The organism is Lujinxingia vulgaris, from assembly GCF_007997005.1.
Lineage (GTDB): Bacteria > Myxococcota_A > Bradymonadia > Bradymonadales > Bradymonadaceae > Lujinxingia.
This window is the reverse complement of sequence record NZ_VOSL01000060.1, coordinates 1-57,671: the sequence shown is the minus strand read 5'-3', so window position 1 is coordinate 57,671 and position 57,671 is coordinate 1. Positions and strand designations below refer to the sequence as shown.

At 64.8% G+C, this 57,671-nt stretch carries 46 protein-coding genes (1 of these 46 running past the window's edge); 28 read left to right on the top strand and 18 right to left on the bottom strand.

The genetic code is table 11. The features are described 5' to 3' along the window. The 3 genes from acnA to FRC96_RS15760 all read left to right on the top strand — a co-directional run. Positions 1-2,396, top strand: partial view of an aconitate hydratase AcnA gene (gene acnA / locus FRC96_RS15770; protein ID WP_146975842.1) — the 3' portion only. The gene continues 358 nt to the left of window position 1, outside the view; the window shows 2,396 of its 2,754 coding nt (coding positions 359-2,754); its start codon lies beyond the left edge, outside the window; it ends in the stop codon at positions 2,394-2,396. Positions 2,397-2,638: 242 nt separating this feature from the next. Then, a complete protein-coding gene (locus FRC96_RS15765) occupies positions 2,639-4,951 on the top strand; it encodes an FG-GAP-like repeat-containing protein (RefSeq protein ID WP_146975840.1) in 2,313 nt (770 codons plus the stop codon). Positions 4,952-5,098: 147 nt separating this feature from the next. Next, on the top strand, positions 5,099-5,998 hold the full coding sequence (locus FRC96_RS15760; protein ID WP_146975838.1) for a zinc-ribbon domain-containing protein: 900 nt from the start codon (positions 5,099-5,101) through the stop codon (positions 5,996-5,998). A 94-nt stretch (positions 5,999-6,092) separates the two neighbouring features. On the opposite strand, the gene FRC96_RS15755 is transcribed toward FRC96_RS15760, so the two are convergent. Continuing rightward, a complete protein-coding gene (locus tag FRC96_RS15755; RefSeq protein ID WP_146975837.1) occupies positions 6,093-7,448 on the bottom strand; it encodes an iron-containing alcohol dehydrogenase in 1,356 nt (451 codons plus the stop codon). 252 nt (positions 7,449-7,700) lie between these two features. Between FRC96_RS15755 and FRC96_RS15750 the strand changes: the two genes are divergently transcribed. From FRC96_RS15750 to FRC96_RS15730, 5 genes are all read left to right on the top strand, one after another. Next, positions 7,701-7,988, top strand: a complete 288-nt coding sequence (locus tag FRC96_RS15750; protein WP_146975835.1) for a hypothetical protein — start codon at positions 7,701-7,703, stop codon at positions 7,986-7,988. Between the two features lie 171 nt (positions 7,989-8,159). Further along, positions 8,160-9,680, top strand: coding sequence for an acetyl-CoA carboxylase biotin carboxylase subunit (gene accC / locus FRC96_RS15745; RefSeq protein WP_146975834.1), 1,521 nt, complete (start codon positions 8,160-8,162; stop codon positions 9,678-9,680). A 57-nt stretch (positions 9,681-9,737) separates the two neighbouring features. After that, the gene (locus FRC96_RS15740; RefSeq protein ID WP_146975832.1) at positions 9,738-10,265 is read left to right on the top strand and encodes an acetyl-CoA carboxylase biotin carboxyl carrier protein subunit; all 528 of its coding nucleotides are present in this window, start codon (positions 9,738-9,740) and stop codon (positions 10,263-10,265) included. A gap of 42 nt (positions 10,266-10,307) precedes the next feature. Next, positions 10,308-11,999 carry an acyl-CoA mutase large subunit family protein gene (locus FRC96_RS15735; RefSeq protein WP_146975830.1) on the top strand — a complete coding sequence of 564 codons (1,692 nt, stop codon included), beginning with the start codon at positions 10,308-10,310 and terminating at the stop codon, positions 11,997-11,999. A 135-nt stretch (positions 12,000-12,134) separates the two neighbouring features. After that, complete coding sequence (locus FRC96_RS15730) at positions 12,135-13,487, top strand: NAD(P)-dependent oxidoreductase (RefSeq protein WP_146975829.1); 1,353 nt, start codon at positions 12,135-12,137, stop codon at positions 13,485-13,487. A gap of 147 nt (positions 13,488-13,634) precedes the next feature. On the opposite strand, the gene FRC96_RS15725 is transcribed toward FRC96_RS15730, so the two are convergent. Beyond that, a complete protein-coding gene (locus FRC96_RS15725) occupies positions 13,635-14,693 on the bottom strand; it encodes a type II secretion system F family protein (RefSeq protein WP_146975827.1) in 1,059 nt (352 codons plus the stop codon). Positions 14,694-14,859: 166 nt separating this feature from the next. On the opposite strand from FRC96_RS15725, the gene FRC96_RS15720 reads away from it, so the two are divergent. Beyond that, positions 14,860-15,465, top strand: a complete 606-nt coding sequence (locus FRC96_RS15720; RefSeq protein ID WP_146975825.1) for an alpha-isopropylmalate synthase regulatory domain-containing protein — start codon at positions 14,860-14,862, stop codon at positions 15,463-15,465. A 37-nt stretch (positions 15,466-15,502) separates the two neighbouring features. Here FRC96_RS15720 and FRC96_RS15715 read toward each other — a convergent pair whose 3' ends face one another. Continuing rightward, the gene (locus FRC96_RS15715) at positions 15,503-16,315 is read right to left on the bottom strand and encodes a hypothetical protein (RefSeq protein ID WP_146975823.1); all 813 of its coding nucleotides are present in this window, start codon (positions 16,313-16,315) and stop codon (positions 15,503-15,505) included. 628 nt (positions 16,316-16,943) lie between these two features. Here FRC96_RS15715 and FRC96_RS15710 point away from each other — a divergent pair. Further along, complete coding sequence (locus FRC96_RS15710; protein WP_146975821.1) at positions 16,944-17,699, top strand: hypothetical protein; 756 nt, start codon at positions 16,944-16,946, stop codon at positions 17,697-17,699. A 98-nt stretch (positions 17,700-17,797) separates the two neighbouring features. Further along, positions 17,798-18,271 carry a response regulator gene (locus FRC96_RS15705; protein WP_146975819.1) on the top strand — a complete coding sequence of 158 codons (474 nt, stop codon included), beginning with the start codon at positions 17,798-17,800 and terminating at the stop codon, positions 18,269-18,271. A gap of 122 nt (positions 18,272-18,393) precedes the next feature. Here FRC96_RS15705 and FRC96_RS15700 read toward each other — a convergent pair whose 3' ends face one another. After that, positions 18,394-21,195 (bottom strand): FHA domain-containing protein, encoded by a 2,802-nt coding sequence (locus FRC96_RS15700; protein ID WP_146975818.1) that lies wholly within the window; start codon positions 21,193-21,195, stop codon positions 18,394-18,396. Between the two features lie 117 nt (positions 21,196-21,312). Between FRC96_RS15700 and FRC96_RS15695 the strand changes: the two genes are divergently transcribed. From FRC96_RS15695 to pckA, 3 genes are all read left to right on the top strand, one after another. Beyond that, complete coding sequence (locus FRC96_RS15695; RefSeq protein WP_146975816.1) at positions 21,313-22,809, top strand: sensor histidine kinase; 1,497 nt, start codon at positions 21,313-21,315, stop codon at positions 22,807-22,809. 44 nt (positions 22,810-22,853) lie between these two features. Continuing rightward, the gene (locus tag FRC96_RS15690) at positions 22,854-24,260 is read left to right on the top strand and encodes a sigma-54-dependent transcriptional regulator (RefSeq protein ID WP_146975814.1); all 1,407 of its coding nucleotides are present in this window, start codon (positions 22,854-22,856) and stop codon (positions 24,258-24,260) included. A 134-nt stretch (positions 24,261-24,394) separates the two neighbouring features. Next, on the top strand, positions 24,395-25,990 hold the full coding sequence (gene pckA, locus FRC96_RS15685; RefSeq protein ID WP_146975812.1) for a phosphoenolpyruvate carboxykinase (ATP): 1,596 nt from the start codon (positions 24,395-24,397) through the stop codon (positions 25,988-25,990). Positions 25,991-26,013: 23 nt separating this feature from the next. On the opposite strand, the gene FRC96_RS15680 is transcribed toward pckA, so the two are convergent. From FRC96_RS15680 to FRC96_RS15655, 6 genes are all read right to left on the bottom strand, one after another. Next, complete coding sequence (locus tag FRC96_RS15680; protein WP_146975811.1) at positions 26,014-26,505, bottom strand: carbon-phosphorus lyase complex subunit PhnI; 492 nt, start codon at positions 26,503-26,505, stop codon at positions 26,014-26,016. A 25-nt stretch (positions 26,506-26,530) separates the two neighbouring features. Next, positions 26,531-28,690, bottom strand: coding sequence for a M48 family metallopeptidase (locus tag FRC96_RS15675; RefSeq protein WP_146975809.1), 2,160 nt, complete (start codon positions 28,688-28,690; stop codon positions 26,531-26,533). A 313-nt stretch (positions 28,691-29,003) separates the two neighbouring features. Continuing rightward, the gene (locus FRC96_RS15670) at positions 29,004-29,438 is read right to left on the bottom strand and encodes a RidA family protein (RefSeq protein WP_146975807.1); all 435 of its coding nucleotides are present in this window, start codon (positions 29,436-29,438) and stop codon (positions 29,004-29,006) included. A gap of 31 nt (positions 29,439-29,469) precedes the next feature. Beyond that, positions 29,470-30,930 carry a 2-hydroxymuconic semialdehyde dehydrogenase gene (locus tag FRC96_RS15665; protein ID WP_146975805.1) on the bottom strand — a complete coding sequence of 487 codons (1,461 nt, stop codon included), beginning with the start codon at positions 30,928-30,930 and terminating at the stop codon, positions 29,470-29,472. Positions 30,931-30,965: 35 nt separating this feature from the next. Next, complete coding sequence (locus FRC96_RS15660) at positions 30,966-31,658, bottom strand: WYL domain-containing protein (RefSeq protein ID WP_146975803.1); 693 nt, start codon at positions 31,656-31,658, stop codon at positions 30,966-30,968. Positions 31,659-31,730: 72 nt separating this feature from the next. Then, positions 31,731-32,186: a hypothetical protein gene (locus tag FRC96_RS15655; protein ID WP_146975802.1), complete on the bottom strand. Its 456-nt coding sequence runs from the start codon at positions 32,184-32,186 to the stop codon at positions 31,731-31,733. Positions 32,187-32,384: 198 nt separating this feature from the next. Here FRC96_RS15655 and ychF point away from each other — a divergent pair, with 198 nt between their 5' ends. Together ychF and FRC96_RS15645 are read left to right on the top strand one after the other, a co-directional pair. Then, positions 32,385-33,479 (top strand): redox-regulated ATPase YchF, encoded by a 1,095-nt coding sequence (gene ychF, locus FRC96_RS15650; RefSeq protein ID WP_146975800.1) that lies wholly within the window; start codon positions 32,385-32,387, stop codon positions 33,477-33,479. After that, positions 33,476-34,081 carry a DUF6624 domain-containing protein gene (locus tag FRC96_RS15645; RefSeq protein ID WP_146975798.1) on the top strand — a complete coding sequence of 202 codons (606 nt, stop codon included), beginning with the start codon at positions 33,476-33,478 and terminating at the stop codon, positions 34,079-34,081. Before ychF ends, FRC96_RS15645 begins: the two co-directional genes overlap by 4 nt. Before the next feature lie 572 nt (positions 34,082-34,653). On the opposite strand, the gene glpX is transcribed toward FRC96_RS15645, so the two are convergent. The 6 genes from glpX to FRC96_RS15615 form a co-directional block, all read right to left on the bottom strand. Next, positions 34,654-35,679, bottom strand: a complete 1,026-nt coding sequence (glpX, locus tag FRC96_RS15640; protein WP_146975797.1) for a class II fructose-bisphosphatase — start codon at positions 35,677-35,679, stop codon at positions 34,654-34,656. Between the two features lie 139 nt (positions 35,680-35,818). After that, positions 35,819-36,559, bottom strand: coding sequence for a ribonuclease PH (gene rph / locus FRC96_RS15635; protein WP_146975795.1), 741 nt, complete (start codon positions 36,557-36,559; stop codon positions 35,819-35,821). Between the two features lie 86 nt (positions 36,560-36,645). Continuing rightward, positions 36,646-37,548 carry an N-acetylmuramoyl-L-alanine amidase family protein gene (locus tag FRC96_RS15630; protein ID WP_146975793.1) on the bottom strand — a complete coding sequence of 301 codons (903 nt, stop codon included), beginning with the start codon at positions 37,546-37,548 and terminating at the stop codon, positions 36,646-36,648. A gap of 150 nt (positions 37,549-37,698) precedes the next feature. After that, complete coding sequence (locus FRC96_RS15625) at positions 37,699-39,237, bottom strand: hypothetical protein (RefSeq protein WP_146975792.1); 1,539 nt, start codon at positions 39,235-39,237, stop codon at positions 37,699-37,701. Between the two features lie 66 nt (positions 39,238-39,303). After that, positions 39,304-40,455: an OmpA family protein gene (locus FRC96_RS15620; RefSeq protein WP_146975790.1), complete on the bottom strand. Its 1,152-nt coding sequence runs from the start codon at positions 40,453-40,455 to the stop codon at positions 39,304-39,306. Positions 40,456-40,604: 149 nt separating this feature from the next. Continuing rightward, positions 40,605-41,018 (bottom strand): DUF4398 domain-containing protein, encoded by a 414-nt coding sequence (locus FRC96_RS15615; RefSeq protein WP_146975788.1) that lies wholly within the window; start codon positions 41,016-41,018, stop codon positions 40,605-40,607. 691 nt (positions 41,019-41,709) lie between these two features. On the opposite strand from FRC96_RS15615, the gene FRC96_RS15610 reads away from it, so the two are divergent. Then, entirely contained in the window at positions 41,710-42,582 is an 873-nt protein-coding gene (locus FRC96_RS15610; protein ID WP_146975787.1) for a hypothetical protein, read from the top strand. A gap of 574 nt (positions 42,583-43,156) precedes the next feature. Here the strand turns inward: FRC96_RS15610 and FRC96_RS15605 are convergent. Next, a complete protein-coding gene (locus tag FRC96_RS15605; protein WP_146975785.1) occupies positions 43,157-43,492 on the bottom strand; it encodes a hypothetical protein in 336 nt (111 codons plus the stop codon). Positions 43,493-43,704: 212 nt separating this feature from the next. Then, a complete protein-coding gene (locus tag FRC96_RS15600) occupies positions 43,705-44,319 on the bottom strand; it encodes a DUF4920 domain-containing protein (protein ID WP_146975784.1) in 615 nt (204 codons plus the stop codon). A 218-nt stretch (positions 44,320-44,537) separates the two neighbouring features. On the opposite strand from FRC96_RS15600, the gene FRC96_RS15595 reads away from it, so the two are divergent. From FRC96_RS15595 to dnaX, 11 genes are all read left to right on the top strand, one after another. Further along, on the top strand, positions 44,538-44,765 hold the full coding sequence (locus FRC96_RS15595) for a hypothetical protein (protein WP_146975782.1): 228 nt from the start codon (positions 44,538-44,540) through the stop codon (positions 44,763-44,765). Then, on the top strand, positions 44,762-45,721 hold the full coding sequence (gene larE / locus FRC96_RS15590) for an ATP-dependent sacrificial sulfur transferase LarE (protein WP_146975780.1): 960 nt from the start codon (positions 44,762-44,764) through the stop codon (positions 45,719-45,721). The genes FRC96_RS15595 and larE overlap by 4 nt, the downstream gene beginning before the upstream one ends. Next, complete coding sequence (gene larB / locus FRC96_RS15585; RefSeq protein ID WP_230470316.1) at positions 45,714-46,487, top strand: nickel pincer cofactor biosynthesis protein LarB; 774 nt, start codon at positions 45,714-45,716, stop codon at positions 46,485-46,487. The genes larE and larB overlap by 8 nt, the downstream gene beginning before the upstream one ends. A 2-nt stretch (positions 46,488-46,489) precedes the next feature. After that, positions 46,490-47,719 carry a nickel pincer cofactor biosynthesis protein LarC gene (gene larC / locus FRC96_RS15580; protein ID WP_146975779.1) on the top strand — a complete coding sequence of 410 codons (1,230 nt, stop codon included), beginning with the start codon at positions 46,490-46,492 and terminating at the stop codon, positions 47,717-47,719. A 325-nt stretch (positions 47,720-48,044) separates the two neighbouring features. Continuing rightward, entirely contained in the window at positions 48,045-49,052 is a 1,008-nt protein-coding gene (locus FRC96_RS15575) for a hypothetical protein (protein WP_146975777.1), read from the top strand. 112 nt (positions 49,053-49,164) lie between these two features. Continuing rightward, complete coding sequence (locus FRC96_RS15570; RefSeq protein ID WP_146975775.1) at positions 49,165-50,070, top strand: hypothetical protein; 906 nt, start codon at positions 49,165-49,167, stop codon at positions 50,068-50,070. A 94-nt stretch (positions 50,071-50,164) separates the two neighbouring features. Continuing rightward, a complete protein-coding gene (locus FRC96_RS15565) occupies positions 50,165-51,805 on the top strand; it encodes a hypothetical protein (RefSeq protein WP_146975774.1) in 1,641 nt (546 codons plus the stop codon). 70 nt (positions 51,806-51,875) lie between these two features. Continuing rightward, on the top strand, positions 51,876-52,604 hold the full coding sequence (locus FRC96_RS15560) for a hypothetical protein (RefSeq protein WP_146975772.1): 729 nt from the start codon (positions 51,876-51,878) through the stop codon (positions 52,602-52,604). Positions 52,605-52,615: 11 nt separating this feature from the next. After that, positions 52,616-53,899 (top strand): hypothetical protein, encoded by a 1,284-nt coding sequence (locus FRC96_RS15555; RefSeq protein WP_146975770.1) that lies wholly within the window; start codon positions 52,616-52,618, stop codon positions 53,897-53,899. Positions 53,900-53,913: 14 nt separating this feature from the next. Next, complete coding sequence (locus FRC96_RS15550) at positions 53,914-55,821, top strand: phospholipase D-like domain-containing protein (protein ID WP_230470315.1); 1,908 nt, start codon at positions 53,914-53,916, stop codon at positions 55,819-55,821. A gap of 255 nt (positions 55,822-56,076) precedes the next feature. Further along, a partial coding sequence (gene dnaX, locus FRC96_RS15545) for a DNA polymerase III subunit gamma/tau (RefSeq protein WP_146975767.1) occupies positions 56,077-57,671 on the top strand: 1,595 nt, incomplete at its 3' end.

Genomic DNA, 57,671 nt, shown 5'->3' with positions numbered 1-57,671 from the left:
CGCTGGCGCGCGTCGATCTGGTGATCGACCACTCGGTGCAGGTCGACGCCTTCGGCAGCGCGCGTGCCATCGCGATCAACGCCGAGCGCGAGTTTGCCCGCAACCAGGAGCGCTACGAGTTCCTCAAGTGGGGCCAGCAGGCCTTTGATAACTTTTCGGTCGTGCCGCCGGAGACGGGCATCGTGCACCAGGTCAACCTGGAGTACCTGGCCGACGGCGTGCTCACCCAGGAGCAGGATGGCGAGAAGGTGGCCTACCCCGACTCGCTGGTGGGCACCGACTCGCACACCACCATGATCAACGGCCTGGGCGTGATGGGCTGGGGCGTGGGCGGCATTGAGGCCGAGGCCTGCATGCTCGGTCAGCCCATCTACATGCTGATCCCCGAAGTGGTGGGCTTTAAGCTCACCGGCAGCCTGGCCGAAGGCGCCACCGCCACCGACCTGGTGCTCACGGTCACCGAGATCCTGCGCAAGCAGGGCGTCGTCGGGAAGTTCGTCGAGTTCTACGGCCCGGGCCTCGATGAGCTCAGCCTCTCGGACCGCGCCACCATCGCCAACATGGCGCCGGAGTACGGTGCGACGATGGGCTTCTTCCCGGTCGACGAGAAGACGCTTGAGTACATGGAGCTCACCGGCCGCGACGCCGAGACGATCGAGCGCGTCAAAGCCTACACCCAGTTCAACGGCCTCTGGCGCAACGATGACGCCGGCGTGGTCTACTCTCAGGACGTCAGCCTGGATCTCGGCGAGGTTCAGCCCTCGCTGGCCGGCCCGAAGCGCCCGCAGGACCGCATCCTTCTGAGCGACATGAAGGGCGAGTTCAACCTGGCGCTGGAGAAGACCTTCGACAAAGAGCCGGGTAAGACGCCGCCGGTCGAGACGACTTTTCAGGACGTGACCTTCGATCTGGAAGAGGGCGCGGTGGTGATCGCGGCGATCACCAGCTGCACCAACACCTCGAACCCCAAAGTCATGATGGCCGCCGGCCTGCTGGCCAAGAAGGCCAACGAGCTGGGCATCAAGGCCAAGCCCTGGGTCAAGACCTCGCTGGCGCCGGGCTCCCGCGTGGTCACCGACTACTACGAGAAGGCCGGTCTTCAGGAGCACCTCGAAGCGGTGGGCTTCTACACGGTGGGCTACGGCTGCACGACCTGCATCGGTAACTCCGGTCCGCTTCCCGACCCCATCCGCGACTCCATCGTTAAGGGTGATCTTGTGGCCGCCTCGGTGCTCAGCGGTAACCGTAACTTCGAAGGCCGCATCAGCCCGCATACCCGCGCCAACTACCTGGCCTCGCCGCCCCTGGTCGTGGCCTACGCGCTGGCCGGTAACGTCAACATCGACCTCTACAAAGATCCGATCGCCCAGGACCGCGATGGCAACGATGTCTTCCTCAAAGACATCTGGCCCTCGAACCAGGAGGTCGACGAGGCCATCGCGCAGGCGGTGAGCAAGGAGCAGTTCACCAAGCAGTACGCCAACGTCTTTGAAGGCCCCGAAGCCTGGAAGTCGCTGGAGGCGCCCACCGGCAAGGTCTACTCCTGGTCGGAAGAGTCGACCTACATCCAGGAGCCGCCCTTCTTTGTGGACATGCCCGAAGATGCTCCGGCGATCACCTCGATCAAGGGCGCGCGCGTGCTGGCCAAGCTGGGTCAGTCGATCACGACCGACCACATCAGCCCGGCCGGCGCCATCGCCGTCGACAGCCCGGCGGGTCGCTACCTGCTGGCCCGCGGCATCGAGCGCGGCATGTTCAACAGCTTCGGCTCGCGCCGCGGCAACGATCAGGTGATGACGCGCGGAACCTTTGGCAACATCCGCATCCGCAACCAGATCGCGCCGGGCACCGAGGGTGGCTACACCACCTATTACGGTCCCGACGAGACGCCGGCCGGTCCGTTTGACGGTCTGAACTACGAGAGCGACGTCGATCCGAAGAAGGGCGAAGTCTGCTTCATCTACGACGCCGCGGTGAAGTACCAGAAGCACGGCATCCCGCTGGTGGTGCTCGCCGGCAACGACTACGGCATGGGCTCAAGCCGCGACTGGGCTGCCAAGGGCACCTTCCTGCTGGGCGTTCGCGCGGTCATCGCCGAGAGCTACGAGCGCATCCACCGCTCCAACCTCATCGGCATGGGCGTGTTGCCCCTGCAGTTTGAGGAAGGTCAGAGCCACGAGTCGCTGGGTCTGACTGGCGAGGAGAGGTTCGACATTGAACTCAGCGATGACCTCAAGCCGCTCTCCACGGTGCCGGTGAAGGCGACCCACCCCGAGACCGGTGCGACCACCAGCTTCAACGCCAAGGTGCGCATCGATACCCCGGTGGAGGTCGACTACTACCGCAACGGCGGCATCCTCCACATGGTGCTGCGTCGCCTCTTTAAGGGGCAGTGAGGTTGATGCGGCGACGCACCAGGTGATGGTGAGTCGGCGCTGACGTCAAAAAGCCGTCCCCGACGCGCCCGCGTCGGGGGCGGTTTTCTTTGGATCTTGGGCTGGCGAGGCAGGTGTGCGACAGTGTGTGATAGCACTTGAATTGAGGCCGCCGATTCACTAATAAGTCGGCGAATTCGTTTCATAAGGTCATATGTGCGGGCTCCCGGCAGGGGCCGGCCAACGATAGCTTGAGGGATGCGATGAAAGAGCGATTCACCAGGTGGATGATCGGCGGCGCGATGGGTGCGCTGGCGCTGGGCGCTGCGGCCTGCGGCGAAGATCCGGTAACCGGCGGCATTGGCCAGGGCAGCCCCTGCCAGATCGATGAGGACTGCGGCCCGGGGCTGGTATGCAGCGCGGGCTTCTGCGCCGAAGATCCCAACGGCAACATCGATGAAGACACCGGCGATGACCCGCTCGATCCCAACGATCCCGATGGCGGCGAAGATACCGATACGGGCAACGATCCCGACACGGATACGGACACGGGCGACGACGCCGATACCGACACGGGCACCGACCCCATTGACCCGGTCGACCCGGATGTGGACCGTCGCGACGATCGTCCGGTCAACCCGCAGTGCGTGTACGGTGAGCGCGGTGACACGTTTGTGCCCGATGAGACCTGGTCCTTCCGCGTGGAGGGCGCCATCCCCTACACCACCTACGACGGTCACGGGAGCGCCGATGCGTTTGCCGGCCACGCCATCAACCAGGTCATGATGACGCCGGCGGTGGCCAACCTCACCGACGACAACGATGACGGCATCATCAACGAGCAGGACATCCCGGAGGTCATCTTTACGACCTTCCTGACCAACGAGGTCAGCAGCTGGGACACGCTCGTCACCGGTGTGTTGCGTGCGGTCAGTGGCGATGATGGCAGCCACCTCTGGAGCGTGGGCTATCGCGAGATCGAAGCCTTCCGCGGCAAGTCGCCTGCCGACTACCGCGTCAGCGTCGGGTTTCAGCCGGCCGCCAGCGTGGCCGTGGGCGATATCAACAATGATGGCAAGTCCGAGATCATCGCCGCGCTCTTCGATTACCAGAGCTTCGGGCACCTGGGCTTTGCGGCGCTCTCCAATGAGGGCGAGATCCTGTGGATCTCCGACGACGTCTCGCCGACGCTTAACAACTGGTGGGGCGGCCCCTCCATCGCCGATATTGATGGCGACGGTGAGCCCGAGATCGTGGTCGGCTCGGTGGTCTATGATAACCAGGGCCGCGTGATGTGGGATGGTCGCGAGGCCCCCGGTCTGAGCGCCACCGATACTCTGGGCACCAACCGCGACCTCGGCCCCTTGAGCGTGGTCGCCGACCTCGATCTTCTCGACGACTCCCCGGTGGGTACGCGCACCCAGGAGATCATCACCGGCAACGCCGTCTTCACGCACGACGGGCAGAAGTTGTGGGAGAGCCCGCTGGCCGACGGTTTCCCGGCCGTGGCGGATTTCAACGGCAGTGGCTTCCCCGAGATCGTCGTGGTGAGCGACGGTACCGTGCGTATTCACGATGGTCGCACCGGCACCCTGGTCTGGGGCCCGGTCAACGTGGGCGCGGGTCGTCTGGGCGCGCCGACCATTGCCGACTTTACCGGTGACGGGCGCAACGAGATCGGCGTCGCCGGCAGCACCAAATACGTCGCGCTGCGCGTGGATTACGGTCTCCCCGGCGCCGACAACACCCCCACCTACAGTGAGGCGCGTCTGTGGGAGCGCACCACGCAGGATCAGTCCAGCAACGTGACCGGCTCCAGCGTCTTTGACTTCAACGGCGATGGCCGCGCGGAGGTCGTCTACAACGATGAGCTTTTCTTGCGCGTCTACGACGGACCCACCGGCCAGGTGCTCTTTGAGGCGGAGAACCCCTCGTTCACCGCTCTGGAGAACCCGGTCATTGTGGACGTCGACAACGACGGCACCGCCAACATCGTGGTGGCGACCAACGACTTTGAGTGCGGTGACCAGATCACCTGCACGCCGGGTACCGCCGGGCTTCGTGTCTTCGCTGACGCCAACGACAACTGGGTGGCCACCCGCCGCATCTGGAACCAGCACGCCTACAGCATCAATAACGTTAACGAAGATGGCTCCATCCCCGCCGAGCCCGAGCCGAGCTACCGCGACCACAACACCTTCCGCCTCAACAGCCTGACCACGATCGACCCGCAGGCGGCGCCCGATCTTCTGGCCGAGGCGCCCGAGGTGAGCGCCGACGGTTGTGCGATGGCCGTGAGCGTGTGGGTGACCAACTCCGGCGCGGTCAACGTGGGACCGGACATGGCGGTGAGCTTCTATGTGGATCGCAATGGCAGCCGTGAGTACCTGACCACCGGCTACACCACCCAGGGGCTGGAGCCCGGGCAGTCGGAGCGCGTGCGTGTGGGTCTGAGCCTGCCCTCCGGCAGCTACGACATCATCGCGGTGGTTGATGATGTGAACGGCACCGGTTCGCGCAACGAGTGCAACGAGAACAACAACTCGATTCTCATCGAAGGCGACTACTCTTGCTGAGAGTCGACCGGGCCGCGGGTTGACAACACCCCGGCCCCTGCGGATGCTCGCGGGGACGACGGCCTTTGAGGTTGTCGTCCCCGTGTCGTTTTAGCCCTGGCTATTGAATCCCCCCGGGCGCACTCAGGTGCCCTGTTGGAGCTCTCTATGAACATCTGCCCGAACTGCGGCAAAGAGGTTGATGATAACGCGCGCCATTGCGGGCATTGCGGCCATAAGCTGCAGATCGATCAGAAGAAGACCATGCTGGGCATGGCCGCGATCGATCCTCAGGAGCTGCAAAAGCGTATCGCCGAGGCTCGTCCCGCGGGTCGGGGCGAGGAGCGGGCGTCGGAAGAAGAGCCGCCGGCCGGCGCCGGTCCTGCTCCCGAGATGGCGCCGACCGAGGTGATGGAGCCGGTGCGACTTCCTCAACCCGACGCCGCGCGTCACGAGGGGGAGGCCGACCTTTCGGACGCGGGCGACACCGGGCAGGCGTTGGAAGACGCGGATGATAACGACTTCGCCACCGGCCCCACCCAGGCGATGCCCGCGCTCACGCGCCCCACGCCGGCAAGCGATGAACCTGAGGAGCGCGCCGACGATCAGGGCCCGCTTCCCACCCAGCCCACCGGACCGATGGAGTCGCTCCCCAAAGGTGCGCCTTCGGATGAGCCCGGGGAGTGGGACGTTCGCGACCTCCCCGACCCGCTGGCCGCCACCGAGCTGGAGATGTCGCCGGTCGACCTCTCCAACACCGGTCCGAGCGTGCCATCGACCTCCTCGTCGCAGCCTTCTTCTGCGTCTGAGTCTGCCTCCGAGACCGCTGAAGATCGTCGGCAGAGCTCGCCGCAGACCACCGTCGACGACGCGCCTGCTGCCTCCACCGATGCGCCGGCCCTCACCCCCACGCCGTCGCAGGGGCTCTCGGCGCAGCTCCCGGAGAACCTGGCTCGCCTGACCGAAGATCCGGAGAACAAAAAGCGCCTGATGCTCTTTGTGGGCGCGGTGGTGGTGGTGCTTTTGGGCTGCTGCATCTTGAGCGCGGTACTTTCGTTTATGTTCTAGGTTATGATGTTAAGCGCTTGATTTTGCTCATAAAAGAGCCCCGGCCGCTCGCGCGGCCGGGGCTCTTTTTTAGTCTCACCGCAGCCCGGTACGATCAAAAGATCTGCGAGTCGTAGAGGCGGTCGATGGCCTTATCGGTCCAGGCATCCAGTGTGCCGAGTTCCCAGGCCAGATGCAGAATCGTGTAGCGGTTGCGAATGTCTTTGGAGTGCGCCACCGCGCGCCAGGCCCGCTCGCGCGCCACGTCCAGATCGGCAAAACGCACCGGGCATTTGGCCTCCACGAGCTCCTCTTCAAGCGAGTTGCAGGTGCGCAGCGTCGAGCCCACCTTCTGGCGCAGCACCGACCACTGTGACTTCAAGGTGGTGAGGCGGGCGCGCAGCTCGTCGGCGGAGGGGTAGGCTTTTTCGGCGTGTTTGACCACGGCCTCATAAAGCGGTCCGAAGCGCTCTTTGAGCAGAGCGGCGTAGTCCTCCCAGGGTTGGAGGGCGGCCACACGCGCCTCCACATCGATGGTGTCCGGGTCCATCGCCATCAGCTGCTCGTAGAGATACGCCGTGGTCAACGTGCCCACGCCCACCTGGCAGCCGTGAAAGTCATGCGGCTCATCAAAGGCGATGGAGGTCATGTCGATGAAGTGGCTGATCAGGTGCTCGCCACCGGAGGCCGGGCTTGAGGAGCCGGCCACGCTCATCGCCAGGCCGCTGAGCATCAGGCTGGCGCTCAGATCGCCCACAGCCTGGCGGTCGCGGGAGGGCAACTTCGGCGCCACCCCGTCGAGGAGCTTCGCGCCGGCTTCGATGATCTCCATGGCCTCCGCGGAGTGGAAGGTCCCGTTGAGCCAGGCCGAGAGCTGCCAGTCGGCGTTGGAGACCGGCTTCGACATCAAATCCCCCAGCCCGCTGCAGATCATGCGGTAAGGCGACTCGGCCAACACATCGAGGTCGGCCACCACCACCCGCGGTGCGCGGCAGGGGATGGTGGTCTTGACGCCCTCGGAGAGCACCGCGGCGATGCCCGAGGTGTAGCCGTTCATGCTCGGGGAGGTCGCCACGCACGCCATATAAAGGTCGACGTTGAAGCAGGCCTGCTTGACGATGTCGTTGATCGTGCCGGCACCCACGGCCACACCGGCCACCGCGCCGTGCTCGCCAAGCGCGGCCTGGTAGGCGGCGATCGCCTCATCGTCGCAGCGCGGCACCGCTTCGCCCTCGGGCGGCGTCACCTCAAAGCGCTCCCAGGCTTGTCCGAGGCGGTCGAGCTCGGCGGCCAGCGTCTTGCCGGCCACCTCCCAGGTGTTTTCATCAAAGGCCACAAGCCAGGTGCCCTCGGGAAGATGCGCCTGCATCTGGCGCACACCCTCGGCGATGGCGTCTTTCTGGAGCACGATCGCGCGGGTGTCGAGGTGCTCGGCGTAGCGGGTCAAAAGCTCGTCGATGAGCGTGGTCATAGCTTGCCTCAGGGAAAAAGAGTCTCGTCAACATCGCGGGCATCACCATGCCCGGATCGCGCCATTCTTCAAGCTCCAGCAGATGGCACGTTGAGAAATTCCGGGAAAAATTTGCCCGAGATCGGCCCGCCCCTTATAACATAGCTGCAGGGACGCCGTAGGCCGTTGTTGTTTGTCGACGTGAGATGCATGGGTTACTCGGTCTGCGCCGAGCTAAACCTGGCTTATGATGATTCGGTGGAGGAATGAGAGTTGAGTAACCCTACAAAAAAACAGCAGAGCGGTTCGGTCGTCACGACCACCGAGACCTCGCGCTCCAAGAGCGATACCCGGCTCGATGTGCTCTCGCCACAGGAGGAGAAGGTGTTGCGCATGTTGCACGGGCTCGGTGAAGAAGACACCCATGAGCTCAAATTTGCCCTGGGCGCCGACGAAGAGACTCGCCTCAAGCTGGCCATGATGGAGCGCGATCTCCACGAGGCGCTGGCCCCCAACGGCCCGGTCGCCGCCGGCGACCTCGATGAGGGTGATGAGGGGTAAGCCCCCCGAGATTTCAAACGATTTCACATGAAAGAGGTCCGCTGCGCGGGCCTCTTTTTTATGCCTTCGCCACAGCGCTTCAGACGGCTAGACCACGCCTGAGGGCTTTGATAACGTCGCCGCGCTTATAAGGTCGGTGAAAAGCCGGTGGTTTGAGTCCCAGGAGGAGCGATGTTTAAGAAGGTGTTGATCGCCAACCGTGGCGAGATCGCGGTTCGAGTGATGCGCAGCCTGCGCGAGATGGGGATCGCGACGGTGGCGGTGTACTCGGAGGCCGACCGCAAGGCGCTACATGTGCGTATGGCCGATGAGGCCTACTGTGTGGGGCCGGCCCCCAGCGCTGAGAGTTACCTGCGCGCGGAGGTGATCCTGGACGTCGCCAGAAAGAGCGGCGCCGAGGCCATTCATCCCGGTTACGGATTCTTGAGCGAAAACGCCGACTTCGCCCGCGCCTGTGAGGCTGCCGGCATCACCTTCATCGGCCCCAAACCCTATGCCATTGAGGCGATGGGCGAGAAGACCCGGGCCCGTCAGCTGATGGAGAAGGCCGGGGTCCCGCTTGTGCCGGGCACCAAAGACGCCGTCGAAGATGCGGCCGAAGCCCTGGCGATCGCCGAGAAGATGGGCTTTCCGGTGCTGGTGAAGGCCTCGGCCGGCGGCGGCGGTAAGGGCATGCGCCGGGTCGACGATCCGGCGGAGTTTGTGCAGTCCTTTGAAGGGGCGAGGCGCGAAGCGCTGAGCGCCTTTGGCAATGGTGATGTGTACGTTGAGAAGTACGTGCTCAACCCGCGCCACGTGGAGATTCAGGTGCTGGCCGACGGTCACGGCAACGTCGTGCATCTTTTTGAGCGCGACTGCTCGGTGCAGCGTCGCCACCAGAAGATCATTGAAGAGACGCCGTGCCCGGTGCTCAAAGAAGAGACGCGCCAGCGCATGGGCCAGGTGGCCTGTGATGCGGCGCGCGCCGTCGATTACATCGGCGCGGGCACCGTGGAGTTTTTGCTCGACGCCAACGGCGACTTCTACTTCCTGGAGATGAACACCCGTCTTCAGGTCGAGCACCCTATCACCGAGATGATCACCGGGCTGGACCTGGTGCGCTGGCAGGTGCATATCGCCGCCGGCCACCCGTTGGACTTCGAGCAGAGCCAGGTCACGCGCCGCGGTGCGGCGGTGGAGTGCCGCATCTACGCCGAAGATCCCGAGAACAACTTCATGCCTTCGCCGGGGCCGCTGCACGTGCTGAAGACGCCGTCGGGCCCGGGTGTGCGCGAAGACGGCGGCGTGTATGAGGGCGGGGAGGTCACGGTGCATTACGACCCGATGATCGCCAAGCTCATCACCTGGGGCGAAGATCGCCAGCACGCCATCGAGCGCATGCGCCGCGCGCTCTCGGAGTATGTGGTCGGCGGGATCGCCACCAACATCGCGTTTCACCGCGAGGTGCTCGACCACCCCGACTTTGTGCGCGGGGAGTACACCACGGATTTTGTGCCGCGCTGGCTCAAAGAGCGCGAAAAGCCTGTGCCGCGCTACCAGCTTGATGCGGAGCTTGTGGCCGTGCTCAGCGCCCATCGCCGCGATGAGGCCTTGAGCCAGGGCGCCGGCGTGCAGGGTGGCGCAGGCGCCGCGAAGAGCGGGCCTGGCAGCCGCTGGAAAGAGCTCGGTCGGATGCGCGCGTTGGGGCGTTGAACCCCCGGACGCGCCACTACCTCCACGACACCGTTGCGAACGATTGAGGATGAGAGCATGAGCGAGCGAGTGCATTATTTTGTAGGCCAGGGCGACGAGGAGCGCGCCTGGCAGGTTGAGACCCTCCAGGCGGACCTCTACCGCGTCACCTCGCCAGAGGGTGAGTCGTTTGAAGTCAGCGCCTTTGAGGCCGACGCCGCCGGGCTGAGCCTTCTGACCGGGGATCGCGTCATTGAGGCCGATGTGCTGCGCGATGATACGGTCTATGAGGTGCAGATCGATGGCGAGACCCACGCCGTGGAGGTGCTCAACGAGCGCCAGAAGCGCATGAAGGCCGCCGGTGTGGGCGCGCGCGGCTCCGACAGCCCGGAGCTTAAGAGTCCGATGGCCGGCAAGGTCGTGGCGATTGCCGTTGAAGTGGGCCAGGAGGTTGCACCTGGCGAGACGGTGGTCATCGTTGAGGCGATGAAGATGGAGAACGACCTCAAAGCCCACCGCCCCGGTGTGGTCACCGAGGTCGCAGTGAGCGCGGGACAGGCCGTGGAGATCGGAGACGTGCTGGTCCGCATCGACGATGTGCAATGAGAGAGAGCGGGCGTCTGCGTTAAGCGCGCCGCGGGAGTGAGCATGAGCGAGGAGTCACGCGACAAGGAGTTCTGGGAGGCGCTGCAAGAGGCCGACGCCCGCTGGCGCAATGAGGTCCTGGAGCCGCTGCTGGAGCGCTTTGGCGAGCGTCGCGAGCGTTTTGTGCGCAGCGATGGCGAGGAGGTTGAGGCGGTGTACGGGCCGCAGCATCAGCGCGGCCAGGACTTCTTAAACGACCTGGGTTTTCCGGGAAGTTACCCCTTCACCCGCGGGGTGCAGCCGACGATGTACCGCGGTCGGCTCTGGACGATGCGTCAGTACGCCGGCTTTGGCGACGCCGCCCAGTCCAACGAGCGCTACCGTTACCTGCTCTCGCAGGGGACCACCGGGCTTTCGGTGGCCTTCGATCTGCCCACGCAGATGGGCTACGACTCCGACAGCCCCCGGGCCCGTGGGGAGGTCGGCAAGGTGGGCGTGGCGATCGACTCCATCGCCGATATGGAGGTGCTGCTCGATCAGCTGCCCCTCGATAAGATCTCGACCTCGATGACCATCAACGCCACCGCCTCGACGCTGCTGGCCCTCTATGTGGCGGTGGCCGACAAGCGTGGCATCGACCGGGCAAAGCTGCGCGGCACGATCCAGAACGATGTGCTCAAGGAGTACATCGCCCGCGGCACCTACATCTACCCGCCGCGCCCGAGCATGCGCATCATCACCGACATCTTCGGCTTCTGTCAGGCCGAGGTGCCCAAATGGAACACGGTGAGCATCTCCGGCTACCACATCCGCGAGGCGGGCAGCACGGCGGTGCAGGAGGTCGGGTTTACGCTGGCCAACGGCATCGCGTACGTGGAGGCCGCCCAGGCCGCCGGGCTCGATGTCGATGAGTTCGCCGGGCGCCTCTCGTTTTTCTTCAATGTGCATAATAACTTCATCGAAGAGGTCGCGAAGTTCCGCGCGGCGCGCCGGCTGTGGGCGCGCATCATGAAGGAGCGTTTCGGGGCGAAGAAAGAGAGCTCGATGCGGCTTCGTTTTCACAGCCAGACGGCCGGCTCGACGCTGACCGCGCAGCAACCCCAGGTCAACATCGTGCGCGTGGCGATGCAGGCGCTGGCGTCGGTGATGGGCGGCACGCAGTCTCTGCACACCAACTCCTGGGATGAGGCCCTGGGGCTTCCCACCGAGGCGTCGGCGCTGATGGCGCTGCGCACCCAGCAGGTCATCGCGCATGAGACGGGCGTGGCCGAGATCGTCGACCCGCTGGCCGGAAGTTACGCCGTGGAGTCGCTGACCGACGCGATCGAGGAGGGCGCGCGCGACTACATCGCCCGCTACGATGAGATCGGCGGGGCGGTGCAGGCCATTGAGGCCGGCTTTCCGCAGAGTGAGATTCAGGAGGCCGCCTACCAGGCCCAGCTCGCTCAGGAGCGCGGCGAACAAGTCATCGTGGGGGTCAACCGCTACAAGGCCGAGGAGGAGGCGCCGGTGGCGATCCATCAGATCGATCCGGAGGTGGAGCGCTCCCAGGTCGCGCGGCTGCGCGAGCTCAAAGCGTCACGGGCGGCCTCGGAGGTCGAGCGTTGCTGCGAGGAGCTGGCCAGGGCCGCTCGCAGCGGCGACAACCTGATGCCCCGCATCGTGGACGCCGTCGTGCATAAGGTGACCCTGGGAGAGGTCGCCGACACCCTGCGCGAGGCGTTTGGGGAATACGTTGAGAATGTTGTCTTTTAATGGGGCATCGACTCGCCACTGGCGAGCGATCCAACCCCTGGCACCCTGAGCGGTGCGCCGTTGCGCCCCCTGACCTGTCGCAGGGGGCGTGTTTCGTGGCGCCCCGGTGATGTTCATATCCCGAGAAGGTCCAAGATGTCTGAGCAGCACGATGTGCGCATGTTGCGCGACCACTTCAAAAAAGCGCTGATTCTGGAAAATCCCCACCCCTCGCTCGACCGTTACCTCACGGCGATGGGCATTGAGGTGGAGCGCCTCGATGAGTCGGTCACGCTCAACGAGGACGAGGTCGTGCGTATCCTGGAGGAGGGGCAGCATGACCTGCTCTTTAAGCGCAGCCGCTTTGAGGTGAACGAGCGCGTGCTCAAGGCGTCCAAACATCTGGCCGCGGTGATGCTCTGCTGCATCGGCGACGACTCGGTGGATCGGGAGGCCTGCGCGCGTGAGGGCGTGCTGGTGATGAACGACCCGGTGAGCAACGGGCGCTCGGTGGTGGAGATGGTGTTGGGCGAGATGATCTGCCTGGCGCGGCGCATCTTTGATGCGGATCGCGACGGTCGCAGTCATCTGTGGACCAAGAACAGCAAGGAGCGCTACGAGCTCAAGGGTAAGAACCTGGCGATCATCGGGCTGGGCAACATCGGCAAGCAGGTCGCCCAGGTGGCCGAGGCCTTTGGCATGCGTGTCTTCTTCTATGACACCCGCGAGCTGGCCCGGGAGGTGGGCATGGCGCTGGGATGGACGAGCTGCGCGACGCTCTCGGAGGCTTTCCGCGTGGCGGATGTGGTCACCGTGCATGTGGGCGCCGAAGATCATCGCGGGCGCAGCAACCGCGACATGCTCAGCTACGAGCATCTGTCCAACTTCGGGGCGGACCGTGAGCCGTCGAGCCCGCGCATCTTCATCAACGCGGCGCGCGGCTTTTTGTACAACCCCGAGGATCTCAAGCGCGCGGTCGAAGAGGGGCATGTGCGCCGCGCGGCGGTCGATGTGTTCCCGGAGGAGCCCGGCAGCAGCGATGATCCCTGGTCGAACCCCTACGCGGAGTTCGCCAGCGTGGTCACCACCCCCCATATCGGGGCGGCCACCGAGGAGGCGCAACCGCGCATCGCCCAGCATGTGGCCAACACCACCCAGCTCTTTTTGGAGCAGGGCCTTGTGCGCGACTGTGTGTTCAGCCCCGGCCAGACCATCGGGGTGGAGACCGACGGGGCGTGTACGATCCTCACGGTGATTCACAGCGATCAGCGCGGCACCAAGAAGGCCGTCGATGACGCGATCTTTGAGGCGGGGCTCAACAACCTGCGCTCCTCGCACCGCGACTTCCCCGACTACGGGTTTGCCTACGAGGTGGCGGCGATTGACCGGCCGCTCGATACAAAACAGCTCCATGAGCTTGTGGCCCACGCCCAGGCGATCACGGGCGATGTGCGGGCGGTGCGCGCGATTCGCCAGATTCCGCTGCGCTCGGAGGGCTGCAACGAGTAAGTCCGAGCCCTGCGGTGAGTACGCCGCGGAGGTTTTCCGAATAAAAAACGCGCAGCCGGAGCTCCGGCTGCGCGTTTTTTCATGCCTGAAGACCCGGCTCGCCAGGCCTGTCCTTTGAAGGCCAGGATCTGGCCTGACCTCAACGGCCTAGACCATGAAGGTGTCTTTGAACTGCGTGGTCAACGTCAGCAGCAGCGTGCCGATGATCGCCGCGGCGATCATCATGCGCGCGCCGTACACGAAGGTCGCCATCAGCGCCTCAAAGGCCTCATCGGCTCGCTCTTCGTAACGCTCGGCCAGCGACGCCAGGCGCTCCTCCAGGCGACCGGTCTCCTCACCCACGTCGACGTTCTCCAGGATGTCGTCGGGCAAGACCTTCATCATATAGAAGCCCTTGGCCAGGCTCCCCCCCTGCTCGATGACGTCCTGGGCGATCGGGATCTTGCGCTCAATATCGGAGTTGTTGGAGGCCTCCGCCGCCAGCTCCAGCGCCTTATGCACGGTCAGACCGCTGGAGATCGATTGTTCGGTGTAGCGGCAGAACACCGAGTAGGTGTTGAAGAGGCTGGCGCGGTTTAAGATCGGGACGGCCAGCCACAGGCGGTAGCCGAAGCTGCGCAGGCTCAGATCGACCGGGAGGTTGAGGTAGACGTACGCCCCGAAACCCACGACCAGCAAAAAGATCGCGCCCTGCAGCAGGCCTCCCATCATCAGCTCGCCGATCACCGTCCAGGTGTCGTGGCGCATGGTGATCTCGCCAAGATCCGCGGTGAAAAGGGTCATGGCGATGAAGAGGCCCAGCACCACCAGGAGCACCGGCTCGGCAAAGGAGAAGACGAGCTTTTTTCGGCGCCTGGCGCGTTTACCGTAATGCTTGGCCAGGTGGCGAAAGGTGCGCGGAAGCTTACCCTGTTCCTCAGCCACCAGGATGAGCTTTCGGGCGGTGGAGTCGAGCAGGCCGTAGCGGGCAAAGGCTTCGCCGAGCATGTCGCCGCGCTCCATCAGGGAGTGGCGCATCCGGCGAACCATTTTGCCGTCGTAGCCCTGGCGCTCCATCATGTCGATGATGCGCGCGTAGCTCATGCCGCTCTCCAGGCCCTCAAAGAAGATCGTGCATAAGGAGGCCGCCTCCGCGTCTGTGAGGTAGGTGGAGGACTCTTGGACCACCGGCTCGCGATGAGGCGACGTCGAGTAAGGTGCGACCATCAGGAAGACTCCCGGCAGGCGGCCCGTTAAAAGGCCGGAGGATGTGCGGCAACGATGGACGCGTTACAAGCATTACGAAGCGTCGCATCCTGTCTTAAGCAGCTTCGCTACCTTAACGTATGACCTCCCGAAGATAAAACGTCCTACCCGTCGAAAAGGAGCAACGATGGCGTTCGATCAAGAGAAGATGGTCAGTCTGATGCGCGAGATTCTCCAGGAGAACTACCTCACCCTGGCGGTCAAAGCGTACAGCCTGGAAGAAGACTTAAGCCGCGGGGAGTGCCTGATGCGCTTTCAGCTCGCCCAGCGCGAGGAGAACCCGGTGGAGGTCGAGGGGCAGGGCGTGGGCACGATCGACGCGCTCTTCAACGGGCTGCGCCAGCACCTGGCGCACGACTACCCCTCGCTCAGCTCGATCGCGTTCTCGCAGTTTGCCATCCAGGGGTTGCTCAACAGCGATGACGCCCGGGAGTCCTCCAAGGCATGGGCTGAGGCGACCGTGGGGATCGTCAACAGTGAGGGGCGCGAGTTTGTCTTTCAGGCGCGCCAACCCTCGGTCAGCCGCGCCGGCATTGAGGCAACGGTGAAGGCCGCGGAGTACTTTGTGAACAGCGAGCGCACCTACGTGCGTCTGCACGAGATCCTGGAGCATTACCGCGGGGAGGGGCGCACTGACCTTGTGGAGAAGTACACCGACCTGATGACGCAGGTTGTGCAGAACACCTCGTATTCGGAGGTTGTGGAGCGCATTCGCGCTCAGCTCAAGGGATGAGCCCGAACGCCGCGCTAAGTTGGAGTCAGAGACGAGGTCAGCGGCAGCTCGCCGGGGTGGGCTGGCCCGGCGATCCGAAGAGCGGGCCCTCGGAGAGCAATTCGCGGTGGTAGCACCAGGCGGTGGGCTCGCGGCCCGAGCGCTCGCCAGGGCGCAGCCCGAAGGCGACGTTTTCGCGTAGCTCGCGCCCGGCTCCGATCTCGCCATCCGGGTCGACCAGCGCGCCTTCGCGCCAGGCGACCTCGTCGTGGATCACAAAGCCGAACTCCCCCTCCAGCTCGATCAGGCGCATGGAGCGGGTGAAGTTCGACAGGCCCACCGGTCGGCTCCAGCGGCCGTACTCGTAGGAGGCCGCAGGATCGAGGATCTCTTCGATGACGTAATGGTCGTTGGCGCGGCGGTAGAAGAGAAAACGCTCCCCGGGGGCGATGGGCTCCAGGGCCTCGACCACGGCGCGCTCTTTGGGGGAGTCGAGCAGGCGGTCGATCTCGATGCGCTCGTTGGTCTCGAGGATCTCGATCACCACGCCGCGCGGATCGATGGGGGCGTCGCCCAGGTTGACGATCTCGACGTATTCGCCCAGCTCCTGAGACTCGCCAGGCGGGGGCTCCACGCGGATCATCAGCTCGGAGAAGGCCAGCGCGGGTTGCCCGACGGGAGCGTCGGGCGTGTCTGCAAGCTCGGTGTCTTCAGCCGGAGCGTCGGCGCCGGTGTCGGCGGGGAGGTCGGTATCGGGTGAAAGCGCGGTGTAGGGATAATCTTCCAGGTCGATGGCCAGGTTGCATCCGGTGCCCCAGAACAGGCTTAAGCCAACAACCAGCCATCGAAGCCGGCGTGCGGCAGGTGGCATCAGGGTTGGAAGATGGGGTTGGCGCATAGGACGTGGGCGGAGAGCTGGGGCGCCGAGACGCGCGTTGGGCACACCGTAAGACGTATCGAGAGGGCTCGTAGCGAGCGGGGACCGCAGCAGTGGTACGAACTTTGCGGGGAGTTGTCAGCCTAATTCAGATGCGCTAGAGTGTCGAGGAGAGCTGGCGCGCGACGCTATTCCGTGCGCGGCTTGACCCCGAAACCAACAGGGCACCGAGCACGATCGGAGAGCGCGTCCCGCAGCAGCGGTCAGCGCCCATCATCCCGGGCGTTTTGCCAGGATGGCGTGGTGACTCGGCATCGGTGAGTACATTGAGGACCAGGGAGCCCGTGTCTCCAGGGTCGATGAGGAGAGCGCGCTCCGACCGTCCGGCATCCTTGTGGGACGTCGACGCGAGTGCCGGATCACGACGGTCCGCGGCACGATAAAGATCCGGGGAAGGTTGTCACGCCGCGCGTCGCGGCGCGAGCGACCCCACCGGCGAGCAGGTACCAAACGAGCGACATACCGCCAGATCGATGCGCGTGGGACGGGCTGCCAGCAGGCGGCGCCGAGGTCCCCGGGCAGCGATCGTCAGTGACCTTTCAGGCTCAGCACCGAGGAGAGGATGAGCGAAGAGGCCAACCAGAGCGCCCAGGATAACAACCCCGAAGGTGGTGGCAGCAGTAAGCGCCGCCGCCGTCGCCGTCGCCGGCGCTCGCGCAGCAGCAAAGGCTCCAACCAGAACACCCAGAACAACGCGAAAAACGAGTCGGGTGGATCTGAGGGAGGCTCCAAGCCCTCCGGCGGCAAGAAGAAGAGCCGGGGCCGGGGTAAGAGCAAGAACCGTCGCCAGAGCTCGCGGCGCTCCCGTGGAAGCTCGCGGCGCAAGAGCCGAAACCGCAGCTCCGGCAAGCGGCGCCAGCGTCGTAAGACGCCGGTGCGCAAGCTCAAGACCCCCGAGAGCAAGCTCGGCGGGCGGGAGCCGGTGGTCGACCTTTCGGCTGCTCAGGAGTCGCGCCGGGGGCCGGTGGAGCTGACCCCCTTTGAGGTCTTCTGCGCCTACCACTGCGGGATCACCGAGAATAACAACTTCCGTCAGCAGTCTCTGCGCGAAGTCGCCGGTCGCTTCAACATGCAGACCCACGAGCTCGAGAAGGCGATGCGGGAGTTCGGGCTGGATAAAGAGACGGTCAAGAGCTCGCGCTTTGATATCTCGCTCTGCCAGCTCGATATGAAGGTGGCCCCCGAAGGGATCGACAAGCGGGAGCTGGCGCGGGTGCTCTTCGATGAGTTCCTCGATGAGACCCCGCGGGCGCGTGAGCGCGTGGAGGCCTTTGAAGCCTCCAGTCAGGCGCAGCCCGATGAGGCCAGCGGCGAGTGAATTCGGCCGGTGTTTTCGGTGGCAGGTCGAGGCGATGTGTGTAGGATTGCCCCTGCCCCCTGATAGACCCATCGAGATCACGATTCCGAGGTATATGCATGGACCCCAACGAGAAGAGCGCAGCAGAGTCGATCGACGCGATCGCCGATGAAGATCTGCCCTTTGGTGCGCCCACCACCCGTGAGCGCCCGCTGATCCTTCTGGCCGATGACGACAGTGAGCTGCGCGGGATGCTCAAGGCGCACTTTTCGCGTCGTGACTGCGATCTTCTGGAGAGCGTCGACGGAGCCGATGCGCTGGAGAAGATCATTGAGCATCGCCCCAACCTGGTGGTGCTCGACGTGATGATGCCCGAGCTCACCGGTTGGGAGGTGTGCAAGTACGTGCGTCAGCACGATATTTACGAGCACACCGCGATCATCATGCTCACCGGCATCGGCCCGACCAATAACGAGCTGACCAGCCCGCTTTTTGGTGCCGATGATTACATCGATAAGCCCTTCGACTTTGAAGAGCTGAAGGTCAAGGTGGCCAAAGTGCTGGAGCAGCGGCAATCCCCGCCACTTCGCTGAGTCCGGTCACCGATCCACACTTGTGACACGCCAACGCCCCGATGAGCTTGCTCATCGGGGCGTTGGCGTGTGGGGCTTCGGGGCCGGAGGTTGCAGCGTCCGGGGGGCCCGGCGTCCCGGGGTCAGGGGAGCTCTTCGAGCATCTGGCGAGCGCGGCGGTGGTTGTCGCTGGAGGGAGGCACCATCGTGAGGATGGTGCGGCAGAGCTCGGCGGCAGCGCCCGGGTCGGAGGCGCGCTGGCCGGCGGCCAGGATGTAGAGGCTGTTGGCCTCGTCTTCCAGCGCCAGGGCCAGCCGGCGCGTGGTGGGATCGCTTCGGGAGAGGGCCTGGGCGCGGGTCAGAAGGGAGTAGGCGCGAGCGTAGCTGTCGGAGGCCAGGGCCGCCAGGCCCTGGCCAGCGAGCGCGTGGGCCATGGCCGTGGAGGTCTGCTGCTCGAAGTAGCCGCGGCCGCCGGCGATGGAGGCGTCGGCTTTGCGGGCGCTCTGGATCAGGGTAAGCGCGCGTTCAAACTCGCCGGCCTCCAGCGCCTGGCGTCCCTGCTGCAAACTCTGGCGGAAGGTGCGCACATCGTCGGCGGTGCGCGCAGCTCGCTCGCCAATGGCGCCGCTGGAGGCCTGTCGGATGGACTCGAAGTGCGCGATGGCCCCGTCGAAGTTCTCGTCGCGGTAGAGGTTGAAGCCCTCCGTGAAGTTGATGGAGCCCGCAGAAGATCCCGTCGAATCTCGGGATCCGCCGGTTGATTCCGCACCGCCCGAGGAGGGCAACTCGGCGAAGGGGTTGTCGAGCTCAGGCTTCTCACGTTCGCTGGAGGGGCGGGCCGAAGGCCGGCGAGTGCGGCTGGCGAGCTCGCGCTGGCGGGCCTCTTCGGCCTGACGCTCTTCAAGCTGTCGGGCGGCCACCGCGTCGAGATCTTCGAGGAGGCGGCGCGCGCCCTCATGCTGCGGCGAGATGCTGAGAAGATCGTCGACGGCCTCGCGGCTGGCCTCCCACTCTTCCGCTTCAAAGGAGCGCTGGGCGCGCTCAAAAATCCCGTGAACCTCGCCCTGCCGCGCCAGCCGAATCAACGATTGGGCCTCGCTGTGATAGACGCTCTCGCGCGAGATGGCGCCGAGCTCGGCCAGGAGCGGCGCATTGATGGCGTCGACTCGCTGGCGAGCGCGCTCGACGATGTCGCGGGCGCGCCGCTCCATGGCGATGCGCTCAAGCTGAGCGTCGACTTCGCCGAACTCCGGGTCGGCGGCAGCTGCTTTTTTGAAAAGCTCCTCGGCCCGCTCCCACTCCCTGCTCTTGATGGCCTCCACCCCTTCCAGGTAGAGCGCGCGGGCGTCGCTGTCGTGGATGGCCAGGGCCGCTTCGGAAGCGTTTTCGGAGGCCTCGGGGGAGAGGGCCAGGTGCACGATGAGCCCGATCAGCGGCAGGCAGAGCAGGGCTGCGCCGATGGTCACGCCCATCAACATGCGATCGAGGCGGCGCGGCGCAGCGGAGGAGGGCGCCGCGCCCAGCTGGCCCTGCTTCAGCGCGGTGGCCGTCTGGGTAGAGGCGGCCGGGATCAGCCGCCGCTGCCGACTCTCGGTGGGGCGATCGCCGGGAATCACAAATTGAAAGGTGGTCTGCCCGGCTTCAATGCGGTCGCCGTGAAAGAGATCGGCCTCGCGGACTTTGACCCCGTTGAGGGCGGTGCCGTTGATCGACATCAGGTCGCGGACCATGAAGCTGTCGTCGTGCTGCTGAATGATCTCGAAGTGTTTGCGGCTCATCGAGAGGTCGGGCACCACGATGGAGTTGTCGGTACCACGGCCGACGGTGCTGCGGATGCGGTTGACCAGAAACTCCTGCCCGACGGTGGGGCCGCTCAGCGTGGAGATGCGCGGGCAGACCGGGTCGGCCTCAAAGGGGCTGGAGAAGACCTCGGTGGCCTGGGCGGCGAAGTCATCGGTGCCCGGTGCCGGCGTCGTGGCAGGGGCATCGACGCCAGCCCGGGCGCGATCGCCGCGGGCGAGGTCTTCGACCGACGAAATCTGGGTGGCCTCAAAGGCGCCGGAGTCGGCGGCAGCGGCGAGCTCCATGGAGATGCTGCTGCGGTCGACCGGGGGCGGTGCCTCACTGGCGGTGTCGAAGACACTGCGGGCAATCTCGGTGCGCTCGGGCTGAAGATCGCCGGCGGGTGCCTCGCCACGAAGTCCCGGTGAGATCTCGGTGCGTTCGGGCTGAAGATCGCCATCGGGCAGGGCGTCGGCCAGCCCGGGCGCGATCTCGGTGGCCTCGCCAACGAAGGGTTCTTCGACGGTGAGCTCTTCGGGAGGTTCGGGGTGAGTGGACTCACTCAGCGAGGAGGCACGCGCTGTTTCCGGCCGGGAGACCTCCTCGAGGTTCGGGGCGGAGGTCTGAATGTCGGCGCTGTCGGAGGCATCTTCGGCCGGGATGCCGGTGGGCCCGATGGCGTGACTGAGCATGGTGGCGCGCCCGGAGGAGGGGCGCGACGCGTCTGTGTGCGCATCCGATGCGTCCCGCTCTTCTGCATCACGCTCTTCGGGTGCCACGCCGTTCTCGAGATCGTCATCGAGGTCCTCCGGGAGCATCTCGATGGTGGTCGGGGCGTCGTCTTCGGGGGCGGCAGTCAGGGCGTCGGCCGGATTGGACTTCGGCGAGTCGGTGTCGACGTCGGCGTCGGCATCGCTCGGCTGAGCGGTCTCGGCGGGTACGCTGAGTTTTTTGAGACGCTCCGAGAGGGAGAGCCCTGAGCCGGGGCTTGAGGGTGTGCGCAGCGCGCCCATGCCCTGCATGGTCTTTCGGGGGGCGGGCACCCGTGGTGCGTCCGAGGGGGCATCCTCCGGCGTGGGCGTCGATGAGGCGCCCTCAGCGGAGACACGCGTCTCTTCGGGTGGCTGCTCGCCAGCCGAAGGCTTGTTCTCCGCGTCGTTCATGGGTCCTCAGGTCGTGCTGGCGATTGATCTTCGGGGCGTGGCGAGGATAGCGTTGGCGCAAGAAAGGTGTCAATCAGGCGGTCTTCCGGCCCTGCCCCTCAACGCGAGTAAAGATCCGTGAGAGTTCGAGCTTCATTGCGCGCGCAGATGATCGCGGCCTTTGTGGTGCCCACCACCCTGATCATCGTGGCGATGATCGCGCTGGCCTGGGAGAGCGCGCAGCGCGGTCTGGAAGAGGAGGTGGGCCGGCGCTTAAGCGCGATCGGGGGCGCGCTGAGCGCGGAGCTCAGTGAGGGCATCGACGCCGCCCAGCTCGCGCGCATGGACGCCTCCATGGAGCGTGTGCGCGCGCGCCTGAGCGAGCGGCTGGAGGCGACGCGAGAGGCCACCGACGCGCGCCGGGTGATGATCGTCGATGCGGACTTAAAGAGCCTGGTCGATACGGATGTGGCGGTTAGCTTTGGGCAGCCTGTCTTCTCGTTGGAGGCGGATCGGATCGAGATCGCGCGAAGTTTTGAAGACGGGCAGCCGCGCACAAGCCCGATGTATCGCACCGACGATGGCCAGCGCCATAAGAAGGCGTTTGTGCCGGTGTGGCTCGATGAGACGCCGGTGGCGATGATTGTGGTCATCGCCAGCGCCACCCATTTTGAGCTTCTGGGAGACTTCGGTGGGGCGCTGATGGCGCTGGGGGCAGTTGGCGTGGCGGTGGTCGGGGTGGTCGCGGTGCTTTTTGCGGCGGCGCTTCTTCGGCCGGTGCGGCGGCTGGTTCGTGGGGTCGAGCGCGTGGCGCAGGGCGAGATGAAGCGCCCGCTGGTCAGTGCGGAGCAGCCGGCGGCCGGGCCGGAGGAGATCGCCTTCTTGATGGGGGCGTTTGAGGAGATGCGCCAGTCGGTTGTTGCGCGCGATGAACGCATGCAGATGATGCTCGCCGGCATCGCCCATGAGGTGCGTAACCCGCTGGGAGGGATGAAGTTGTTCTGCGGGCTCTTGCACGAAGAGCTGCGCGAAGGGGGAGATGATGAGCAGGTCGTGATGGTCGAGAAGATCGCCCGGGAGCTCAACTATCTGGAGCGGGTGGTGACCGACTTCCTGGCCTACGCGCGCCCGACCGAGCTTGTGCCGGAGCGCTTTGAGGCCTCCGGGGTGCTCGCTGCGATCGACGATCTCTTGCGTGGCGAGATGGCCGAGGTGGGGTGTGCGCTCAAGGTCGAGGGGGCTGAGGGGGTGGCGTGGACGGGAGATGTCAGCCGCTTGCGGCGCGCGATCCTCAACGTGGTGCGCAACGCCTACCAGGCCAGCCCGCCCGGTGAGTGCGTGCGGGTGGTGGTGGCGGCACGCGATGGCATGTGCCGGGTTGAGGTGCTGGACCGGGGGGCTGGAATCGCGCCGGAGAAGTTGGCAGAACTGAGCACGCCCTTCTTCACCACCCGGGAGAAGGGCAGCGGTCTGGGGCTGGCGCTGACGCGCCAGATCCTGGAGGAGCACGGCGGCAGCCTGCATATCGAGAGTGAGCCCGGGCGAGGCACCTGCGTGGTGTTAAGCTGGCCCTTCGACGCAGCGCTGCCCGAGGTGCCCCGGGCGAAGGCTGTGCCCGAAGGGTGGTTGGGTTAAGAGGATCCGCTGGTCGACGTATCAAGGTGTCCGGGAGCAAGCGTATGGCAAAGGTGTTGGTCGTTGAAGACAATGAGACATTGCGCGAGGGCATCGTGCAGGTGCTCACGCGCATGGGGCATACAGCGCTTGCAGCCGAGGGGGGCCGCCAGGGATTGCAGAGCTTTAAGGAGGCGCGCCCCGACCTTGTGATCACCGACCTGAAGATGGATGAGGTCGATGGCATGCAGGTGCTCGCCAGGGTTCGTGAGGCGCGGCCGGAGGCGATGGTGATCATGATCACCGCCTTTGGCAGCATTGAGACGGCTGTGGAGGCGATGCAGGCCGGGGCGTTCGACTTTTTGCCCAAACCTTTTCCTCCGGAGCTCTTGCGGGCCAAGGTCAGCCGCGCGCTGGAGGTGGGCGCGGAGCGGGCGCGCGCCGAGAGGCTTATCGAGGAGAACGCGATCCTGCGCGAGGACGTCGCCGGCAGCTTCGATGAAGCGATCGTGGGTGACTCTCAGGCCATGGCCACCATTCTGGAGCGGGTGCGACGCGTGGCCGGCAGTGAGAGCACCGTGTACATCCACGGGGAGTCGGGGACGGGCAAAGAGCTTGTGGCGCGGGCGATTCATAAGGCCAGCCCGCGCGCCAGCGGGCCTTTTGTGAAGGTGAACTGCTCGGCCCTGGCCGAGGGGCTGTTGGAGAGCGAGCTCTTCGGTCATGAGAAGGGCGCGTTTACCGGCGCGCATAAACGTCGGCTCGGACGGTTTGAACTTGCTGAAGGGGGGACGATTTTTCTCGATGAGATTGGCGACATTCAGCCCGCCACACAGCTGAAGCTCTTGCGCGTTCTTCAGGAGCGGGAGTTTGAGCGGGTGGGCGGCGAAGAGACGCTTAAAGCCGATGTGCGCGTGGTCACCGCGACGCACCGCGATCTGCGCGAAGAGGTGGCGAAGGGGAGTTTTCGCGAAGATCTTTTTTACCGGCTGCACATCATTCCGGTGGAGCTGCCGCCTTTGCGAGAGCGTCGCGAAGATGTTCCGGCGCTGGCGCGGCATTTCGTGGAGAAGTTGGCCGAGCGCACCCGCTCTCAGGCCCGTCGTATTGGCGAGGACGCGATGGCGCTGCTCACGCGTTATGAGTGGCCGGGCAATGTGCGGGAGCTGGAGAATGTGATCGAACATGCCCTGGTCTTTGCACGCGGGGAGTCGATCGGGGTGGAGGATCTGCCGCCGGCGTTAGGGGGCGGAACACAGATGGCAGAGGGCATGGACCTGAGCGCGGTCGAGGCCTCGAGTCTACCGGAGGTGCTCGAAGCGCTGGAGCGCTCGTTGATTGTGGCCGCGCTGGAGAAGGCCCAGGGGGTCAAAGCGGAGACGGCGCGCCTGTTGGGGATTAAGTCCAGCGCGCTCTACTACAAGCTGGAGAAGTACGGGGTGGAGGCCCCCGACGAGGAGACCTCAGATTAAGGAAAGTTAAGCCCGGGGGGCTTACTTGACCGGCGCGGGGGGCGGTGATTAGTGTGCGGCCAGCCGCCGCCTGGCGGTGACAGGGTGTGGGTGAGATGTTTCTCAAAAGGTATGCAGAACTCAAAGGTGACTTTATGAGCAAGGTCGACTTGAAAGGGTACGGCATCGACGGCCCCGAGGTGTTGCGTAACCCCAGCGTGGCTCGCCTCTACGAGATGGCGATTCTCAACGATCCGGGGGCAGCGATCGCCTCAAGCGGCGCGCTGATCGCCTTCTCCGGCGAGAAGACCGGACGCAGCCCCAAAGACAAGCGGGTGGTGCGCGAGCCCTCCAGCCAGGACGACATCTGGTGGGGTGATATCAACATCGCCATGGAACCCGACGAGTTCATGCAGAACCGCCAGACGGCCATTGACTATCTCAATGACCGCCCGGTGCTCTACGTGATCGACGGTTTTGCCGGTTGGGATAAGGAGCATCAGCTTAAGGTGCGCATTGTGTGCGCGCGGGCCTACCACTCGCTCTTTATGCACAACATGCTGATTCGTCCCACGGCCGAGGAGCTGGAGAGCTACGGGGAGCCCGATTATGTGATCTTCAACGCCGGGAGCAGCGCGGCTGATCCGCAGCGCGTGAAGTCGGTGACCTCGAAGACCAGCGTGGCGCTGAACTTCGATCGTGGCGAGTTCGTGATCCTGGGCACCGACTACGCCGGGGAGATGAAGAAGGGCGTCTTCACGATCATGCATTACCTGATGCCTAAAAAAGGCGTGCTCTCGATGCACTGCTCGGCCAACCAGAGCAACGAGAAGGGGGATGTCTCGCTCTTCTTCGGGCTCTCGGGCACGGGCAAGACGACGCTCTCCACCGACCCGCATCGCGCGCTGATCGGCGACGATGAGCATTGCTGGACGGAAAAGGGCGTCTTCAACATTGAGGGGGGCTGCTACGCCAAGACGATCGACCTGTCGAAAGAGCAGGAGCCGATCATCTACGACGCGATCCGCTACGGCTCGGTGCTGGAGAACGTGGGTTACGACAAGGACACCCGCGAGGTGGACTTCCACGATAACGCGATCACCGAGAACACCCGCACCTCGTACCCGATTGAGTACGTGCCCGGGGCGCAGATCCCGTGCGTGGGCGGGCATCCTAACAACATCATCTTTTTGACCTGTGACGCCTACGGGGTCTTGCCGCCGGTGAGTCGACTTACCCCGGAGGCGGCGATGTACCACTTCATCAGCGGGTACACCGCGAAGGTGGCGGGCACCGAGATGGGCGTGACCGAGCCCAAGGCGACCTTCTCGGCGTGCTTCGGCGCGGCGTTCCTGGTGTGGCATCCGATGCGCTACGCCGAGCTTCTGGCCGAGAAGATGCGCCAGCACGGCGCCAAAGCCTGGCTGGTCAACACCGGCTGGACCGGCGGGGCGTACGGCACGGGCCATCGCATGAAGCTCAAGTACACCCGCGCGATCATCGACGCCATCAACTCCGGGGAGCTGGCCGATGCTCCGACGGTGAGCGATCCGCTCTTTAAGGTCGATGTGGTCACCGAGGTTGCGGGAGTTCCCTCTGAGGTGCTCGTGCCCCGCAAGACCTGGGCTGATGCCGACGCCTTTGAAGCCACGGCGCGCAAACTCGTGGGTCTCTTCGAGACGAACTTCGAGCAGTATGCTGACCAGGCCGGGGCGGCTATCCTGAAGGCGGCGCCCTCGCTCAAGGGTTGAGCTAAGGTCTTGAAAGTATTGGGTTAAGTTCCGGTCGAGGGCGCGGTCTCCGAGGAGGAGATCGCGCCTTCGACGCTCTGGCGGGTCTTCTCGAGCGCGTCGCGGATGGCGTCGGCGTTGAGACGTGGGAGGCTCTCGGCGATGAGGTGATCGCGGTGGGCGCGCAGCGCCTCGGCGGAGCCCTCCGGCTGGGAGGCGATCTGCGGGGCGTACTCGTCAATCAGCGCAGCGACGCGCTCCATCTCCACGGGGGTCATGGGACCGATGCGCGCCAGCGCCCGAGCCTGAAGCAGCGGGAGCTGCGCGCGCACCTGGTCGGGCTCCCAGTCGCCGACGCGCTGTTGTGCGAGATGCGATTCCAGCGCGATGATGGCCGGATCAAAAGGGTCGAAGTTGGCTTCAGCGCGGGGGCTCTCATGCTGAATCGACATGTCGACCTGCGGCAGAACAATCGAGAGGAGGATCAGCAGGGCGCAAGCCGTCCAGATCCAGCTGGCTTTGATACGTACGGGCATAGATGGGTTCGATCGGCAAAGAAGTTCAAGGCTGGCGCGCCTCCCAGCGCTCGACAAGCTCACGCTGGTGGGCCAGCATCGCGCCCAGGCTCTTGCGTCGCAGGTGGTCTAGGCGCTCGCTGGCCTCCTGCCACTGGGCGGTGTAGCGGTTGAGCCACCGGTGGTTGAGCTCGCCACGCATCAGTGGCGAGGCGTCGACCAGCGGGGTGTCGAGCAAACGCTCACCGAGGCTGTCTTCATCCTCAAAGCCGTGAAGCGCCGGGATGCGCGGGCCTTCGTAGAGCGCCTGATGGAAGGTGGTGTGGGTACCCACCAGCGTCTCGAAGATCCACTGAATCGCGTCGTCGTCAAGCTCGGCGTCGGCCACCAGGTGAGTGACGCGGGCCAGCGAAGGGCTGTGCTTGCGCATCCAGCGGGCCAGGCGCTGGAGGTGATCGTGGAAGCGGTAGCGCGTCTGAAGCTCGTCGAGGGCGTCGTCGCCCTGGCGTGCGGCGATGACCAGGTGGGCGTGCATCAGGTCGGCGTCGAGCTGGGCGAACCAGCGCTGCTCGGCCTGCGGGTCGCGGCCGCAGTCGACTCCCGGAGGACAGGCGCGGGCGCCGGCGCTGCTGCGCAGCGGGCGCGCGTTGCCGTGGGCGGCCACCGGCTGGGCGGTGAGCTGCGGGAGCTGTGCGGCCAACCTTTCGGCGGCCTGGTCCAGGGTGGGACCGATGAGGTCGTGAAGCCAGGCGGTGATGGCCTCGTCATCGCTATCTTCGGCGTTGGCAGCGTCGAAGACCTCGTCCAATTCACCGAATTCGACGTAGCGGTGCCCGAAGACGACCTTTTCGCGCGGGTTGAGCAGAACCTCGGCGTGTTCGCCGTCGAGGTAGGTTTGAAGTTCGGGGGCGTGGTGGGTGGGGGCGGCGTCGCCAAACTCCACCGCGTTGATGCCGCGGGTGAGCGCGTGGCGCAGGCTCTGCGGATCATCAAAGAGGGTCCAGGCCGAGCGTTCGTCGAAGTCGGTGCGCACGTAGTGGTAGCGGGCGTGCGCCTCCCGCACATGGTGGGGCGGGTGGGAGTCGAAGAGGTCGGCGCGCTCGCCGGCGTCTTCCGGGTCGAAGACCCACTCAAAGTGGTCGGGGTCATCGGGGAGCGCCGGCGGCTGACCGAGGGTCGCGTCGCCCAGACGCTCGCGCATCGAGCCCATCAGGGCCTCGTGGTGCACGAAGAAGTCGTCGGTACGTAACCCCTCGCGGGAGGCCTGCTCCAGGTCGTAGCAGGTCTGGGCGTAGCAGCGATCCGCCCAGTCGGCGCGCTTGAGCGCGTGCACCAGCGCGTCGCTGCCGGTGAGGCGCACGGCGACGCGGTCGGCGTGAAGCTCCATCTGGCGGCTCACCGACGCGTCGAGACGCTCCAGCGCCGCCAGGGCCCGGCGAGCGATGCTGCGCACCAGAGTGGTGATCGTGTTGAGCAGAAGGGGCAAACCCAGGCCGCGGTGCCAGCGGGTCTGCCAGCGGGCCAGGGCCTGGTCAATGGGATCGCGCTCCTCGACCAGCTGACGCAGGATCTCGGCGACGACGTACACGTAGTGCGTCAGGCGCATTGAGCGCTGGGAGAAGTGCCCCAGCTCGTGGGCGAGCACAGCTTCGAGCTCGGTGCGGTTAAGGGTGTTGATGAGCCCCAGACCGATGAGCAGGTTCTTGCGCACCGGGAAGATCAGGTTGAGCAGCGAGGCGTCAAAAAAGACCCCGGCATTGACCTGCGGGCAGGCGTAGACGCGATGCGGCAGCGGCGCGCCGGCACGCTGGCAGAGGTCGATGAGGAACGCGAAGAGCTCCGGCTCCGACTCAGCGCTGAGCTCAATGAACTCAGAGCGGTCGACCTTCTGGCGGTGGAAGAGTCCTTTGAGCAGGACAAGCGCCAGGGGCAGAAGGAGCAGGGCGGTCAGCGATCCCAGCACGAGGTCATCGAGCTGAATCGGGCCGCTCATCGCACGGGTTACGACCACGACAGTGGCCGCCACGCTGAGGATCAGCGCGCCGAAGTAGAGCGCGAGCAGCCCCACCAGGGCCAGGGCTAAGAGCCCCACGCGCAGCAGGTAGGCGCCGTTAAGTTGAAGGGCGTGGCGGGGCACAGAGACCGGCGAGGAGCCGGAGGCCGGGCCGACAGCAGGAACGAAGCGGTGGAGCCAAGAACGATACATGAAGACCTCCCAAGGGCTGACGAAACGTCCCACCTGGGAAAGCCCACCTGATACTACCTGGACTTCAGGGCTTTCGAGCTAGCTCGTCGACGGTGCACGAACCAGGAGTGGATTACACTATGACTGGAAAATTTCCAGTCTGCTTGAAGTATAGAACGAATTACCTTGAGGTCAAAATTTTTTGCTCAGATCGTGTTTTCCCGGGAGCAAGAAAAAAAGATGCCGCCCGGTCGGGGGCGGCACTATCTTAAGTCGTTTGGGTGCTAACCTGTTGATATATATGGTGTTTGTGTCGTTGTGGTGTGACGATGCGTTATCCTTCGTCTGAAAGCAAAGGCAGGTAGGCCACCGCTTTCATCTCGATCGCCAGATTGGGGTGGGGAAGCTGGTGGACGGCCACGGTGGTGCGGGTGGGGCCGGTCTCGGCGTTGAAAAATTCGTTGTAGACGGCGTTGTAGCCGGCGAAATCCTCCATATCGATGAGGAAGGTCGTGATGTCGACCAGGTGCTCCAGTCCGGCGCCGGCTTCCTTTAAGATGCGGCCGATGTTCTCGATGACGGCTTGTGTTTGCGCGGCGATGTCGCGGTGAATCGTGCCGTCCTCGTCGATGCGCACGCCGACGTGGGTGTTGTCGGGGCGTCGGCTGGAGACGCCGCTGACAAAGATCAGATCCCCCACGCGTCGTGCGTGCGGGTAATGGGCGAGGGCCGGGGCGCGGCCGTCGATGGTGTAGGCGCGGGTGGTCATGAGGCTCCTGAAGGTGAACGTCCGACGTCACTCAGAGTTTGATGCAGATGTTTTTTGTCTCGGTGTAGAAGTCGAGCGAGTGGGTGCCGCCCTCGCGCCCGATGCCGCTGAGCTTGACGCCGCCGAAGGGGGTGCGCAGGTCGCGCAGAAACCAGGTGTTGACCCAGACAAGGCCCACGTCCATGCGCGCGGAGACGCGGTGGGCGCGGCGCACGTCGTTGGTCCAGAGGGCGGCGCAGAGTCCGTAGTCGGAGTCATTGGCCAGCGCGATGGCTTCTTCTTCGGTGTCGAAGGGCATCACGTGGCAGACCGGGCCGAAGACCTCTTCGCGCAGGATGCGGGCGTTCTGGCCAAGGCCGGTCCAGACGGTGGGTTCGACGAAGGCGCCCTTTGCAAGCGTGCCGCTTAGCTCGGGGATGCCCCCGCCGGCAACCACTGTGGCGCCTTCGTTTCGTGCGAGCTCGAAGTAGCTTAAGACTTTCTCGCGGTGGGCGTGGCTGATGAGTGGACCCATCTGGGTGGCCTCATCGAAGGGGTCGCCGACCTTGAGGCCGCGGGCGCGGGCGGCCAGGCCCTCGACGAAGGCGTCGAAGATGGGGCGCTCGACGTAGACGCGCTCCGAGCAGAGGCAGACCTGGCCGGTGTTGGAGAAGCTGGAGCGGGCGGTGCCGTCGATGGCCTCCTGAAGGTCGGCGTCGGCGAAGATGATCGCGGCGTTTTTGCCGCCAAGCTCAAAGGAGATGTCGCGCACGTGCGGGGCGCAGGCCTCCATAATCGCGCTGCCGGTGCGCGACTCGCCGGTAAACGTGATCGCGTCGACGTCCGGGTGGCGGGTGAGGGCCTCGCCGGCCGAGCCCGGCCCGAAGCCGTGGACCACGTTGAAGACGCCCGGCGGGACGCCGGCGTCGCGGAAGACCTCGCCGAGGAGCGCGGCGGTCGAGGGGGTCTCTTCGCTGGGTTTGGCCACCACGCAGTTTCCGGCAGCAAGCGCCGGGGCGAGCTTCCAGGTGAGCAGCAAGAGTGGGAGGTTCCAGGGGCTGATGACGCCCACGACGCCCAGGGGGCGGCGGATCGTGTAGTTGAGCGCGCTGCCGCCGCCGGGCGTCTCGGTCTCAAAAGCAGCGGTGTGCTGGGTGCGCATCAGGTTGGCGAAGAACTTAAAGTTGGCAGCTCCGCGCGGGATGTCGATGCGCCGGGCGAAGCTCGCGGGCTTTCCGGTGTCGAGCATCTCGGCTTTGAGGAAGTCGTCGAAGCGCGCAAGGATGCCGCTTGCGACCCGGTCGAGGGCGTCGAGGCGCTCAGAGAGGGGCAACGCGCCCCAGGGGCCGTTGAAGGCGCGGCGCGCGGCCTCGACGGCGCGGTCGATGTCTTCGGCGCCACCCTCGGCGACCTCCGCGATGAGGGCGCCGGTGGCGGGGTTGGTGTTGGGGAAGTACGCGCCGCGGGCCGGCTCCACAAACGCGCCGTCGATGAAGTTAAGGATCTTCTTCACGCTGAAATGCCTTAGTTATCAAAGGGTTGCGGGCGTTATTCGTCGAGCAGGCTCATCTGGCCAGGCGGGTCTTGCTTTTTGCCGCCGGCCTCGTCGCTGGACTTGCGCGGCTTCTGACGAGGCTTCTCGGGCCAGCCGCCGACCGGGTGCAGGTCGCCGATGCGGCTGAGCCGGAAGACGCGCTCGTCGCGGCGCAGGTGGCAGTAGGCGTGGAGGTAGGTCTCGGCCTCCAGGCTGATGGGCGTGATGCGGCGGCGCGTGAGTTCGCCGCGGCCGCGGCTGTAGTAGTGCATCTCGAGATCGACACCGCCGTGGATGGCCCAGCGCACCAGGTCGGTGCGGCTGGCGGTGGGGTCGAGCTCACCGGGATCTTCGGTGCGCTCGGGGCTCCAGTCGGGGTCGATGGCGCTGCCGATCCACAGGAGGATCTCGTAGGCCTCGACCTCGATGTCCATGACCTCTTTGGGGCCGAAGGTGTCGAGGACTTTGCGCAGCACCTGATCGAGGGCGCGGGAGTTGACGCGGGTGGCGCCGTGCTCGCGCAGGTTCTCGAGCAGCAGGCAGGCCAGGGCAACGGCGCCGCGCTCCTCGGAGGTGCGCAGCAGGACATCGCCCGGGGACTCCGGGAAGCTGAGCGGATCGTCGTCGTTGTTGCGGGCCGGGGCGCGAGCGAGTCGCTCGGCGATGCGGCCGCGGATCGTCGGGATCTGAATGGGACCATCGCCCACAGCACAACTCCTGGCGGATGGGGATTGAGGCCGGCGCTTCTACGCAACCGGCGGGCGTTGAGCGGCACTCTATCAGGGGTTGTCGTCTTCTTCGAGGGGCGGCGCGCCGCTCTCGCTCGGGGGTTGCGACGATCGGGGTGCTTCGGATGATTCGCCACGGGCCAGGCGACGAAACTCCTCTTCGAGTGAGGCTTCGTCGGGGTCGATGAGCCCGCCCTGTCGGACCTCTTCGAGCATCGCCTCGGCGCGCTCGACCTCCGCGCCATCGGGGCGGCGCGCCTGACGGATGAGCAAACGCTTCTTGGAGGCGATAAGTTCCAGCTCTTCGCGGGTGGCGTGGCCGCGGGTGCGCAGCTCATCGACGCGCTCGGTGGCCTGGGCGGCCAGCTCCGGGTGGCCCTTCTCTTCGGCCAGGGCGACGCGGCGCTTCCAGGTGGAGAACTCTTCGCGGAGCGTTTCGAGCTCTTCTTCGAGGCGCTTTTCCTCGCGGATCAGATACGCCATCTCATGGCGGTAGGACGGGTCCATCGCGTCTCCTGAACGTTCGCAGCGCGTGCTGCGGCCAAAGTTAAGCACCTGCGCCGTCGGGGCCTGTCTCGCTGGCGGTGAGCCGGCTTGCGGTGGTGGGGCACTTTTACTAAAAGGACCGGCGCGCGCGCCCTGAGATTGCGCCCCGACGCAAGCGCGTCGATCGAACACACATCAACTCGCACCCGAGTCTATACCATGAGCGTCTCCGCTGGCATCGTCGGACTTCCGAACGTGGGCAAGTCGACCCTTTTTAACGCGTTGACCCGCGCCGAAGCGCAGTCGGCGAATTACCCCTTCTGCACCATCGATCCCAACGTGGGCATCGTGCCGGTGCCGGACGCCAGGCTCAAGAAGATCGAGCAGTATGTGCCGGCCCAGAAGATCATTCCGGCGGCGGTGGAGATCCTCGACATCGCCGGTCTGGTGCGCGGGGCGTCGCAGGGCGAGGGCCTGGGCAATAAGTTTCTGGCGAACATCCGCGAGGTGGACGCGATCCTGCACGTGGTGCGCTGCTTTGAGGATGAGAACATCACCCACGTTGAGGGTGGCGTGGACCCGGTGCGCGACGTCGAGATCATTGAGACGGAGCTGATCCTGGCCGATATGCAGACGGTGGAGCGTCGTCTGGATAAGGCGCGTCGCGCGGCGAAGGCCGGCGATAAGACGGAGGTGGCGCGCGTGGCGGTGCTTGAGAAGGTGCTGGCCGAGCTCAACGAAGGCAAGAGCGCCCGCGCTATCAAGCTCACCGACGACGAGCGTCAGCTCACCCGCGACAGCCATATGCTCACCGACAAGCCGGTGCTTTACGTGGCCAACGTCGCCGACGACGATCTTGAGGGCCAGAGCCCTTACGTTGCGAAGTTGCGCGAGCTGGCCGATTCGCAGGGCAGCGATGTGGTCGTGGTTTGCGGCGAAATCGAAGCGGAGCTTGTGGAGCTGGACGAGGAAGAGCAGCTGGAGATGTTGCAGGGGCTGGGCATCGACGAGCCGGCGCTCAACGTGCTGATTCGTGCCACTTACGCGCTGCTGGGGCTTCAGGCTTTCTTTACGGCTGGCGAGCAGGAGATCCGCGCCTGGACGATCCCGGTGGGGGCGACCGCGCCGCAGGCTGCCGGTGTGATTCACTCGGACTTCGAGAAGCGCTTTATTCGCGCCGAGGTCTATACCGTCCAGGATCTGGAGACCTATAAGGACGAGGCCGGGATTCGCGCCGCGGGCAAACTTCGCCTGGAGGGCAAAGAGTACGTGGTGGCCGACGGCGACATCCTGCATATCCGCCACAACGCGTGAGTTCGGGGCGGAGCGACGACAGGGCGGCCAGGCTGGTGGGTCTGGCCGCCGCTGATCACAGCACCCGCGAGGCGTTGCTGGCGCGCGGCGAGTTGTTTGACGGGTATCATCCGGAGATGCGGGCGGTGCATGAGGCGAACGCGTGTGAGCTTGAGGCGATGATCGACGCCCGGGGCTGGCCGCGCACCTCCGACGTGGGTGAGGACGCGGCGCAGGCGGCGTTTCTGGTGGCCAACCACGCCATCAGCCTCCCGGGCCTGCAGCGTAAGGCGCTCCGCATGATGGAGGCGCTCGATGGCGATGATGCGCGAGCGCGAGAGGTTGCCGTGTTGGGCGACCGCATTCGATTTAATGAGGGGCGGCCGCAGCGCTACGGGGCGATCATCGACTGGGACGCGGAGGGAACCCTCGGCCCCGGGCCCCTTGAGGATCCCGATGAGGTTGAGGCGCGGCGCGCCCGGGTGGGCATGGAGCCTCTGGGGGAAGAGCTCGCCAGGCTTCAGGCGCGGGCAGATGAGGAAGGGGAGCGTCCGCCCGGGGAGTGGGCGGAGCGCCGGCGTCAGATGCACGCGTTTTTTGTGGGTGTGGGGTATCGGCGTTGAGGGTGACCGAGGGTCACCTATTTCGGCGCATCGAGGTGACCGAGGGTCATTTGTTTCGTTGGTGGTGAGGTGACCGAGGGTCGATTTTTTTGGGTGCTTTGAGGTGACCGAGGGTCATTTGTTTCGTTGGTGTTAAGGGGTGACCGAGGGTCGATTTTTCTCGTCGCATTGAGGTGACCGAGGGTCATTTGTTTCGTTGGTGTTAAGGGGTGACCGAGGGTCGATTTTTCTCGTCGCATTGAGGTGACCGAGGGTCATTTGTTTCGTTGGTGTTAAGGTGACCGAGGGTCACCTTTTTCGTTGGCAGTAAGGTGACCGAGGGTCGATTTTTCTCGTCGCATTGAGGTGACCGAGGGTCATTTGTTTCGTTGGTGTCAAGGGGTGACCGAGGGTCGACTTACTACGGCGCATCGAGGTGACCGAGGGTCATTTGTTTCGTTGGTGTTAAGGTGACCGAGGGTCACAGATGTGCATCGCATGTTGTCGCGATTCATCAGGTACGGTGAGGGACGTCGCGCACGAAAAAGCGCCCGGGCTGAAGAGGCCCGGGCGCTTTTTTGTGTGGGTGCGACTCAGTGGCGGGGTTTGCCGCAGTCGGCCATGTTTTCGTGCAGCCCCTCCAGGGTGTAGGCGGGCTTGCGCTCAAAGTCGTGCATCGCTTCGATGGTGCGCACCGTGCCGGATTTGGAGCGCATTACCAGGGAGTGGGTCTCACAGCCGCCGGCGAAGAAGCGCACGCCTTTGAGGATGCTGCCGTTGGTGACGCCGGTGGCCGCGAAGACGATCTCACCGTGGGCCAGGTCGTGCATGGTGAGGAGGGCCTCAATGTCGCGGTCGCCCATGATGCGGCGGGCGCGCTCGCGCTCCTCGTCTTTGTAAAACATCAGCCGGCCCTGGATCTCGCCACCCAGGCATTGCATGGCGGCTGCAGCGAGCACGCCCTCGGGGGCACCGCCGATGCCGAACATGATGTCGATGCCGCTCTCGGGGCGGCAGGTGGCGATCGCCGCGTCGACGTCGCCGTCTTCAATGAGCCGGATGCGCGCGCCGGTTTTGCGAATGGCGGCGATGACCTCTTCGTGGCGCGGGCGGTCGAGGATCATGGCGGTGAGCTCCTCGACGCGCACGCCTTTAAGCTCAGCTACGCGGTGGAGGTTCTGGGCCGGGGAGGCGTCGAGGTCGATGGCGCCGCGGGCGCGGGGGCCGGCGGCGATCTTTTTCATGTAGATATCCGGCGCGTTAAGAAAGCAGCCCTGCGGCGCCATGGCGATAAGCGCCAGCGCGCCGGGGCGGCCGTAAGCGCAGAGGTTGGTGCCTTCGAGGGGGTCGAGCGCGATGTCCATCTTCGGGTCATGGGGCGCGCGGCGGCCGACCTCCTCGCCAATGTAGAGCATCGGCGCTTCATCGCGTTCGCCCTCCCCGATGACGACGGTGCCGTTGATATGCATGGCGTCGAAGGCCGCGCGCATCGCGCTGACCGCCATCTGGTCGGAGTAGGTCGGGTCGCCCTGACCCATGGAGCGGGCCGAGGCGATGGCGGCCGCCTCGGTGACGCGCGCGAGCTCAAGCGCGAGGTTGCGATCATCCACAGAAGTCATAGGGGTCATCCTCAAAGTGGGGGAGGCCGAAATGGGCTCACCAGGCGCGCCGGTCGTTGCCCGGGACGCCTCTGCTGGTCACGGTGAAAGCGATCATGGACACCGTCGGCCCCGATGCCATAGCGAAGTTGAGCGCGTATTAAAAGTGCAGGCGCTCGGGAAGCACGGCATTCTGCATCGCGGTGAGCTCGCCGATGCCCTTTTCGGCCAGGTCGAGCAGGGCGTTGAGCTCGGCGCGGCTAAAGGTGGCCTCCTCGCCGGTGCCCTGCACCTCAATAAGGCGCCCGGAGCCCGTCATGACGACGTTCATGTCGACGTCGGCGGCGCTGTCTTCGACGTAAGGAAGATCAAGGAGGGCGCGGCCCTCGACGACGCCGCAGCTGATGGCGGCCACCGAGTCGGTTAGAGGCACCTCATCGATGAGGCCGTCTTCAAGGAGCGTTTCGCAGGCCAGCGCCAGCGCGACGTAGGCGCCGGTGATGCTGGCGGTGCGCGTGCCGCCGTCGGCCTGGAGCACGTCGCAGTCCAGGTAGATGGTGCGAGGTCCGAGCTTTTCGAGGTCGGTGACCGCGCGCAGGCTGCGGCCGATCAGGCGCTGGATCTCCTGGGTGCGTCCGCTCAAGCCGCCGCGGTGCACTTCGCGACGAAAGCGGGGATCGGTGGCGCCCGGCAGCATCGAGTATTCGCCGGTGACCCAGCCGCGGGTGTTGCCTGGTTTGTCCATCCAGCGCGGGACATTTCTATCGACGCTGGCGGTGCACATCACCGTGGTGCGACCAAAGCGCACGAGCACCGAGGCGGCGGGCATCTCGGTGAAGTTGGGGGTCAGGGTGACCGGGCGAAGTTCATCGGGGGCGCGGCCGTCAAAGCGCTCGCTCATCGGTAGCTCCAGATCGTTGGGGGAAGGGGTTAAAAAAGAGCCCGCGCGGGGCGGGCTCCTTGGGTCGAGATGTTGGAAAGGGCGACTCAGGGCTGGTCGTCGAGGACCTGCTCAAGCTCGGCGTCGAAGTTGACGATGGCGTCGAGCAGGGCGTTGACCACGCGCTGGCGGTGGGCGCGCTCGATGACGTCGCTGCCTTCTTCGGGGTGGGTCAAAAAGCCGGCCTCGACCACGACCGCGGGCATGTGCGCGCCGCGGAGCACGCCGAAGTTGGCCTGTTTGACGCCGCGGTCGATGGAGTCGAGGTGGCCGCGGAAGCCGTCCTGGACGCTGTGGGCCAGGCGCGCGCTGAGCTCGTGCTGGTTGGCGCGGATGAGATCGCGCTGGATGAAGACCAGATCGTCGCCGTGCTGCCCGACCAGGCCCGCGCCCTCGATGGGAGAGGCGTCTTCGCCGTGGCTGTGTCCGAGGATCTCCGGCGGCTGCGGGGTGACGTCGGCCGGGCGCAGGTAGAAGGTCTCGTAGCCCACTGCGCGGTTATGCACCGCGGCGTTGTAGTGCAGCGAGAGGAAGACGTCGGCCTCGGCCAGGTTGGCCAGGTGCACGCGCTCGGGGAGCGAGAGGGAGGTATCCCAGTAGCGGGTCATGACCACGCGCACATCGGGGTAGCGCGCCTGGATGGCCTCGCGCAGGTGGTAGGCGAGCTCCAGGGTGAGGTGTTTTTCGCGGATGCCGGCCACGCCGATGGCGCCGTTGTTGTCGCCGCCGTGGCCCGGGTCGAGCACGATGGTCTGCACCCGATTGAGGCGCTCGCCAGGGGCGTCAGCGCTTTGGTAGGCCGCCATGCGGGCCTGATCGCGAAGGGCGACCACGCTGGAAAGATCGATGCCCCAGAGGGCGCCGGGGTGGGCCAGGGCGCTTTGCGAGATGAGGAGCAGCGCCAGACCGACAGTCAGCGCGCTCAGCTGTTGAAACGATCGAGGGTTCACGTGATTACTCCCTGAAAACGTCACCGTCCGTGGTTCCGAGTTCTACGAGGGGAGCGTAACAGTGTGTTTTCAGAGATCAAAAAAAAAGACCCGCGCCCGGGTCAGGGCGCAGGTCTCTGGAGATCATAGGGTCCGGCGTCGCCGGGCGGCTTAGATGCGGAAGCGGAAGCCCAGGTTGACGTCGACGTTGATGGAGGTGTCGGGGAAGAGCACCATCACGTAGGTGTCCGTGACAAAATCGAGGTTTCCAGAGAGGGGCACGTAGAAGCCGCCGCCGAAGCCGAAGTGAGCCCAGCCGGTGCGCACGGTGTCGCGGATGTAGCAGAAGGGCACGCCGGACTGCTGGTCCTGGAAGATCTCGCGGTTGTCGCAGACCCCGTCGTTGAGCGAGGCGCTGTGCTTGAGGCGCAGCCAGTTGCGCACCCGACCGATGCCCAGTCCCACCGAGGAGTAGAAGCGGGGGGCGCCGGTGGAGATGTCGCGCTGGTACTTGATGCCCAGCATGCAGTCGCCGGGCAGGCCCAGGCCGAAGCACTCCTCTTCGTGCTGCCAGAAGGGGGCGTCGCGGTCGATGCTGCCCTCGACCAGGCTGTCGAAGTCCTGGGGCGGGGAGAACTGCCAGCGCCAGTACATGCCCACGCTGTTGCGCTCGGTGAGGCGCCACCCGAGGTCGAGTTTGGTGTGGGCGAAGGCGGCGACAAAGCCCGGGGTGACCTCGCGGTCGATTTGCGCCGTGGGGGCGGTGCCGCTGGTCAAGAATCCGACGTCGGTGCCGCCCAGAAGCGTGGCGTAGAAGCCTCGGCCCTGTTTGTCTTCGGGCTCGAGATCGAGGTCGTCATCGGGCGGCGTGATGTCGGCGATGTCGCGCTCCTCGGGGGCTTCGACGACGTCGCCGCTGCCGAGCACGGTGATGCGGTGAGGGTTGCTCTCACGCCCGCTCGACGCGAGCGGGTCGCCGGTGCGGTCGACGGCCTCAATGTAGTAGTCGATCTGGCTTGTGCGCACGTGGCTCGCATCGAGCGAGAAGGCAAAGCGGGTGTTGCTCGAAGGCATCATCTCCGAGCGGGTGAACTCATCTTCGCCGAAGCGGCGGTGGTTCAGGAAGACGCGGAAGACGGGCACGCTCTCGGAGACGTTGGCCTCAAAGAGAATGGCCTGGCCGGCGTTGGCGCGCGGGATGGGGCGGTGCTGCAGCGGAGAGTCTTCGGCCCGGGGCTCGTCGGGGTCGGGGGTGCTCTCTTCGACGGGGGGCGCGGGCGGTCTGGCGCGCTGGCGGGCGCGCTCAAAGATCTGGCTGAGCTCGGGGGTCTCATAGACGGGGAAGAGCACCGAGTTGGGGTCGGTCTCCAGCGCGGCGACGAAGGCCTCCTCGGTGAGCGTTTCATCGCGGGTGGCGGCAAAGCGCACGATGCCGAGCATGACATAGGCGCGGGCGACCGCCGGGGTGCGAAGGTTGTTGCGCGCGGCCAAGACCACGGCCTGCTCCAGGGCCTCCTCGGCCTCCTCGATCATGAGCATGTCGTAGTCTTCCATCGCCTGGTCGAGAAGCGCGGAGACCTGGGAGTCGGCTGAGTCCTGAGCATAGGCTGCGGAGGTGGTGGCCAGGGTGGTGGCACCGAAGGAAGCCGCGGCCAGAAGGGCGCAGATGGCGAGCGCCGAGGGGCGCGACGAGAGCGAGCGGAGGTTCATGAGAGCTTACCGGGTACGGCGCACGCGGGGCGGCCGGCGTTACGACGCCGGCCGCCCCGGAGGTGATCAGCGGCTGGTGATGTGGATCTCGACGCGGCGGTTGTTGGCGCGGCCTTCTTCGGTCGAGTTGTCATCGATGGGGCGCGCCTCGCCGAAGCCGACGGCTTCCATGCGCATCGGGTCGATGCCGCGCTCAATGAGGAAGGTGCGCACGCTGGCGGCGCGGTCCTGACTGAGCTGCTGGTTGTAGCTGTCGCGCCCGCGGCTGTCGGTGTGACCCTCAACGCGGATGGTGATGTTGGGGTAGTCGCGCAGGATCTGGGCGACCTGGTTCAGCAGCGGGAAGCTCTGCGGCAGAATATCGGACTTGGCCGTGGCAAAGAAGACGCGCTGGTTGAGGCGAATCTGGTCGCCGTCGACCTCGGCCAGCTTCGGCTCTTCGGGCTCGTCGACCGGGCAGCCGGCGTTTTCGATCGGGCCGGGCTCAAAGGGACATTCATCGAGGATGTTGGGGATGCCGTCGTTGTCGACATCTTCGACCGGGCAGCCGGTCTCATCCTGGAAGCCGATGAATTCGACGGGCTGGGTGGGGCATTGGTCGTTGATGTTGAGGATGCCGTCCCCGTCGAGGTCGAGCATCGGGCAGCCCTGCTGACCGCTGAAACCGTCGACGTCACCGGCGATGTTCGGGCAGAGGTCTTCGAGGTCGGCGATGCCGTCCTGATCGTTGTCGTCGTCTCGGCAACCGTCTTCATCTTCGAAGCCGTCAAAATCTTCGGCTTCAAAGGCGCAACGATCGCGCTCATCGGGGATGCCGTCGCCGTCGGAGTCAAAGCTGAAGTCGACCGGCGCCTCAACCACGTCGATGGTCTCGGTGACTTCGACGTCGAGCGCGAGATCTTCGACCAGGCACTCGTCGTAGTCGGAGAGCGTGTCGGCCTTGCGCGCGTTGGCTTCGGCCAGCTTGAGGTGGCGGTCGGCGCGGGTGAAGTCGCCGCGGCTGAGCTCGTAGAGGCCGAACTCCACCTGGGCCTGAGCGGTGGCGATCTCCTCGGGGGCGCAGTTGTAGGCCCGCGGGTAGATCGACTCATTGATGGCCTGGATCTCTTTGGCCTGACCACGCAGCTTGGCGCCGGTGGTGCAGCCGGAGGAGGCCAGCATCATCACACAGCCACCAAGGAGCAGGGCGAAACGCATCGTCGACTTCTGGGGGTTCATCGAGCACGACCTCGTTGGATCGGCGCGCCGCCATCAACAGCTCCCTCCTTTACACACAGACTCCAAGGGGAGGGCGGAGAGCGAAACGGCCATAAAACAGCTATCGGGTGCCGACCTCAAAAGGGGGGCACCCGCACATTCACACAACGTTATTCAGCGAGCTCCGGCGCCGGCACTTCGGGGTCGGCGTCGTTCTCGATCGGGGTCTTCTCGCGACCGAGCACCGGGTGGCCGGGCCAGGGCGCCTCGCGGGCATTGATCAGGGCGGATTCGGCGGCGCGGCGAGCCTGGGTGGCGTAGTCGTAGGCGGCCTCAAACTGGGAGTAGCCCCACTCCTCTTTGGCTTTATAGAGGTAGTTTGCCGCGCTGGTGTACTCGTAGGGCGAGTGCTGGTCGGCGTCGGCAACACGGGCGCGCTCCATGGCGACCTCGGCCTCGCTGATACGCTGGGTGGCCTGAATCGGGCCGCAGCCGACCAGCAGGGCACCCAGGGCGACAAGCGCCAGCGCATGTCGGGCGATGCGAGCCAGTGGCGAGAGCGTCTTCGATCGATGTGGGATCATAGCTCAGTCAGTCGGTAAGGCGCGCTGCAGACAGGCCCCAAAACCAGCAGGAGAGCCGGTGCGATGCGGGCGCGCGATCAGGTAAACGGACGGCTAATGCACTACCAAAGGGGGCGAATCAGTGTCAAGGCGGGGGGCGGCGGTCATCCGGGTGACCGAGGGTCAGGTGAGGTGACCGAGGGTGGAGTGACCGAGGGTGGGGTGGGGTGACCAAGGGTGGAGTGACCGAGGGTGGGTCGGAGTGACCGAGGTGGGTCGGAGTGACCGAGGGTGGGTCGGAGTGACCGAGGTGGGTCGGAGTGACCGAGGTGGGTCGGAGTGACCGAGGGTGGGTCGGAGTGACCGAGGTGGGTCGGAGTGACCGAGGTGGGTCGGAGTGACCGAGGGTGGGTCGGAGTGACCGAGGGTGGGTCGGAGTGACCGAGGGTCATATGAAGTCTTTTGTTTAAGCGCCTGATCGTCGCGTTTGCCTGGCCGGGAGCTTCCGTAAGCGCACGTGCAATTGCCAGATTTTTTCATCCTCCACGCAACATCGCTGCGAGGCGCTCGATAACGATCGGGAGAGGTCTTACATCCACCTACCCTTCCGGAGCGCCCAATGACTCGCCCCCGTCGTCATCTGCCAGGCCAGGTAGCTGCGCTTACCCGTCGCACCCACGGCCGGTGTTTTTTGTTGCGGCCCGACGCGCCCATGAACGCCATTGCTGCCTACGAGTTCGCGCGGTCGGCGGAGCGAAGTGATGTTGAGATGTATGCCGGCGTGGTCATGTCCAATCACGTGCACCTTGTGGTTCACGATAAGCAGGCAAGGCGCAGCGACTTTATGCGCGACGCGATGAGCGGCATCTCCAGTGTGCGCAACAAAGTCCTGGATCATCACGACTCGCTTTGGAACCGCAGTCAGTACGGCGATACGGTGTTGCTCGATCGGGAGGCGTTGGAGAACCACATCGTCTATGTGTTGCTAAACCCGGTGAAGGCAGGGCTTGTGGAGCGCGCGAAGGACTGGCCGGGCTTTAAGATTATGCCGGCCGACTGGGAAAAGACCGTCAGCGTGCCGCGTCCGGAGAGCCATTTCGGCGACGATCAGCCAGAGACCATCGCGTTTACGCCCCGGCGCCCGCCCGGATATGACGACATGACGCTCGACGAGGTCGTGGCGCATTTTGAGAAGTTGGTGAAGAAGGGCGAAAAGAAGATTCATCGGGAGATGGCCCGCCAGAATCGCACGTTTCTGGGGGTTGAAGGCGTGCTGGCGACCGACCCCCTTAGCAGCCCCAATACACCGGCTCGGCGCGGTGAGGCTGCGCCCAGGTTTGCCGCCTGCGATCCGGCGCTTGAGGAGGAGGCGCAGGTGCGGGAGAAGGCGTTTCGAGATGCCTACGCCCGGGAGCGCAAGCGCTGGCTTGAGGGTAAGAAGCGCTGCGTCTTTCCCTGTGGGACGCTGTGGCTGAGGCGAAATGCGCCGATCACATGCCGGGAGGGGGACCCCAGCGAGGCGGGGCTGGCGGCGAATTTTCAGAACTATCAGGTGCGCGGTGGGCGGGGGCGAGAGGTTGCTTAGGGCTTGAGGAACCTGAAGTCGAAGTCAAGCTATCGGCGATCGTGTTGTCGACAATTCGGGGGGCTGTGCTTGTTTCGCGCTGGAGATGCGTTGAGGCAGGGCTCTGTCATCGGGAGGGCTGTAGACAGACTTATTGATATGGGAGCGTCGTGTTCGTGAGGTTTGGGAGTGCGAGGAGCGGTGATTTTTGCGTGATCGAGGGGAGGTCGTGTTCTCGTCGTCGACGTTTGCGACGTTTTGCGGTGGTTTTATGCGACATGTCCGGCTGTTTTAATGCGCCAAACTTGCGAGAAGCCGCATAAATAAAGAGCTTCGTGCGACTGTCGGTCGTTTTTACGATACGACCGGGGGTCGTTTTACGGTCACGATACGACCGGGGGGCGTTTTACGGATGAAGCGAAGCGACTGGGAGTTTGGAAGAGCGTTGAGCGTTGGGAGTCGGGAACAGCGTTGAATGTACATACAGCGTTCGAGCAAAAAACAACGCCCTTGCTGGAGAGGAAGGGCGTCGTCAGGTCAGACCTGCCGAGATGTCGACGGCAGCGTTGGCAGGTCATTCCGAGGATGGGTCTCTTTACTCGTTTCGAATCAGGAGCACGACGCCTGCCGGGTCGGATGTCCAGTGTCCGTTTACGCCATTGAGGGGTTCGAGTTCGTCGCGTTTGGGGCTCTGGAGTTGGGTCATTGCTGCGTCGGGATCATCAGCGATAAGTTCCAGCCAGACGTCGGTCTGGCTTTGGGTCTCGACGCGGTCGATCCAGAGAGTCATGTCGCCAAACGCAAAAGCGACACTGTTTTGCACCTCTTTGGTGACCTGGAGACCAACGCGATCTCGGTAGAACGCAATGGTCTCATCCCATTTATAGAGAGGCACCTTGATAGCGATGTTCCGGCCAGCTTTGAGTTGCATGTCATCTCCGAAGCGCGTGAAGCACATTGGGAAGGGGGGCACCATTGGCCGCACGACGAGGCAGATAGGTCATAAAAAGCACCGGACATCGCGTTGGCCCCCCGGGTCAGCGTCGGCCCCCCGGGTCAACGTCGGCACCCCGGATCAGCGTCGGCACCCTTGGGCAGCGTCGGCACCCTGGGTCAGTGTCGGCACCCTGGGTCAGCGGTCGATTATGCCTCCGGCTGGCTGATCTGAAGAGCGGTCGCCGTAAACTCATAGTTTTTCTGCTCGCCTTCAACCTTCTCCACGGGCTCGCCGGTGGCTTCGGCCTGGTCTTCTGCGTAGTGCTGGGCGAGCTCTTCGGAGATCACGGTGGCGGCGAGCGTGCCCTCGGCGATGACCTGGGCGCCGTCGGAATTGCGTGAGACGAAGAAGCCGTAATCCTTCATGCGCACGCGAACCGGCTCTTCGACCTTGTCGGTCTTAAGCGTGAACCAGCAGCCTTTCTTCTTGCAGACCTGTTCGATGTTGGCGCTGACGCGGATGGTGCCTTCGGGGGAGGCTTCCAGCGCCTGGTCAAGGGGCATCGGTTCGTCTTCCAGGGTGAAAGGGGCGCCGAAGTGGCGGGTCTCACCGGGCTCCAGGTCGCTTGCGAGCTCCTGAGGCTTTTCGCCGTCGGCGGGACCGTCGGTGACCTCTTCGGCCGGGGCTTGCTCTTCGGTGTTTGTGGCTTCGGCCGCTTCAGCGGAGGCTTCTGCCGAGGGGGCGTTGGTCGCATCGCTGGAGGAATCGCAGGCCAGGGGGGCAGCCAGAAGGAGAATCAGAAAAAAGACGTTTTGCCGCATGGTGGTAGCTCCGTCGTGCGTGGAAAGGTGGTACGCCGGTGAAGGCGCTGACTGAAGTTATGCGGCGGCAGTGTAGCAGGAAGTGCGCGTTGCGCCAGTCGGGGGCGCTGAGGTGAGGACGGGCATAAGGGGTGCGCGCTTGAATGTGGATGCGCTTCGGCGGTAGAAACGCGCGAGATGAGGCGCGCAGTCGCGATGAATCGGCGTCAGGAGGAGATGTGGACGAGCAGGAAGTAAAGGCGATCGTGACGGTCTGCCAGGAGATGGGCGTGCTGGCGACGGGCGTGCGCTCGCGCGGGGCGGTCCTGGTGATCGAGCCTGTGATGGGCGCAGCGTTGCCTGGAGCTGATGTGTTGCGGGAGCTATCGAGCAAGCTTGCGAAGCTCGGGCATCGCTATGTGACGCTGGATCTGGGGGGGTATGCGGCACAGGGGGGTGAGCTATGAGCGAGAATCGCTTGAAAATCGAGGGTGAAGGACGACTCTCGGTCGGTGAGGAACGACTCCCGGTCGGGGAGGATCGACTCCCGGTCGGTGAGGAACGACTCCCGGTCGGTGAGGAACGACTCTCGGTCGATGAGTTGCTGCGGGCGATCGAGGCGGAGATGCGTGACGCGGGCAAGCTCGTCGTGGCGTTCAGCGGCGGGGTGGACTCGGCGGTGGTCGCGGCGATCGCGCAGCGCGCGTTGGGTGACCGGGCCTGGGCGGTGACCGCGGTCAGTGAGACGCTTGCCGGAAGAGAGTTGGAGGAGGCCTGCGCGTTGGCCGAAGAGATCGGGATTCGCCACCAGCTCATTGAGTTCAGCGAGCTTGATGATGCGCGCTTTCGCGAGAACACCTCGGCGCGCTGCTTTTTTTGCCAGTCGATGCGCTTTGATCAGATCGCCACCATCGCCGCCTCGCTCGATTGCGATGTGCTGGCCTCGGGCACCAACGCCTCCGATGTCGGGGACCATCGGCCGGGGTTGGAGGCGATGGCCGCGCGTAAGGTGTATCAGCCCCTGCTCCAGCATGGGGTGACCAAGGACCAGGTGCGCGAGCTTGCGCGGGCGCTCGGGCTGAGTGTGTGGGATAAGCCGGCGATGGCCTGTCTCTCGTCGCGGATTCCCCACGGTCTGGAGGTGACCCGCGAGCGGTTGCGACGCGTGGAGCGGGCCGAGGAGGTCTTGCACCGGCTCGGGTTTAAGCAGTTTCGGGTGCGCGCCCACGGTGAGCTTGCCCGGGTGGAGGTGGCCTTCGAGGAGATGGGGCGGGTGCTGGAGCCGAAGGTTCTGGGAGCGATCGCGCAGGGGGTAGAGGCCGCGGGCTTTGAAGAGGTGACGCTGGATTTGATGGGCTTTCGCTCGGGAAGTCTAAATCCGGTGCGTTCAAACAACTCAGAGAAGGAGCAGGACGGTGAGTGATGTGGTGCGGGAACTTCTGCGAGCCTATCGCGAGGGCGACGTTGCAGAAGATGAAGTGGTCGAGCGCCTGGTCAAGCAGCCCTTTGAGGAGCATCTGATCGGGCGTTTTGACCATATGCGCGAGGCGCGTACCGGGATTCCGGAGGCGATCCTGGCCGAGGGTAAAGATCCCCTGGCGGTGGCCGAGATCTTTGAGCGCTACGCGCGCGCCGGCGACCAACTCATCGCCACGCGGGTCACCGAGCCTGTGCTGGCGGCGTTGCGGCCGCAGCTCGAGGGGTTGCAGCACTATAAGGTGGCGCGCATCGTCTCCACGCTCCCGCCCAAGATCGATGAGGACCGGGCCACGGTCTGTGTGATCAGCGCCGGGGCGCTGGATAGGCCCGTGGCCGAAGAGGTCGCCGTCACCAGCCGACTTCTCGGCAACCCCACCCGCGAGATCTTTGACGTGGGCGTGGCCGGGCTCAACCGCCTGGTGGTCGAGCTTGGCACGATCGAGAAGTCCGGGATCCTGGTGGTTGTGGCGGGCATGGACGGCGCGCTCCCCAGCGTGATCGGGGGGATGGCCTCGCAGCCGGTCATCGCGGTGCCGACCAGCGTGGGCTACGGCACGAGCTTTAAGGGCGTGGCCGCGCTCCTGACCATGCTCAACGCCTGCTCGCCAGGGACCGGCGTGATGAACATCGACAACGGGTTTGGCGCAGCGGTGCTCGCCACGAAAATCAATCAGTTCGGCCAGCGCGTCAGCGCCGGCGCAAGGGAGTAAGCATGGCGACGCATATTCACCTCGATCTGCTGGGCGGGCTGGCCGGCGATATGTTTCTGGCCGCCGCCATCGACGCGGGCCTGGTCGATGTGACTCGCCTCGAAACCGCATTGCAGTCGGTGGGGCTTGGGCCGGTGCGGGTGGTCAGCGAGCGTGTGGTGCGTGGCGCCATTGAAGGGGTGCACGTGCGCTTTGAGGGCTGGGATCCGGCCATGGAGAGTGACCACCGCCACCTGAGCACGATCGAGGCGATGATCGCCGAGAGCGCTTTGAGCGAGGGCGTCAAACGCCGGGCCACGGCAATGTTTCGGACCCTCGGTCAGGCCGAGGCCACGGTGCACGGCATTGAGCTGGAGCGGGTGCATTTCCATGAGGTCGGGGCGGTCGACTCGATCCTCGACTTTGTGGCGGCGGCCTGGGTTATTGAGGAGGTCGACGCAACCTTCTCCTTCGGGGAGATCCCGGTGGGGAGCGGCACCATTGAGACCGCCCACGGCACGATCCCTGTGCCCGCGCCGGCCACCGCCAAACTTCTGGAGGGCTTGGAGCTCACCTACCAGGATGTGGCCACGGAGTTTGTTACGCCGACCGGCGCGGCGATCCTGGCGACGGTGGCCGCACAGCCCGGCAAGCGACAGGGCCGACTCAAAGCCTCGGGCTTCGGGTGCGGCACGCGCGACTTTAAGTCGCACTCCAACGTGGTGCGCCTGGTGGTGATGGAGCAGGGCGCTGGCGAACGACCCTCGGACGCGGCGGGCGACGCTCCCGGCTGGGAGCGTGAGGACGTGGTGCAGCTCGTCTGTGAGATCGACGACCTGCAGCCGGAGTTGATGGCTGCGGTCGAGGCGCAACTCTTTGACGCCGGGGCCCTCGACGTGGTGCGCGAGCCGGTGCTGATGAAGAAGGGGCGCAGTGGCGAGCGACTCTCGGTCCTCTGTGAGGCGGAACTCTCGGAGGCGCTGTTGCGCGTGATCTTCGTGCACACCACCACCTTCGGGGTTCGCGTGGTGCCGGTCTCGCGGGTGATCCTTCGCCGTACGCGACACCTGGTGGAGACGACCCTCGGTCAGGTTCACGTCAAGGTGGGCTGGCTCGGTGACGAGGCCATCAAGTCTACCCCCGAGTTTGAGGACTGCCGTCTGCTGGCCGAGCGCCACCATCTTCCGGTGCATACCGTCTACCTGGAGGCGCAGCGTGTCGCGGCCGCGCTACTCACAGACCGAGCGAAGTAAAGCCATAATGTGATCGGGCGGGTCCGGAGATCCTCCGCGACGGGGCGCGGTCATCGTGGCTGAAAAGCTCGACCGGCACCTGTTTATGCGGTGATGCACGGTCTGCGATGACGAAAGTGTGACGAATTGAAGTGTGCTGTTGAAACGCCCTATCCCACGTGGTAGGTAGCGCTCCCAACGGAGGGTCCGGTGCCGAGAGGCTTCCAGAAACTCTAGAAAATCGTGAGTTTAAGCCAGGTTGGCTTTCCAGAGGTCTGGCGCTCGTTGGGTGCTCCGCTCAGGTGAGACGGAGCAAAACGTGACCACACAAATGCAGGAAACGAACATGTCGAAGCGAAATCTGTTGGCGTTGATGTTCTGTTCGATGGCTCTGGCCGTAGCGCCCCTTACGGCCTGTGGCGGAACCGAAGATCCCAGCGGTGACGACACCATCGAAGATACCGGCGGCGAGCCCGATGCCGGCGATGAAGATGTCGATCCGGTCGAAGACACCAACCCCGAGCCGGATGTCGAGCCCGACGCTGAGCCGGACACCGACCCCAACCCGGGCACCTGCGTTAAGAACAGCCTCTTCTTCGGCCAGGTGGGCGACTTTGATAGCGACGACCACAGCGGCGGCGTGCCCTCGACCACCGCAGAGCTGAGCGACGCCGGCCTGGGCGCCTACCTCGATCTGCTGGAGCCGACGGCAACCGAAGGTGAGACCCCCGCCTCGGCCGTCATCACCCTGGATACCCCGGTGGAAGTCACCGGCGCGATCGTGATCGCGACGAGCTTCAAGTCGAGCAACTTCGACCAGGGCCAGGTGCGCTTCTGGGTTCAGGACGCCAACGGCGTGGCCAAGTTCTACCTCGACGAAGCCCCCATCGAGCAGACGATTCTGGTCGGCGACGAGCTCAACTTCACCATCGAGTCCTACCAGTACTACTCCGGTCAGGCGCAGATTAAGACCGTCAGCGGCTTCGAAGTTGTGAGCAGCAACAACGACGTGCCCTTCGTTGATGTTGAGAACGAAGCGCTGAGCATGGATCTCTACCAGCAGCTTGTGCGCGTCGGCGGCGAGCTTGTGGGGGCTCCCACCGAATGCGGTGGCTCCAGCAAGTGCTACACGATGGTCTACGGCGACGAGGGACAGTTTGAAGTGGTGCTTCGCTCCACCTCGAACTTCCTTGCCGAGGGTGATTGCGTGACCTACATGGGGCCAGTCATCGCTCATCCGCATCCCTACAGCTCCAACTTCGTCGAAGACCCGGCAGCTGAGCCGCAGCCCTCGCCGCAGCTTGATACGATCAACTTCGGGTGGCTCTTCGATCCGCCCAGCTTCGAAGATTGATCCCTTCGACGAGCCGGCTGCCCGATGAGGGCAGGCCGGCTCGTCGTCTTTTGGCCCCTGTTCTGGGGGTCATATGGCCTTCTGCCAACCCTTTCTTCCCCGAGATACAACCATGTTGCGAAGCCGAATTGCGGGCTCTCGCCAGCTCCGATGGGGTGCTTTTGCTGCGCTCCTTCTGATCGGATCCACCGGATGTGTGGAGCCGGAGCAGGGTGAGGATCCTGGCGAATACTTCAGCGATGGAGACTACGGTCAGGTCCAGGACCCGATCGCGTTTTCGACCACGCCTTATGATTTCACCGGCGAGCTGCCCATTGAGGATCTCAAAGGCGCGTTTGCCGACGAGGTGGTCTGGGTGGGCTTTAGCCCTGGCGAGCCCTATCCGGTCTCGGGCGATTGTGACCCGGAGCGCGACTGGGATGAGACGATTCCCGGCGTGGTCAACGAGCTGCCCGTGGAGATCGAGGGCATCGTCACCACGCATCCGCGCTACTTCCAGAAAGTCTCGGTGTGTGGCGTGGAGCAGCGCTATTACGGGAGCTACACGCTCGAAGATTCCAGCGGTGGCATCCTGGTGCTCAAAGACTCGCGTATTGCGGAGTTTGAGATTGGCGACCGGGTGCGCATCACCGCCCGCGCCATCATGAAGAACTTCGACTCGCTGGCCGTGCTGGCCTACAGCGACGAGGAGGTGCTCAATAGCCCCGAAGAGCGCACGCCCGTGCACTTTGAGGAGGTTGAGCGGTCGTTCCGCGCCGATGAGGACGTCTACGAGGTGCGCCGGGTGACCGGGCGCGTGGTGCTGGCGCCGACCAACCAGAACTTCAATGAGATGCGCATTCAGTCGCTCGAAGATCCCAACATTGAGTGGCTCGCCAGCGTTGACGCGGAGCTGGGACGTCGAGGCATCGGTCCCGAGGTCGGCGAGGTGGTGCAGGTGACCGCGCCGGTGATCAACAGCTTCGGCGTGCGACTGCTTATTACCGCCCTGGGACAACTGGAGTACGTCGATCCCTGAGCGGGACATCTTCAAGAGAAGCCCTTTCACAGGCCGACGATGCGCTTTGGGTGCGGGATTCGGCGAAGTAAAGTCAGAGTACAGAGAAAAGACGATGATGAAGATCAATGCAGGTCGCGCCGGTGCGTGGTTGTTGGTGGGAGCGATGGTGGTGCCTTCGACGGTGCTGGCTCAGGAGATTAGCCCGGAGGACGCCGTCTCCACCGAGCGCCTTCAGGCCCCCGAGATCGCCCCGGTGGCTGAGGAAGAGGCCGAGGACGAGCGCCTGGACTGGGACTTCCGGCTGACCAGCGAGGTGCACTCCTCGGATAACGCCGGGTTCCGCCAGCTCGATGAAGAGAACGGCAACCAGGAGCGCATCGAGACCGATGACCGCCACACCTTCGCCTACACCTCGATCGCGATGGGCGCGAACTACAAGGTCCTCGACGACACGACGCTCAACTTCAGCGCGAGCCACTCCGGCCTCTGGGGCAGTGACCAGCTCGGCGGCACCAACGATTTTGGCGGTTTCTTCTACGTGTACGACCTCAACGTGGACTGGCAGGCGCTGGATCTGGACGCGGTGAAGCTCAACGCGCGCTTCGGTCGCCAGGCCTACACCATCGGCGGCACGCCGCGTGATTATTTCATGCGCGACAACGTCGACGGTCTGACGCTCAACTTCGACTTTGGCGCCGGCGGCAAGCTGCGCGTGCTGGCCTTTGACCTCTTCGCCTCGCAGGGCCGCCCGGACACGGTGAGCTTCCTTCGCTGGCACGCCGGTCGCGACCTCGTCTACAACATGCGCGGTGAGACCAACACCTTCCGTTACGGTGGTGTGTACGAGAACACGGACCTGATTGACGGCCTGGAGGCGCGCGCCTTTGGTTACTTCGCCTCGATCGGCGGGGCAGGCACCGGCGCCGACCGCACCCACGAAGGGACGCTGGGGAACTTCTCGGATAACGACTTCTCGTGGCTCGCCGGCGCGCGCGCCAGCTACTACCTGGAGCTCGATACCGCGCGTCTGGGCGCCTACGGTGAGTACGCCTACTCCGGCGGCATCGACCGCAAAGAGGTCAACATCGGCGTGCACGACGTGGCCATTGACGGCCAGGCCTTTGGCGCCGGCGTGAGCGGTGACCTGGACCTGGGCGCGGCTGGCCTGCACCTGGCGCTGCAGTACTTCCGCGCCGACGGCGCGCAGTACGGCGCCGATGGCCTCCAGTTCAACCACGGCTTTGTCTCGATGGGTGGCTCCTACGCCGGTGGTCTGAACATGGGCCGCTACAACGGCTGGCGTCCCTCGGCGTACGTGAGCCGCGAGGGCATCGCGCATTCCGAGCACGACATCCGCCGCGAGGGCGGCACCCAGATCTTGCACGGCGGGCTGGGCGTGACCCTTGATCCAGGCCTTCGTCTGGACCTTGGCGCCTGGATGTACCAGGACACCGGCTCGACCAACCTCGACTTTGCTCGCCTGGATGCGGCCGGCGACCGTCTGCCCTCGGGCTACTCGCGTGACCAGCTTGAGGCGCAGCAGCGCCTGGGCAAGTCGCTGGGTACCGAGCTCAACGCCAGCCTGAGCTACCAGGCCAACGAGGCGCTCTCGCTCTACGGGATGGGCGGCATCTTCCTTCCCGGTGAGTTCTACGAGATCGAGATCACCCGCAACGCCGGTAGCGCGCGCGGTAGCGTGGACAACCTCCAGCAGTTCTGGGCGGTCTCGGCCGGTGCCACGCTGGTCTTCTGATCGAGCAGGCTGGCGAGGACGAAGCTCAAGGTTTTGTGTGCGGCGCAATCCTTTGCGCCCAGGAGAGAAGATGAGAGCGCGATGGTACACAGCGATGGGCCTGCTGGTGGCGACCGGCGTCGGGTGTGTGGACACCACCGACCCGGGCACCTCCGAGGAGCAGGTGCTCTACCGCTGGGAGACCGACAATGAGCCCACCACCGGCGAGCGTGGCAACATGCTTGTTAATGAGATCGGGTGGGCGGGAAGTGTCTCCGATGATGGGGTCTACGACCCCGACGACGTCTTTATTGAGCTGCTCAACAAGAACCCGCGTCCGGTTAATGTGAGCCGCTGGAACGTGGAGATCGGCGGCGATTACGAGTTCAGCTTCCGGCTCCCGGAGATGGCCGAGCCCATCCTCCCCAACGAGTTTGTGGTGATCGCGGCCAAGCCCGATGGGGCGTTTGGCCAGGATGCGGACATCATCGTCGAGGAGCTTCGGCTGGGTAAGCGCGCGGTCTATGTAGGCCTGCGTGATGCGGACCGTCGCCTGATGGATTCGGGCGGCTCGCGCGAGGAGCATATCTTCGCGGGGAGCTACGACCTGGTGACGACGCGCTCGATGGAGCGCACCCAGGTGCTCTTTGGCAACCGCGGCAACCAGGATCGCGCCTGGACGGCGAACATCGATGATGTGATGGGCACCGGCGGTGATCGCGAGATCGCCGAGGGCTGGCGCCAGCACACCATGGCCAGCCCGGGCGCCGCCAACAGCGCCGACTACTCCGGCAGCACCACCAGCGGGGGCTTTGAGTGATGAGAGCATCCATGACGACGAACCCCTTTCGTAAGGCGGCGCTCATCGCGCTGCTCGCGCTTGCGCTCCCGGCAACCTCCGCCCATTGGGTGGGGGAGGTGCAGGCGCAGGATGACGACTATGAGGGCTGGTTCACCTACGTCGATTTTTACGTCGGTGAGCAGCAAACGCAGGAGGCCGTGCGCACGGGCATGGTCGCCGATATCAACAACGCCACCGAGCGCATCGAGGCGGCCTTCGGGGCGCTGGAGGATGGCGAGGTGGTCGAGGCCCTGGAAGCGGCCGCGGCGCGTGGCGTGCAGGTGCGCCTGGTCAGCGATGAGGGCAGCGCCTCGGTCAGCGGCATCAGCACGCTTTTGGCCAATGGCGAGATCGACTCGGTGCTTGGCGACGGGCCGCTCTCGTATCTTCCCGACCCCACGCTGACCACGGTGCTGGAGTTCTGCCAGACCAACTCCTCTGGCGACTACATCCAGTGCACCTCGGCCGGCGGTCAGGGCAACAACGAGAACCTGGTCAACCGCCCCGACAGCTTCAACGTGATGACGCACAGCTTCGTGGTGATTGATACGACCACGGTCTGGAACATCACCGCGCCGCTCACCGATGAGCAGCCCCTCTGGCTTGCGTTTCGGGCGACGAGCGAAGATCTCGCGCGCAGCTTCCGCCGCGAGTTCAACCAGATGCACGCCGGGGTCTTCTCGACCACGCTCAGCGTGTACAACGGGCCTTTGAAGTCGATCACCCAGAACGTGACCCTTCGCAACACCAACCGCGGGCAGATGCGCGTGCGCTTCAACCCGCAGGAGCGGCTGGTCAAAAACGTCATCGACGAGATCTACCGCGCCAAGGGTTCGGTGTGGGTGATGACCGAAGATCTGCAGAACCGCGATCTGATCAACGCGCTGCGCTACAAGCAGGAGAACGGCTTTGATGTGCGTGTGATGGTGGGCTCCACCCAGGGAAGCTCGGTGGACAGCGAGCTCGCTGATCTCGACGTGGTGCGTGCGCCGGCGTCGATGGGGCTTCTGCCCACCTTCATCGTGCACGACGCCGAGCGCGACGTGCAGGGCCGGCGTCAGCCGCGTCTGGTGCAGATGCTCAGCCACAACTTGTGGCAGGGTGCGCCGATGGACGTGATCACCCGGGTGCCCAACGACGAGGTGCGCATCTACCCCTCCGACACCTTCGTGGACGGCGCGATGTGGGAGATCCTGGAAGACGGCACCGAGCCCAACGATGCGGTCGATCCCTTCGTGCAGGCCTGGGAGTCGGCCTGGAGTGAGGCTCAGTGATGCGAGAGATGACGATGACCAATCAGCAAATCACAGCGCTGGAGCGCATGATGACGACCTCGCCAGTGCATCTTCTGACCCGCGGCCTGCTTCTTCTGGCGGTGGTGTTGAGCAGCGCGGCCTGCGGGCTCGACGACCCGGGCGATCTGGAGACGCTTGAGACCCCGCGGGTCGAGGTCTTCTTTAACTCGCCGGGCTTTAAGCGCGGCACCGAGTTCAACCGTAAGCCCAGCGAGTTCATCACCGAGCGCATTGACGCGGCGCGCGTCTCGGTGGACGCGGCGGTGTACGGCTTTAACAAGCAGAACATCGTCGACGCGCTGGTGCGTGCCCATTACCGCGGTGTGCGCGTGCGCCTTGTGGCCGATGCCGGCGAGTACAGCCGAGGGTCGTACGGCTACGATATTATGGAGCAGCACAAGGTGCCGATTCAGACCGGCAACCAGTTCCACATCATGCACGACAAGTTCTTCGTGATTGATGACCGCTTTGTGTTTGTGGGTACCGGCAACATCTCCAACTCGGAGTTCACCTACAACAACAACAACTGGCTGTGGATCGATAACGACGAGCACGCCGATCTGTATACTGCGGAGTTCGAGCAGATGTTCGCCGGGCGTTTCTCGGCGGCCAAGCACCCGACCACGCTCCCCAACCGCTTCCAGATCGGGGACACCGAGGTGGAGGTCTACTTCTCGCCGCAAGATGACGCGATGGGCAAGATTCTGGAGGAGCTCAAGAACGTCGACACCTCGATTTACTTCACGATCTTTGCGTTCACCAAAGATCAGGTGGCCAGTGAGTTTATCGCGCGCCAGCGGGAGTTTGAGGCGTTTAACGAGGCTGAAGGCACCTCAGATCTGCCGCCGCTGGAGCGCCCCAAAGGGGTGGTCGGCGTGCTGGACCGCTCGCAGCTTCACGGCAACGGGCAGTACCACCAGGGCTATCGCCTGGCGGCCAACGGCATCCCGATGCGCCTCGACGGCAACGAGAACTCCGGGCTTCCCGGTGACTATCAGGCCGGTGGCGGTCGCCTGCACGCCAAGACCATGATCCTGGACGCGGGCACGCCCAACGCACGCGTGATCTCGGGGAGCTTTAACTGGTCGTCGGCGGCGACGATCTCCAACGATGAGATCCTGATCATTCTTCGTGGGGAGCGTATCACCAACCAGTACCTGGAGGAGTTCTACAACATCTGGGACAACGGCAAGGACATCTCCTCGGCGATGTGCTTGTTGATGAAGGATAACGAGGAGCTGACCTGTGACGATGAGGTGGAGCAGGGTGACGTGGTCATCAGCGAGGTGCATTTCGATGGCTGGAATGGCGAACGTGACCCCTCCGACCACAACTGCAGTGGGGGTAACGATCTGGACTGCCGCCGTCGTGTGACCAACGACCAGTTTGTGGAGCTCTACAACACCACCGACAAGCCGATTAACCTCTCGATGTGGACCTTGAGCAACGGCCAGGACGTGATCATGGGCTTTACCCCGGGCAGCGTCATCGATCCCGGCGAGTACTTCCTGGTGCTCGATCACAACACGGTGCCGCTTTCGGAGCGCGATCCGCAGCGTGGTGAGCACGCGTTCACCAACCCGGATTTCGTGCTGAACACGGCCAACGATCCGCGCTTCCGCCGCCTGAATCTCAAGAACGGCTCGATGCAGCTGGAGCTTCGCAACACGCGCCAGGTCGTTGTCGATCGCGCCGGCGATGGATCTCCGGCCTATTTTGGCGGGCGAGAAGGTGATACAAACTACTCGATGGAACGCATCATCGCAGCCGACGGCAACGTGGGTGATGGCGACGTCCGCTCGAGCTGGAAGCAATGCGCGGCCAGCGAAGGCGGGGAAAACGTCAACGAGGCGTTCCGCAGCTTTATCATCGCCACCCCTGGCGAGCCCAATTCACCGTGATTGTATGGGAGTGATGATGCCTGATTGGGGGGCTATCCGGCCCTCTCCCGCTGCAAGTGGTTGATGTGTGTGGAGCCTGAAAGGACGCCGCCCCGGGGAAGATCCCCGTCGGGCGGCGTTTTCATCTCTGGGGCCGGGGGCGGAGGGTGAGGAGCCGCCTTTTTTTTGAGCCTTGAGTGCAGTAGAACACAGGCCGGTGTGCCGGGCGGGCGGTCTGCGCGGGCACCCGAGCAACCTTTTGGCGTAGGGAAGTCGATGTCGTACAAGGTGTTGGCCAGGAAGTGGCGCCCCGAGCATTTTGAACAGGTGGTGGGTCAGGGCCATGTTGCCCGCACGCTCAAGAACGCCATTGCGCAGGATCGGGTGCACCACGCCTACCTCTTCTGCGGGGCGCGCGGGGTGGGCAAGACCTCGACGGCGCGCATTCTGGCCAAGGCGCTCAACTGCGAGCAGGGGCCCACGGACACACCCTGTTATCAGTGTGCGTCGTGTCAGGAGATCTCGAAGGGGCAGTCGGTCGATGTTTTTGAGATCGACGGCGCGTCGAACCGCGGCATCAACGAGATTCGGGAGCTGCGCGAGGGGGTGCGCTATGCGCCGAGCCGCGACCGCAACAAGATCTACATCATCGATGAAGTGCACATGCTCACCACCGAGGCCTTCAACGCGCTGTTGAAGACCCTGGAGGAGCCGCCGGATCACGCGCGCTTTATCTTTGCGACGACCGAGCCGCAGAAGATTCCGGTGACGATCTTGAGCCGCTGCCAGCGCTTTGACTTTAAGCGGATCGGGCAGAACGACATCGTCGAGCATCTTGAGCATCTCTGCCGCGAGGAGGGCATCGACGCGGAGCGCGCCGCCCTGCAGATCGTGGCCCGCCAGGCGGCCGGGGGCATGCGCGACGCGCTGAGTCTGCTCGATCAGATCATCAGCTTCAGCGGCAAGAGCATCAAGGAGTCGGAGATCGCCGAGGTGCTCGGGGTAGCCAATCGCCGCCACCTCTTCGATCTCTCGGAGGCGGTGCTCAGCCATGATGCCGAGCGCGCGCTGGTGGTGGTCGATGAGGTCAACCGCTACGGCTACGACATGCAGCAGTTCGCCTCGGAGCTGGTCACGCATTTTCGCGATCTGATGGTCACCTCGGTGGTCGCCGATCCGGAGCTTGTGACCGAGCTGACCGAGAGTGAGCTTCAGGTGGCCCGCCAGCAGATCGCCGGGCAACCCCAGGAGCTCTTGCATCGCTGCTTTAGCGTGATGGTGGAGGGGGCGCAGAAGATGCACCGCTCTCCGTACCCGCGGCTGATTTTCGAGATGACGCTGGTACGCCTGGCGGCGCTGGAGCCGATGGTCGGCCTGGATCTTCTGGTCGACCGCCTGGGGCTTCTGGAAGAGGCGCTCTCGGAGGATATCGGCGGGGAGATCGCGTGGCCGGAGCGTCCCGCGCCGCGCGTTATGGTCGCGGCTCCCGCGTCGACGCCTGCCGCTGCGCCCGTAGAAAAAAAAACTCTGAGTGAGGTTGCGCCCCTGACCGAGGGTCAGCCGGAGGCGACCGAGGGTCAGCCGGAGGTGACCGAGGGTCAGCCGGAGGTGACCGAGGGTCAGCCGGAGGTGACCGAGGGTCAGGCGGAGGCGACCGAGGGTCAGCCGGAGGTGACCGAGGGTCAGCCGGAGGTGACCGAGGGTCAGCCGGAGGTGACCGAGGGTCAGCCGGAGGTGACCGAGGGTCAGCCGGAGGCGACCGAGGGTCAGCCGGAGGTGACCGAGGGTCAGCCGGAGGTGACCGAGGGTCAGGCGGAGGTGACCGAGGGTCAGCCGGAGGTGACCGAGGGTCAGCCGGAGGTGACCGAGGG

Bases quoted from the DNA above. Each gene is read 5' to 3' on its own strand.
- FRC96_RS15600 (WP_146975784.1), bottom strand. From the start codon at position 44,319: ATGCGGCAAAACGTCTTTTTTCTGATTCTCCTTCTGGCTGCCCCCCTG.
- FRC96_RS15710 (WP_146975821.1), top strand. From the start codon at position 16,944: ATGAGCGAAGAGGCCAACCAGAGCGCCCAGGATAACAACCCCGAAGGT.
- larC (WP_146975779.1), top strand. From the start codon at position 46,490: ATGGCGACGCATATTCACCTCGATCTGCTGGGCGGGCTGGCCGGCGAT.
- FRC96_RS15620 (WP_146975790.1), bottom strand. From the start codon at position 40,455: ATGAACCCCCAGAAGTCGACGATGCGTTTCGCCCTGCTCCTTGGTGGC.
- FRC96_RS15680 (WP_146975811.1), bottom strand. From the start codon at position 26,505: ATGCCCGTACGTATCAAAGCCAGCTGGATCTGGACGGCTTGCGCCCTG.
- FRC96_RS15605 (WP_146975785.1), bottom strand. From the start codon at position 43,492: ATGCAACTCAAAGCTGGCCGGAACATCGCTATCAAGGTGCCTCTCTAT.
- FRC96_RS15625 (WP_146975792.1), bottom strand. From the start codon at position 39,237: ATGAACCTCCGCTCGCTCTCGTCGCGCCCCTCGGCGCTCGCCATCTGC.
- FRC96_RS15565 (WP_146975774.1), top strand. From the start codon at position 50,165: ATGATGAAGATCAATGCAGGTCGCGCCGGTGCGTGGTTGTTGGTGGGA.
- ychF (WP_146975800.1), top strand. From the start codon at position 32,385: ATGAGCGTCTCCGCTGGCATCGTCGGACTTCCGAACGTGGGCAAGTCG.
- FRC96_RS15720 (WP_146975825.1), top strand. From the start codon at position 14,860: ATGGCGTTCGATCAAGAGAAGATGGTCAGTCTGATGCGCGAGATTCTC.
- FRC96_RS15705 (WP_146975819.1), top strand. From the start codon at position 17,798: ATGGACCCCAACGAGAAGAGCGCAGCAGAGTCGATCGACGCGATCGCC.
- FRC96_RS15560 (WP_146975772.1), top strand. From the start codon at position 51,876: ATGAGAGCGCGATGGTACACAGCGATGGGCCTGCTGGTGGCGACCGGC.
- FRC96_RS15765 (WP_146975840.1), top strand. From the start codon at position 2,639: ATGAAAGAGCGATTCACCAGGTGGATGATCGGCGGCGCGATGGGTGCG.
- FRC96_RS15740 (WP_146975832.1), top strand. From the start codon at position 9,738: ATGAGCGAGCGAGTGCATTATTTTGTAGGCCAGGGCGACGAGGAGCGC.
- FRC96_RS15760 (WP_146975838.1), top strand. From the start codon at position 5,099: ATGAACATCTGCCCGAACTGCGGCAAAGAGGTTGATGATAACGCGCGC.
- larE (WP_146975780.1), top strand. From the start codon at position 44,762: ATGAGCGAGAATCGCTTGAAAATCGAGGGTGAAGGACGACTCTCGGTC.
- FRC96_RS15690 (WP_146975814.1), top strand. From the start codon at position 22,854: ATGGCAAAGGTGTTGGTCGTTGAAGACAATGAGACATTGCGCGAGGGC.
- FRC96_RS15675 (WP_146975809.1), bottom strand. From the start codon at position 28,690: ATGTATCGTTCTTGGCTCCACCGCTTCGTTCCTGCTGTCGGCCCGGCC.
- FRC96_RS15610 (WP_146975787.1), top strand. From the start codon at position 41,710: ATGAACGCCATTGCTGCCTACGAGTTCGCGCGGTCGGCGGAGCGAAGT.
- FRC96_RS15715 (WP_146975823.1), bottom strand. From the start codon at position 16,315: ATGCCACCTGCCGCACGCCGGCTTCGATGGCTGGTTGTTGGCTTAAGC.
- FRC96_RS15570 (WP_146975775.1), top strand. From the start codon at position 49,165: ATGTTGCGAAGCCGAATTGCGGGCTCTCGCCAGCTCCGATGGGGTGCT.
- FRC96_RS15655 (WP_146975802.1), bottom strand. From the start codon at position 32,186: ATGGACCCGTCCTACCGCCATGAGATGGCGTATCTGATCCGCGAGGAA.
- FRC96_RS15730 (WP_146975829.1), top strand. From the start codon at position 12,135: ATGTCTGAGCAGCACGATGTGCGCATGTTGCGCGACCACTTCAAAAAA.
- accC (WP_146975834.1), top strand. From the start codon at position 8,160: ATGTTTAAGAAGGTGTTGATCGCCAACCGTGGCGAGATCGCGGTTCGA.
- FRC96_RS15725 (WP_146975827.1), bottom strand. From the start codon at position 14,693: ATGGTCGCACCTTACTCGACGTCGCCTCATCGCGAGCCGGTGGTCCAA.
- FRC96_RS15555 (WP_146975770.1), top strand. From the start codon at position 52,616: ATGACGACGAACCCCTTTCGTAAGGCGGCGCTCATCGCGCTGCTCGCG.
- FRC96_RS15615 (WP_146975788.1), bottom strand. From the start codon at position 41,018: ATGATCCCACATCGATCGAAGACGCTCTCGCCACTGGCTCGCATCGCC.
- glpX (WP_146975797.1), bottom strand. From the start codon at position 35,679: ATGACTTCTGTGGATGATCGCAACCTCGCGCTTGAGCTCGCGCGCGTC.
- FRC96_RS15755 (WP_146975837.1), bottom strand. From the start codon at position 7,448: ATGACCACGCTCATCGACGAGCTTTTGACCCGCTACGCCGAGCACCTC.
- rph (WP_146975795.1), bottom strand. From the start codon at position 36,559: ATGAGCGAGCGCTTTGACGGCCGCGCCCCCGATGAACTTCGCCCGGTC.
- FRC96_RS15550 (WP_230470315.1), top strand. From the start codon at position 53,914: ATGACCAATCAGCAAATCACAGCGCTGGAGCGCATGATGACGACCTCG.
- FRC96_RS15735 (WP_146975830.1), top strand. From the start codon at position 10,308: ATGAGCGAGGAGTCACGCGACAAGGAGTTCTGGGAGGCGCTGCAAGAG.
- pckA (WP_146975812.1), top strand. From the start codon at position 24,395: ATGAGCAAGGTCGACTTGAAAGGGTACGGCATCGACGGCCCCGAGGTG.
- FRC96_RS15575 (WP_146975777.1), top strand. From the start codon at position 48,045: ATGTCGAAGCGAAATCTGTTGGCGTTGATGTTCTGTTCGATGGCTCTG.
- FRC96_RS15670 (WP_146975807.1), bottom strand. From the start codon at position 29,438: ATGACCACCCGCGCCTACACCATCGACGGCCGCGCCCCGGCCCTCGCC.
- FRC96_RS15700 (WP_146975818.1), bottom strand. From the start codon at position 21,195: ATGAACGACGCGGAGAACAAGCCTTCGGCTGGCGAGCAGCCACCCGAA.